The sequence below is a fragment of the Acinetobacter sp. OYA S30 genome, assembly GCF_033599315.1.
GTDB lineage: Bacteria > Pseudomonadota > Gammaproteobacteria > Pseudomonadales > Moraxellaceae > Acinetobacter > Acinetobacter baumannii.
In genome coordinates this window covers 1-57671 of record NZ_JAWVAV010000014.1, presented here as the reverse complement: position 1 = coordinate 57671, position 57671 = coordinate 1, and the positions used below count along the sequence as shown (strand labels likewise).

The following is a 57671-nucleotide window of genomic DNA, read 5'->3' as shown; positions in this document are numbered from 1 at the left end:
GAAAGGGGATGCTGTTTCTCATGTTAAAGAGCTGCTGGCTTTATATAACTTACCGCAGTCAAAAGAAAACTATTTAATTATAGAATCAATTAAAAAATTAGAATTTTCTCTTACCCATAAACTCGTAGATGGCAAACCATTTCCAATGTTTGTAAGAGGAGTAAAAGCTGAATTACAAATTGATTCATCCGTATTTAGAGGGCATAGCTTATATATTTTTAGTCAGTTATTAAGTCGTGTTTTTAATTTAAAGGTTCAAATTAATAGTTTTGTTGATTTGGTGGTTAAGGATTATTCATCTCAGCAGGAGTTATACCAATGCAGTCAGAACGTTGGTGGCAAGACTCTTCTGTAACGGCTGAGTTGTTTCAACGCCCTAAGTCTTTTGAGTTTATTCAAGCAACACGTTTATTGCGTCATATGCCTGCCAATGACGCAGCTTTATCATGGTCTGACCATTTTAAATTTGAGACCTCATTTAACTTAAACTTTCCAGCCACTGAAATTGAAAGTTTAGAGTTAGTAGATGAACGTGTTCATTTAACAAACCTGATCGTTGGTCTGACTGGTATACAAGGTGCATTACCTTATACATATACAAATAAAATTAAGCAGGCTCCAAGGCAACAACGCGCTGAAACGAAAGAGTTTTTAAGCTTATTTAATCATAAGCTGACCAGTCAGTATGTAGAGTCAAGTATTACTTATCACTTGCCTGTGCGCTATGAAATTGAAAATAAAAATGATTATTTGGATATTCTCCATGCATTGAATGGTTATGTTCGCTCACAACATCAGCAACAAGACTTGGATGAATATTTCGCTGAATTTTCAGGCCTAATGCAGGGGCAAAATAATACGGTTCATGCTTTAAAGACGATGTTGAGTTGTATTTTTAAGCATGAAATTACAATTAAAGAGTTTGTACAGGAATCGTTTAAGTTAGCGGGTGATCAGCTAACCACTTTAGGCGGAAGTCAACCGAGCTTACTTGGTATTAACACATTTTGTGGGGAAACGATTCAACAAATTGATGGAAAAATTGAGATTCAAATAGGTCCGCTTAAGCGTCAGCAATATTTAAAATTTTTACCTCATCAAGAGCTTAGCTTAAAGCTCAAAAAAATCGTAGAAACCTGGTGCAGTCCAACTTTATCGATAGATTTAAGATTGATATTGGATGAGACTGAAATACAACCTGTTCGCTTAACTCAAGGCCAAGAAAGTGGTTTAGGGCAAGGCGCTTTTTTAATGTCTCGTAAGCCTAATACACATAACGATGAAACATGTTATAGCCTTATTGGAGAGCAAATATGATTAAAAAAATATTACTCTCATTCATCGCTATTTTTACAGTTGTTAGTGGAATTATCATTTTCTACTGGCGTGATGTTCAATATAACCCAAATAAAATCGACTTTTTCCTTTATTTTTTATTATTGCCAGCAATCATTACATTGGTGATCTTATCACCTTGGTTAATTTATAGTGTTTATAAAAGCTACAAAGAAAAGAAAGAGCAGGCTGCAAATCAAAGTCAAGATGATGATAGTCAAAAATCATCTGCTGCAATTGAACAACCTCTAGAACAGCTGGATTTTAATGTATATTCCGCTTTTGCTATACATGCCCTAGGCGAGAATGAAACTATTATTGAAGAAATACAAAATTTTAAAAGTCCGGAGCTTGATGAGCAATTGTTGAATTCGTATGGATTGCCTCTTTTATCTTATCGAATTAAAGATTTAGCTGAGACAAATGATGAGGATATTCAATACGCTGCTTCACCAAGACAAGTTCGTATCATGTCTTTAATCAGTCAACAACTAGAACAAAATATAGAGAATTTGTATCGCTTGGCTGAACATTTAAAGCGCTCAATTTTATTTTATGAATCTCATCAGATCCGTGAATATCATATGCATCCTGCATGGGTCGATCCAAATAGCGAATATGAAGATGTGGAAACACCCGTAGTTGAAGTACACCGTTTAAATCGACTGAATTTGCATATTTTTCTTCCAGAAGATTTATTACATGTTTGGAATGATGAGCAAAGTAATGATCTGATTTTAGAGTTTTTTACTGAGATTGGTATTATTTCCCAAAAAGTTCATATCGAATATCACTTTTTGGGTGAGCGTGTAGCTTATCAAGAATTTATTCATTTATTAAAACGCATTCAAAAGAAAGAGCATGAGGTATTTCTCATGCTGGCTGTCGATTCAGAGATTGATCAAGATCTTATTGATGAAAAATCATGGATGGTCAAAGATTATATTCCGGCTGAATTTGCTGCAAGCTGCCTCCTTGCGGACCCATCATTAAAAATCGAAGAACTCGAACCGGCTAAAAACTTAAAAATTGTGGTGGGCCAAGAAAAAGCAGCCAAAGTTCTTCATACGCTGAACTTAAATGAATTACCGCAGTATGAGGGAGATGAGCCATACGTACTTATTCTTTCAGACCAGACAGATATAAAAACAGCGAAGCAATTACAGCAGCAGTTTGCACAAACATCTGTTGAACCACATCACTATATTTATGTGAAATCTTCATTGGGGCATACCCAGCATTTAGTTGATATTTATGGCTTTATGCTTAGTATGCATTTTCCTGAACATATCGTTCCTTTTGTCTTTGGAGAAAATACAGTGTCAGCACATACATTTGTGCAGAGTGTCACTGAAAATTCAGAAGATGATGCGATGGTGTTGAATAGCTAATTTAAACTTTGAACTTAGAACGAGAATAGAATGCATACAATTTTAGGCTACTTGTGGCAGTACATCACGAATCCTAAAGCAATTATCGCCTTGTCATTGTTCGTGGCATTGATGTCTTCCTATACTTCAATTCCTCGCCATATATTTTGGGCTTTAGCATCTGCATATGCTTTAGGGCTCATCGCTTATGGAATTTATTGGCTAATTCAGCGTAAAAAGCATGCTGTTCAAGGTGAAGAGCTTGCACAAGCGATTGAAAAGGATACCCAAGCAGAGTACGGCAAAAATAAAGATAAAGAAGAGCTGCAACTTATTAGCCAACAAATGAAAGAATCTATTCAATTGATTCGTAAGTCAAAGTTAGGCGATAAAAAGGGGAACGCAGCACTATATGAGTTGCCATGGTATATGGTCATTGGTAACCCAGCTGCTGGTAAAAGTTCTGCGATCTATAATTCTGGTTTAAAGTTTCCTTTTGAAGAAACCCATCAAAAAATGGTTTCGGCTGGTTTAAGCGGTACGCGTAATTGTGACTGGTTTTTTTCGACTGAGGGTATTTTACTCGACACCGCTGGACGTTATTCGGTCTATAGCGAAGACCACTCTGAATGGTTAGGCTTTTTAAATATCTTAAAGAAGAACCGTTCTAAGGCTCCAGTAAATGGTTTAATTCTTATTGTTAGTATTGCTGAGCTTGTTAGTCAGAGTCCTGAACACTCATTAAAGCTTGCGAAAAATTTACGCGCTCGTATTCAGGATTTAACCGAACGTTTAGAAGTGGTTGTACCCGTATATCTAGTCTTTTCAAAAATGGATTTGATCGCGGGTTTTACCGAATTTTTCGAATTCTATGAAGCACAAGAATATAATCAGGCGTGGGGCGCAACACTACCATATGAGCAAAACTCTTCTCATAATGCTGTAGATCTTTTTGAGAAACACTACAATATTCTTTATGACGGTTTAAAAGGGGTCAGTTCAACTCATCTTAGCCGTCGACATTCTCAAAATATCTCACCTAGTGTGATGACTTTCCCATTAGAATTTAAGACATTAAAACCTGCATTAAAAAGTTTTATTGCGACATTGTTTGAAGATAACCCTTACCAGTTCCAACCAGTTTTCCGTGGGTTTTATTTCACAAGTGCTTTGCAAGAAGGCGTAATAGAAAGTCCAATGACTGAGCAAATTGCACAGGAATTCCAGCTTTCCCAAATTGCTCAAAGTGAAGTAAAAGATCAGCTAAAAACAACGCCTAACCATGGTTATTTCTTAAAAGGCTTGTTTTCAGATGTCATTTTAAAAGATAAAGATCTGGTTAAACAGCATGTCAATACAAGCAAAAAGCGTCAGCGTTATATTGCATTTATTGGTGCTTTAGCAGGCGTATCCATTATTCTCGGTGTGTGGGTTTGGTCATATCGTAATAATCAACAACTTATTGCCGAAGTTCAAGCTGATTTGAATAAAGTTGTTCAATTGGAAAAGAGTTCAGGTCAACAATTGTCGACTCAATTAGAGGCCTTACTTATCTTGCAAAGACGTCTACAACAGTTAGACGAATTTGATGAAAATAGACCACTAAAATTTAGTTTTGGTTTATATCAAGGTAATGAGCTACGTGAAAAATTAAAAGCTGAATATTTAAAAGGTGTTAAGCAAATTGTTTTGATACCTACACAGCAAAATATTGCTCAGTATTTGCAACGTGTAAAAAATAACGAAGCAACTTTAAAAGCAAATCATACCAATGTTGAGATCAAGCAAACTGCTCAAACTCAGCAATATTTAGAGCCTTCGGATACCAACCCTCAAGATGCTTATAATGCTTTAAAAGCATATTTAATGATGAGCAATCCACAGTATATGGATGCAAGTCACTTAAGTGATCAGGTAACGCGTTTCTGGCGTTCTTGGCTTGATGCCAATAAAGGGCAGATGCCACGTGCAGATATGATCCAAGAAACTGAGCAGATCTTATCTTATGCAATGACATTGGCAAATGATAAACAATTCCCGATCTTGGATGCTGACTCTCAACTTGTGGATCAGACACGTCAAGTATTGCTCTCTGTTATTAGAGGTATGCCAGCACGTGACCGTGTTTATAATGAAATTAAAATGCGTGCTGCTGTGCGCTTTCCAGCTTTAACTGTAAGCCAGATTGTAGGTGATGCAAATAAAAATATTGTATTGGGTAGTTATGCATTACCAGGGGTATTTACTCAAAAAGCTTGGAACGAGTATGTAGAAAAAGCAATTGAGGAAGCAGCAGACAAACCTACGGATACTAAAGACTGGGTGCTTAATAGCCGTCAATCTGATGATTTAACTTTTTCTGGTAGTCCAGAGCAAATCAGAAAGCAGCTTACTGCATTGTATAAACAAGAATATATTGCAGAGTGGAGAAAATTCTTAAGTGGTATTCACTATGCAAAAGCAACTCAGTTTGCTCAGCAAGTTAAAAATATTGATGTATTGGGCGAACCACAAAATTCACCAATTCGCACACTTATTGAACGCGTAGCCATTGAAACAAATTGGGATAATCCGGTCGTTCAAGCCGAGTTAGCAGCACCTCAAAAAGGATTTATTGCATGGTTTAAACGTAAGGTTTTAAACCATGATGATAAACAATTAGCAAATCAGGCTGTAACGAATGCTCAAGGGCCTATTTCTCAAGAATATCAAATGTTCTATCAATTGGTTCGTAAACGTGATGATCAGCAAGGTAAATCTTTGCTTGATGAATATATGACGAATCTTGCCTTAGTACGTAGTAAGTTTAATGAACTTAAGAATGCGGGTGAGATCGGACCGAATGCGATGACATTGGTTAAGCAAACTTTAAATGAGCAGACATCGCTATTTAACCAGACTCAAAAAATTGTAGATGAAAAGATGGCGGTTGGTTTCAGTGAAATTGATCAGCAACTTCTACAAAAATTAGTGGTGAGTCCACTTACCCAAGCCTTTGAAAGCTTAATTACACCTACTCAAGATGAAATTAATAAGCTATGGGTAATGCAAGCCTATCAACCATTTACTGCAAATCTTGCTAAGAAATATCCATTTAACTCATCAGCTTCTTTACAAGCAACAAGTAGTGAAATTGGACAAATTCTTGGTGAAAACGGCAGTATTTCCCGTTTTGTTAAAGAGAGTTTAGATCCGTTTGTTATCCGCCGTGGTTATACTTTAACTTCAAAAACATGGAAAGATTTGGGGATTAGTTTAAACCCACAATTTGTTATGAACTTCCAACGCTATGTTGCACCTACAAATGGAATGGCAACAGGTGAGTTAAATAGCCAAGCACCAGCTGCTCCGGCAACCAATCAGTCTAACTTCCAGTTCTACCCAATTCAAAACCCGCAATTACTTTCATATACCGTTGATATTGATGGTCAGCGTATGACTTATGAAAATGGGGTGCAGCAATGGGTTAACTTTATTTGGCCAAATCAAGGCAGTATTCCGGGTGCTCGTATTACAGCTGTAGATTTACAAGGTCAAACACATACCATTTTTGATGAACCAGGCGAATACGGGATTAACCGTTTAATCGATAGTGCACAGCGTAAAGAGCAAAACGGTGGTTTTGAAATGCTTTGGCGCAGTAAGACAGATCCATCACTCTTTGTGAAAATGAACTTCCGTCTTATTAGTAGTAATTCAGGAAGTATCGGTTCAAGCCGTGGCTACTCTGGTATGCAACTGGTTGACAAAGTAACTGCGGATAAGGCTGCTCGCGTTGTATCCGCACAGCAAGCACCAGCTCAGGCAGCTGCTCCTGCCAAAACTGAAAATCCAGTTTCTGCACTAGCACAACCTGCTGCGGGAGTTAAGCCATGACATGGAAACTAACCTCTACATTCAAGGAGGAGCATTGATGCATACATTAAAAACAACTCCTCTGTATTACGGGAAAAGCCCTGCACGTGGTGACTTCTTAAAGACAAAAGGTCAATATGCCTTAATACAGGTACTTGATCAGTGGATAACAGAAGCATTGGAATATGCAATGCAGTCAAATATGTTCAAAGAAGCATATAGCAAGTTGCCTTCATTGGATTTCTTTATTGCAAATCCACATGAGAACATGTTCTTGGCTGCTAATTTGTTGGCGAGCGAAGACAGTTCAGGTCGAGCTTTTCCGATGGTACTCAGTCATTTACTTGAGGTTGATTTACCATATGAAAATTTACTATATGCACCTTATAGCTATAAGCATGTCTTAGTTGATTTATTTCAAAATAATCGTGCATTAAGAGGGATTAAAGATTCTGATTTATTATTTGGTAAGCTAAATCATTTACCAAATCAAATTCAGGTTTTATCTGAACGTGAATGTGTAGGTTTTTATGAAAATCATACCATGCATTCATTTGCTCAGTTAATGAAGCTAAGTATTTATGAGTTAGCTCAAAGCATGATTGGTTTAGGATTACTACTACAACCAATTTTACAAAATGGGACTAGCCGTTTAAATAAAGTCTTGATTCTACCGATTAATAATCCTGCTTATTGTTATGAAATAGCGGCATTCTGGGTCAGTATTATTTGTCGGTTTTTAAAACAGCATAATACCGAAGTATTAATTGGGTTGTTACATCGGGAGCAGCCAGTATTATTCTTTGGTTTTCAGGGTGCTGATATTTTAGCTCTTAGCGATATTTTTACTCAGAATATGGATAGCAAACATTGGGTTTCTTTAATACAAGCTCAATGGATTGATACTTATTTGGAACAGAATGCTGGTTTAGCAACGCTAGAACAATCTTTATGTCAACGCCAATTAAGTTTAAATCAAGGTTTAAAACTATTTAGACAGACTTTTTTGGGTGAATAACAATGAATCAAAAATATCAAATTAAACTTTCACAACTTATAAAAGGCTGTTTTATATATGCAATTGCGAATTATGCTTTAGCACAGCCTATAGTTGTAGAAGGTGTAGTGCCAAATGAAGCAAGTAAACAGGCTATTTTAATGAAAATGCAGTCTGTTTATGGTGCAGATCAAGTTGTTGATAAAATACAAGTTCGACCAGTTGCCGCTCCAAATGGATGGAGTGACTCTGTCACACGAGTGATTACACCTGATCTTAAAAAAGTTTCTCAGGGTAAGTTAAGTGTTAATGGAACCCGATTTGAACTGACCGGGAAAATGCTAAATCCGACAGAAATACAGCCAACCATTCAGTCTTTTCAGAGTTTGGTACAGCCTCCATATCAATTATTTTCCCAGCTTTCTGTAAATCAGGCTGAGCAGAAGATTATTGATGATGCTTTAAAAAATCGAATTATTGAATTTGAATCTGGTAGTGCAGTATTAACTGAAGCTGGACAAAAAATTCTTGATGAAATGGCTGTTGCTTTAAATAAAGTGGGCGGGAAAAAAGTCAAAATTGTGGGGCATACCGATAGTTCTGGTGATGCGACCAAAAACTTAAAACTCAGCCAAGATCGAGCTTTAGCAGTTAAAAATTATTTAATTAGTAAGAATATTCCTGCTGATCATTTATCTACCGAAGGTTTAGGTTCATCTAAGCCTATAGCGGACAATACTTCTGCGGAAGGTAGAAAGAAAAACCGCCGAATTGAGTTCACCGTTTTATAGGGATAAGGAGAAGAATATGGCTAGCCCTTACATTACGATTGGATGCCCAACGACAGGTGGAGGGCAAGTCATTTCTGGTAATAGTGCATTTTTAATTGAGGGAATCGCAATTGCATGTGTAGGTGATAAAGCAACTTGTCCGGCGCATAAAACGGTTTCTACGATTGTTTCCGGTGACCCAAATATGCAAGTGATGGGAAAAGCAGCAGCAAGAGTAAATGATTCATTATCGTGTGGCTGTAAATTATTACCGAAACAAAGTTTGGTTAATCAAGGGTAGCAGAGGGTATATCTTTTTTCTTAAATGGTTAAGTTAAAAAGATATGTGTACTAATTAAATGATCTTAAATGGTATTAGATTTTTTATTCAGATATAAGAAATCTAATAAATCATATTAATGATTGTAATGCTGGGTTATTTGTCGGATAAAGCTAAATTTTGGTAATATACGGGCATTATGATTTTAAGTATTAAATTATTTAAAAATATTGAGAGTAATGATGAGTAGTTTAAAAATTTTAATTACAAAACTTTCTACAGCTGCACGCAGTGCTTTAGAAAAATCTGCTAATGCTTGTGTTCTTCAGCAAAACTACGAAATTGAAATTGAACATTTATTTTTAGAGTTACTTAATCAGCCTTTAGAAAACGATTTAAAAATTTTATTAAAAAAATATAAAATCTCAGCCGATGCTTTAGCAGATGATTTAAAAGAAACAATTTCTCAATTACCAAAAGGTAATACACGTACTCCAATTTTTGCTAAATCAATTGTTCGTTTATTTGAACAAGCTTGGTTATTGGCTTCAGCAGAACAAAATCCTGTCATTCGTAGTGGTCATTTACTGGTTGCATTATTAACTGCACCAGACCTCTATCAAATTGCAACGAGAGCTTCGAGTTTATTTGATCTTTTCCCGATAGACTCAATGAAACATAAGTTTCTTGAAATTTGTGAAAAAAGTGTAGAACAACAAGAAGAATCAAAAACATCTTCACAAGCAGATGAATTAGAACAAGCCGCGACTCCAACTGCAAAAACTCAAAAAACACCTGCTTTAGATCAATATACAATTAATTTAACTGAAAAAGCGAAGAATGGTGGGATTGACCCTGTTATTGGGCGTGAATATGAAATTCGTTTGATGCTCGATATTTTAATGCGTAGACGTCAGAACAACCCAATTTTAACTGGTGAGCCAGGTGTAGGTAAAACAGCTGTAGTTGAAGGGTTGGCTTTAAAAATTGCTCAAGGTTTAGTTCCTGAAGCATTAAAAAATGTTCATTTGCACGTTTTAGATATGGGGCTTTTGCAAGCTGGGGCAAGTGTTAAAGGTGAATTTGAAAACCGTTTAAAGCAAGTTATTCAAGAAGTCCAATCATCGGCTCATCCTATTATTTTATTTATTGATGAAGCGCATACGCTTATTGGAGCAGGTGGCCAAGCGGGGCAAAACGATGCTGCCAATCTTTTAAAACCTGCACTTGCTCGTGGCGAGTTACGTACTATTGCTGCAACAACATGGGCAGAATATAAACAGTATTTTGAGAAAGATGCTGCATTAAGCCGCCGTTTTCAGGTGGTAAAGGTTGAAGAACCGACCGAAGAAGTTGCTGTAGATATGTTACGTGCAATGATTCCCGTAATGCAAAATCACTTTAATTTACAAATTGATGATGAAGCAATTGTAACGGCTGTACATGCCTCTCACCGCTATATTAGTGGTCGTCAACTCCCAGACAAAGCAGTAAGTGTTCTTGATACTGCAGCAGCGCGTGTAGCTTTGACCCAAAATGCACAACCAGTCAAACTTGATCAATTGAAAGCACAAGAACATAACTTAAAGCTTGAGCAACAAATTTTGGAAAATGAACACCGTCAAATTCCAATACATCATGAAAGATTAGAAAATCTGAAAAACCAACTAGAGTCATTACAAAGTGAGATCCAAGAGACTCAGGAACAATGGCAAAAAGAATTAGAGCTAGTTCGTAAAATTCAGGAATTAGAAGCGCAGAGCCATTCTAATGAGTCTGAAGCCTACGATCAGATTAATTTAATACGCAAAGACCTTGCTGATATTCAGGGACAACAGCCGTTAGTTTTTGAGCGAGTAAACTCTCAGATCATCAATGAAATTATTTCTGATTGGACAGGTATTCCTGTTGGGAAAATGGTCAATGATGAAATTAAGCAGATTTTAACGCTTGAAGATAAATTAGGTGAGCGTGTAATGGGGCAAGATTATGCACTTACACAATTAGTTCAAGGGATTAAAACTTCAAAAGCTAAATTAGAAGATCCAAATAAACCTCAAGGGGTGTTCCTTTTAGTCGGGCCTAGTGGGGTTGGTAAAACTGAAACTGCTTTAGCCTTAGCTAATGAGTTATATGGCGGTGAACAGCATTTAATCACGATTAATATGTCTGAGTATCAAGAAGCACATACTGTCTCTTCGCTTAAAGGTGCACCTCCAGGCTATGTTGGCTATGGTCAGGGTGGGGTTTTAACTGAAGCTGTACGCCGTAATCCTTATAGTGTTGTGTTACTCGACGAAATTGAAAAAGCACATAGCGATGTTCAGGAGTTGTTCTATCAAGTATTTGATAAAGGTACTTTAGAGGATGGTGAAGGGCGCGTTATTGATTTTAAAAACACGACAATCTTATTAACTTCAAATACGGGCTCGAGTGCAATTATGCAGGCATGTTTAAATCAGCCTGTAGAAGAATGGCCTACCGCAGAAGATTTAATCGAACATTTAAAGCCGAGTTTATATAAACAGTTTAAGCCAGCCTTTTTAGGGCGTATGAGAGTTGTGCCATATTTCCCATTGCATGATGATTTATTGGTTCGAATTATTAAACATAAATTGGGCAAAATTACTGCTCGAATTGAAAAACAATATGGAACGGAAGTTCAATATTCAGATGACTTGGTCGAGTTGCTACTCAGCCGTTGTACTGAAGTGGATAGTGGTGCCCGTAATGTTGATAACATCTTAAATTCTACAGTTTTACCTGCTTTGGCAACTGAAATTTTAGTGGCGTTAGCAGATCAAAAATTGCCGAAATTGATCATGATTGATGCGAAAGATGACGAGATCCAATATTTACTAGATCCTGTGGCGAAGCCTGCTAAAAAACGGACTAGTAAAAAGTTGAAATCAGAAGTTTAAAAATTTAATAGAGCCAAAATTAGATGAGTATTGATATTTCTGAACTACTTAAACCCATTAATGACAGCTTGCTTTGTGGTGAGGATTATTCATTTTCTAATGAATTTCACGAGATAAAGAAAGCCAGAACACAGGATGATCTATTATTAGATCAGGGGGATTGGGTTGCTGAACGGAAGCAGGCAGATTGGGACTTTGTTGCGAAGAGTGTAAGCACTTTGCTCATTGAAAAAACCAAAGATATCCGTCTATTAACTTGGGTAATAGAAGCCTGGACTCATCTAAATGGTTTTGAAGGCATGGTAAAGGGAATCACTTTAACTCATACCATGCTGAACCAATATTGGCAGGATATTCATCCGATTATTGAAGATGATGATTTGGATCAGCGTATTGGTTTATTACAAGGTCTTATTAATCAGTTGCCAATGCTGTTGAAGAAAGTACCTTTAACTAACACAGCTCCTTATTATAACTTGCTTGATTATGATAATTTTCTATATCACGAAAATATACGCCGTAAGCAAACAGAAGAGTACGAGAGTCAGTCAGGTCCATCTGAATTAGAACAATTTGATCAAGCGATCTTTAATACATCTAAAACCTTTCAATACTCAAATTATCAAGAGTTTACTTCGGTTTTAACGGAGTGGAATGTTTTAAAACAGACACTCGACCATTTAATGGGATTAGATTCACCGAGTTTTGCTGCAATTGATTCTGCATTTGAAACAATACACAGCACTTTACGTAAAATTTACAAAGCAGAGGCTTTTGGTACTGGGCTTGCGCCGAGCCAAGAACAGGCCGCTGTCATCACGACACCGTCTATGGAAAATCAAGTGCCTGTACAAATCGTATCAGACCAGCCTATGTTTCAGCCACAAGCACAAACTCACTTGGCCAATCGCGAGCAAGCAATGAAAGTGCTGCAAGAAATAGCTGATTATTTTCAAGCAAATGAGCCCCATAGTCCTGTGAGCTATATGCTCCAAAAGACCATTAAATGGAGCCAAATGCCGTTGCATGAATGGTTAGCACAAGTGATTAAAGATGAGCATCCATTACAAATGGTTCAGGAAATGTTAGGTGTTCAACCTAAAAATGAATATGAATAAAGATTGGTAAAGAGATATGTTTAAAGCTGAAAAAGTCCTGTGGGGCGAAGGTTTATTTTTAAGACCTCAACATTTCCAGATTCAAGATACCTATCATGAACAACGTTTAAATCATACGGTTCGTGCTGTTGTTCCATTTTCCTATGGTGTTCAAAAACTTAGTTTTGATGAAGCACAGTTAAGTACGCATATTCTTGCACTTGAATCGGTAGAAATGATTTGGCAAGACGGTGAAATATATCAAGCGCCTGCTTATGACTTATTACCTGAACCTATTTTGCTTGATGAGCTTAATTTACGTGGTGAAATGGTCATCTATTTGGCATTACCATTATTACAAGCCAATAAACAAAACTTAATCGATCAAAATCAATCACAAAAAGGGCGCTATCAATCGCATTTGGTTGAAACCCACGATCTGTTCACAAACGCGACAGAAGCTGATATCAGCTTATTACGTCGTCGAGCTGTGTTTAAATTGTTAGATGCACATAATAATCCTGATCATAATTTAGATGGTTTCCTGTATTTGCCAATAGGCAAAATTAAACGTCAGAGTTCAGGTGCTTTTGAAATTGACCGCAAATTTATTCCGCCCATTTTGCATGTCGATGCATCTGAGACCTTGGTTTCAAATTTAAAAAGAACCTTGAATGTTATTAAGGCAAAAATTAAAACGATTCAAACCAATAATCGAGAAAATGAGCAGAAATTAATTGAATTCCGTTCAGGTGATATCGTTTCGTTTTGGTTGGTAAATGCTTTAAATACTGCTCATGCTGGTCTGAGCCATTTCTTGCAATATCCGCAAATTCATCCGGAACGATTATTCTTTGAATTGCTACGTTTAGCAGGTTCGTTATTAACCTTCTCGACAGCTTATGAAGTTGATCAGTTACCTGCATATAAACATCATAATTTGCAAGAGAGCTTCACCCAACTCGACACAATTTTACGTGATTTACTCGATACGATTATTTCGAGTCGTTACATCAGTATTGCCCTTAAAGAAATTCGCCCTTCATATTGGGTAGGAAGTCTCGAAACCGATAAGATTACTCGAGATACCAGACTTTATATTGCTGTATCAAGTAGCGCGATGCAGACCCATGAGTTGATTCAAATCGTTCCTCTACGTTTTAAAATCGGTAGTACTTTAGATGTTGAACAACGTGTTGTTGCAGCATTACCAGCAATTCCATTACATCACTTAATCCAAGTTCCAACTGCTATTCCAGTACGTTCGGGTGTGAGCTATTTTGAAATCGAACCGCATCATGAACTCTATCAACGTATGTTGGATTCAGAAACGATTTGTATTTATGTTCCGGCTGGATTCCAAGATATCAGTATTGAGCTGATTGCGGTCATGAACGCTTAAAGATAAAGGAGAGAAAAATGTCACAATCTACAGGTGCTCCTTCTTTATTTGACGATGGGCAAATTGGGACAGGGGGGAATAATAATAGCCAGTCCCAAGTAAAATTACAGGCAATTAATCTGATTGATTTATTGCATGATGGTTTTTACTTAATCTTTTTAATTCGAAATCAGTATGTGCCAGCTGATCCACAGCGCTTTCGTGAAAAAATTCTAGATTTGCTTAATCGATTTGAGCAACAAGCGAAAAAGTTACAATTTTCAGCTGATGATATTCATGATGCTAAATATGCGTTTTGTGCACTGATTGATGAAACGATCGTAACCCAGCAAGACCCAAGCTATTTTAATTTACAAAATTCTTGGTTAATTAGCCCATTACAGTTAAGTCTGTTTGGTTCTCAGTTAGCGGGTTATCAATTCTTCGAAATTTTAGAGCAATTACGTAGTCGTGGAAAAGAGCGATTAGCTGCTCTTGAAGTCTTCCATTACTGCTTATTATTAGGTTTTCAGGGTAAATACCGAATTGAGTCAATTGAAAGCCTTAACCATTTGGTGGCACGAGTAGGCGATGAAATTGATTATCTGAAAGGGAAAAAAGTGGCTTTTTCGCCATTCTCGGCAATTCCTGATCAGATACGAAATATTATCCATCGTGAGTTACCTTTTTTCTGGATTTTGATTTTCTTATTGATTTTTGCATTACTTACCTTTGCAGGTTTAAGATTTATGCTTAACAATCAAAATGATAAAGCATTATCTAATTATCAAAATGTGATTTCTGCCCCACAAGAGCAGGCACATATTACAATTTACTTACCTTGATGATGGAAAGAAATGGCTCAGGAAAAACCAACTTCTATTCGAGTTTTGCAATCGAATAAAAAAAAGTCGAGATCACCCGTAATCTATATCATCATTGGTATTATTGCAGGTGTTTTTGTAAGTATCTCGCTGTTCCTGTTCTTGTCTCAACCGTATTCATCCGACCCTACAAGTGTTGAGAGCAAATCGAATCAAGATCAGGAGCTTGACCAAGTCTTGATGACTAATTCTTCTGCACATGACCAAGCAGTAAGTGATCAGCAAGAGCAAACTGATCCGATGAGCCATGATGGTTTTGAGCAACCTAAAGAGAATGAGTTAAGTAACATTTTTAAGCCTGCTCCTCATAAAGAGGCCGCACCTAACCCACAACGTGTTTCACCTTTTGATGCACAGTTAACAGGTGAACAGGTTGTACCTAAGCAACAGGCTGTTGTAGCTAAACCTGTACAGCCAAAACTACAGATAGTTCAGCAAAAACCGGCTACCCAGACGAAAGTGGTTCAAGCCAAACCCGCTGAGGTAAATAAAGCTCCGGTTGAACAAGAGGCTGATGTGGAACCACCTAAAGCTTCGGTTGATATTAAAATTACACGAAGTCCATTTGCTGTGAATTAGTTAAGTCATGATGATTTTTCTAATTTTCTTTTGTTTTGCTTGCCTTGCTATAGGGTTAGCATTTTTGATGTCTTATGAGTTAAGAAATAAGGGTAGAACATTTGTTCTATCTTTATTACCTCAGGGGCGTCGGCAGCTAAATCAAGTTAGACAATTTGCTCAAACAATGAATCAGGCTGCGGCTCCTGAAAAACTACAATCACATTGGCATTTACAGCAATGGTGGATTGTAATTGCAGGATTTTTTTTATTTGCCAGTATTTTAATTTTTGCTTTTACTCGCCCAATCAGTTCAACACGAATTGAAGCCGAGTATCTTAAAAAAACTGATCCGCAAATTTATGCATTATTAAATGGAGAAATATTATCGCCTCCACCTGAAGTAGATGAAAGCCTGATTGAAGCTGCAATTGTCGAAGCAACTCAGTTAGAGCAGCAATATGCTTCTCAAGAAAGTGGTGTTATAAATTCTTCACCAATTGATAATACAAGTTTTGATGGCCGTGCGATTTTAGATACGAGTTTAGTCAACCGTAAGTGGGATAAAATGAACCCACGCTATAAGCAGCGTTTGCTTATGGTCTTTAAAATTATGAAAGAACAATATGGTTATGAACTTGTTTTGCTTGAAGGTTATCGTAGTCCAGCACGTCAAAATATGTTGGCAGGCAATCCGAATACAACCAGAGCAAAAGGGTATCAAAGTTATCATCAATTTGGTTTAGCGGCAGATGTGGCCTTTAAGCGAAACGGTAAAGTTGTTATTTCTGAACGCGACCCATGGGCTATGCAAGGTTACCGCCTATATGGGCAAGTTGCCGAGTCCGTCGGGCTTACCTGGGGTGGTCGCTGGAAATCTATACAAGATTATGGCCATACAGAATATAGAATGCCAGGCTTGAAGAAAACTCAAGAAATGGCGGAAAAGCTGATTGCCGAAAGCTTAAATGACATCAGTTAAACCTAGGAGCCTGATTGGAAGCGATCATGTAAAACGGTAGTCATGTGATCGACAAGCTGGGAAATCAACCCAGCTTTTTCCCATGTATAAATTGAAACAACCATAGGTGAAGCTTCACCTAAAGATTTATATCTACGTACACGACGGCCTTTTGTGGTACTAACTGGTAGTAAAGATATTCCCAAACCTGTTTCGACACTTACTAGAACACTTTCTAAACTACTTCCTGTAAAAGCAATATACCAACGTCGTCGTTCACGCTCTAATGTCTCAAACATTTCATCTCGGTAAAGTCCACCTTGAGGAAAGGTCACTAAACGAATTGGTTCAGACAAAGGCGTAATCGCATTTTCACTTTCAAACCATGCCATTTCTTCAGGAAAAGAGGCATAACAATCGGCGCTGGCTGCTGATTGTTTCACAATAACAATATCTAGTTCACCATTACGATAGCGCTCTGTCAGGTTGCGGCTTAAGCCTGAAGTGACATCTAACCGAATAGTACGATGTTCTTGAGCGAATAGACCGAAAACTTCTGCCATAGCAGTACTCATCATATCTTCTGGCAATCCAATTCGAATAGGGATGCTGCCAGCTGGATCTTTTAAGACCGCCTCAGCCTCTTGTTGAAGCATCAAAATTCTTTGAGCATAACCAATTAAATATTCACCTGAAGCTGTTAATTGTAATGGTCTTGCTGTGCGATCAATAAGGGAGTGACCAACCGATTCTTCGAGGCGTGCTAACTGCTGACTAATAGTTGATTGTGTCAGATGCAACTTATCAGCGGCGGCTGTAAAACTACCACTTTCAAAAATGGTTACAAATGCACGAAGAAGACGAGGGTCAAACATAAATGAATACCATCAATAACGCAGAGAACAAGATGCTTAAGTATTTATAATCTTAATACAATCGATTAAATAATTTAATTTCCAAATACTTTTAAGCGCGCTTATTCTAGTGCCAAATTGTTATGCAATTCATTTTTATTTGGAGTGTTTCATGCGTAAGTCCCTCATATGGATCAATCTGATCATTGCGATGGGCGCTTTGGGTTTTACAAATGCGGTAAATGCAAAAGATGAATACCCTTTACACATGGCAGCTGCAAATGACGATATTCAGTTAATAAAACATATTTTGTCTCAAAAGACCTTAATTGATGCACGTGATGAAACAGGTTCAACAGCATTAATGGTGGCAACAAGAGCAAACAATATACATGCTGCTCATATGTTGATTGAGGCCGGCGCAGATGTAAATGCGAAAGATAATATACAAGATAGTCCTTATTTGTATGCAGGCGCACAAGGTTATTTAAAAATTTTACGAATGACACTCATGCATGGTGCCGATTTAAAGAGTACTAACCGTTATGGGGGAACCGCGCTTATTCCAGCAGCAGAACGGGGCCATGTAGAAACTGTCCGTACTTTAATTGCCGCAGGTGTAAACGTAAATCATGTCAATAATTTAGGTTGGACAGCTTTACTAGAAGCAATCATTTTAGGTAATGGCAAATCCAACTATCAGCAAATTGTGGCGCTTTTGCTAAAAGCTGGTGCCAATCCGAATTTGGCAGATAAAGATGGGATCACACCATTACAACATGCACGTACAAGAGGATATCGCGAAATTGAAAAACTCCTTCTTGTAGCAGGTGCAAAATAGATTGAGGAGGAATAAATGAAAGCAAATCAGGAATTTTTACGTCAAGCCATTGAGCTTGCTTATAACAATATAGAAAAAGGTGGCCGACCATTTGGCGCAGTAATTGTAAAAGATGGCAAAGTAATTGCTTCAGGTGTTAATCAAATTTTGACAACTAATGATCCGACTGCACATGCTGAACTATTGGCAATTCGTGCAGCCAGCCAAGTTCTAGGAAACGCGAATTTAGAAGGCTGTTCGGTATTTGCAAGCGGGCATCCATGTCCTATGTGTATGGCTGCAATGCGTTTAGCGGGTATAAAAACAGTTAACTATGCTTATTCTAATGAAGATGGCGCACCATTTGGTTTATCTACAGCTGAAATATATGCCGATCTTGTAAAACCATTTGCTGAACAGTCTATGAAAATTGAATATGTGCCCATTCGATTTGAAGACCGTACCGACCTTTATGTGTTTTGGAAAAATTATCAAGCTAAGCAATCGGGCCTAAAGTAATGAAGCAGTCTGGAGCTTTCTTGGCTCGTCCCATGCTTATTTTGACAGTCGCTCTGGTTGGACTCAATTTAAGACCTTTTATGACCAGTATTGGTCCTTTAGTCTCAAAGATTCGAGCAGGTACTGGATTAAGTCTACAAGGAATAGCTTTACTCACTTTATTGCCCATGATGTTGATGGGACTTATTGCCTTTATTGGTCCAATCGTACAGAGCATGGTTGGAGAACGCAGAGTTGTTTTGGGTGCTTTGCTGACTATATGTATTGGATGCGCACTTAGATTTTTATTTCCTACAGCTGAGGGCGTAATTGCTAGTGCAATAATTATTGGTTTAGGCGTCGCGCTGATACAGGCTGCTTTTCCAGGAATTATTAAACGAGAGTTTAGTCAACATATCGGGCCTATGATGGGGCTTTATTCAGCTATGCTTATGGGGGGTGGCGCACTAGGCGCATGGTTGGCACCTGTGATTTCCAATATAACGGGTCTATGGTCACTGGGGCTGGCTTTCTTTACTATACCCGCTGTATTAGCATTAGTATCAACATTTATTTTTTTACCCTCCATTGTAAGTTCGACTGCCCATCTGTCACCTGTAAAAACATTATTAAAGAAACCTAGAACATGGTTGTTAATGCTGTGTTTTGGTTTGGTCAATGGTGGCTATTCTTCGGTGGTTGCGTGGTTGGCACCTTCGTTTCAAGATCATGGCTGGAGTGTTTCTCAAAGTGGGAAATTGCTTGCCTTACTTGCCTTGAGTCAAGCAGCCTCGGCTCTGTCTTTGCCTATTTTAGCTAGGAAATATAAAGATCGACGTCCGTGGTTGTGGTTTACTCTATTCATGCAATTTGCTGGCTTTGCAGGACTTGCTTTTATACCTGAATTTGCATCTGTGTTATGGGCAATTTGTTTAGGAATAGGCTTGGGAGGTTGTTTTGCCTTAACACTTATTGTGGCATTAGACCATTTTGAAGAGCCGAACAATGCGGGTGCTTTATCTGCACTTATGCAAGGAGGCGGTTTTTTACTTGCTGCAATACCGCCTTGGTTTGTAGCAGCTTTGCATGACTTTACAGGGACTTATAAGGCAGGTTGGATTTTTCATTTATGTAGTGTGATATTGGTTATTGTGTTAGTGGTAAGGTTAGCTCCAAGAAGTTATAACAAAATTCACTAATAAAAGTTTAGGTGATTAAAGAATATTACGGTCCTAAAGAAATACTATTTTGAAGGGAAGATGGTTAAAGAAAAGTGATAGGATAATATTGAAACTTTCAGTTTTTAAATGAACACAACAATATTTGATTTTTATGACATCTTCTTTGAAAAAAATAGCTTTATTAAAACAGGGCTTAGGAAAAAATAGTCCATTCGCAGCCGGTATGCACGGAACTTTACAGGCGATTGAGCATTTAGGTTATGTACAGATTGATACCATATCTGTCGTTGAACGTGCTCATCACCATATATTGTGGAGTCGAGTGCCAGATTATGATTTAAGCCATTTAAACAGTTTGGTTCGTGAACGGCAGATTTTCGAATATTGGTATCATGCGGCATCTTATCTTCCTATGAAAGATTATCGATATGCATTACCGGCAATGATGTCTGTCAGAAAAGGGGAAAGTCGCTATTTTAATAGAGGCGATCAACACCTTATGAATGAAATTCTGGCACGTGTTCGTGCCGAAGGTAAAATTCGGTTAAGGGATATTGATAAGAAAAATAAAGAGAGTTTAGGGAATTGGTGGAATACCGGTCCAGGCCGCCGTGCTTTTGAGCAGTTATATATGCAAGGTGACCTGATGATCTGTGAACGTAATGGTATGGAAAAAGTTTACGATTTGACTGAACGCTGCCTACCTGAAAATATTGATTTAAGTTTGCCTACGCTTTACGAATATGCTCAGTATTTATTTAATAATACGCTTCGAGCTCATGGTGCATTTACGTGGAAACAATTGGTTCATTTAAAGAAAAATGATTTAAAAGAAACCATGCGTGTCGTGCTGAAAGAGCAGATTGATGCAGGTGTCGTATCAGCGATTAAACTTGCAGATGGGCAAACTCTATATGTGGATGTAACTGCAATAGAGCAACAATTGGATACTGATTTTGGTCTAAAAATACTTTCGCCTTTTGATAACTCTCTTATTCATCGTGACCGTTTAACTTCTTTATTTGAATTTGATTATCGGATCGAATGCTATGTACCAGCGGCCAAACGGGTATTTGGATATTTTTGTTTGCCTATTCTTTATCAAAATGAGTTAGTAGGACGAATCGACTGTAAAGCACACCGGACAGTAAAAGAACTAGAAGTGATTAGTCTACATTTAGAAAAAACGGTAAAAGATAAAGAGCATTTCTTTTTTGAATTAGATCAGGAACTCAAGCGTTTTGCAGCATTTAATCAATGCTCAACTGTGAATGATAAGGTAGTCAAACTCATTCGCAGCAAGCTTTAAGTACCAATCTATTTGGGTAGTCAAAAATGATTAAAGCTAAAACACCAAAAGAGTGAAAATTTTTGGTGTTTAACTTCGCTTAGTTCAAAGACATACGGTATTGAATAACGCCGGGCTTTTGTGCAATCCAATCATAGAGCTTTTGGGCTGTTTGATTGCTTTCTTGAGTATGCCAATATAAACGTTCACAGCTATGTTCGGTGGCTTGCTTCTGTACATACTCAATAAGTTGTTTACCAATGTGTCGCCCACGAACTTCAGGTGATACATACAGATCTTCTAAATAACAGTAGTTATTTTCTGCCCAAGTAGACCGATGAAACATATAAGTGACAAAACCTAAGATACGTTCTTTATATTTGGCAACTGCACAATAAATAGATTCTTTTTCATCGAAAAAACGATCCCAAGTCTTTTTTGTGATATGGAGGGGTAAATTGACCTGATAGAAATTTTGATAGGCAACCCAATATTCTAACCATTGAGTATAGTCTTGTTGTTGAACTGGCGAGACTTCGATCGTTTCATTTTGAATCATAATTACACTTCATTCTGACTAATTGATGAAATTATATATTGGATATGAATGTTTTATAGAAACATTAAAGTATTAAAAACTAACACAATAAATTTGATGAGAAAAGAAATTGCTTATTTTTATAACTTTCTAAAATAAAAATTTTTTTATTAATCTTATTTTAAGCTAGCTTTATTATTCTAATAAAACAAAGCTCGTCTAAGTACACCTTTTAGCCACATTCTCCAGATGTGGCTCTTTTTATTTGTGGTTAGAAAAATCTAGAAGTAAATAAATATAATTAAATATTTATTTTTGAATCGCTATAAGTTTTTTTTAATCATTTTCCATTGCATTACTATAAAACTTAATACCTATTTTAATGCGATCTCGACCATTACTTATACGCCAGCGATTCGTATCACGTAGGGAATACACACAGCCACAGTATTCTTGCTGGTAGAATTCTTCACGTTTACTAATCTCAATCATGCGGCTAGAGCCACCATTTTTTCGCCAGTTGTAGTCCCAGTACTGAATATCGGGATAGTGTGAAGCAGCGCGAATCCCGCAGTCATTGATTTGCGTCATATTTTTCCATCTTGAAATCCCTAAAGAGCTGCTGATTAGACTAAACCCATGTTCATATGCATACAAAGCGGTACGCTCGAAGCGCATATCAAAACACATGGTACAGCGGATACCGCGTTCAGGTTCATTTTCCATACCTTTAGCACGGGCAAACCAATTATCGGTGTCATAATCTGCATCAATAAAGGGAATATTATGTTTTTCTGCGAAGCGGATATTTTCTTCTTTACGAATCAGATATTCTTTTACCGGATGAATATTAGGATTATAAAAGAATATAGAAAAGTTTATATTAGACTCAATTAATGACTCCATTACTTCTCCAGAGCAGGGAGCACAGCAAGAATGGAGTAATAATTTATTATGTCCAGATGGGAGTTCGAGTTTTTGACGTTGAATAGCCATAATTAAAAAATAAGTTATATTTTTATATATTTTAGATTTTTTAACTGCTTATAAAAATGAATTTTTTTCAATTAATGATGAAAATATCTAATCTTTATTATTTGTGCTGAATAATAAAGTATTTTTTAATTTTATTACATATAATAAATAATATATTATATTTGTGTAATATTATTAAAAATAATTTTAACTTTCTATTGTCAAAAAAGTACACTCTATAGAAAATAGGAATAATTTTATATTTGTGTAACTATTTGTCTTTTATATATTTATCTACTTAGTTTTAGCTAGAAAAATTGTGTGATGAACGTCTCAAATAAGTATTATTTTTTAAATTTAAATATTTTTTTAGATTTATATTTTTAATAAATTTATACTAAAACAGTTATTCTATTTTTCTCATTTGAGTATGTGATATTTTAAGATATGGACGATTGGCAATGTAAGTATTGTAATGGTTACATTATGGTTAATCATTCAAGGATAGAGGTAGGGGAAAAAGTTTACTTTTTGGTATATAAATTCGATGCAAAAAATGAAAGAAAAAAACTATATAAAAAAGGAACTGTAATTGCACGTTGCGATAGTATTTTACATATCGAATCAAGAAAAAAGACATATAAAATAGAGGAGGCTAAAGTCTATCCTTTAGGTGCACCTATGCCATTTGTTTATAATATGTTCTGGATATGTGGTTGTGAAAACAGGCCATAATATTTTTATTGAATCTAAAATGAATAGTGAATTTAAATAATTTTGATGATTTTTTATTCAATTTTGCAAATTATAGTTTTTAATTTTTATAAATAGCTTAAATTGCTGAAAGGTTAAAGTTAGATTGCAATTTGACAAAATTTTAGCAACCTTTTATAAGACCTCAACTAAGCTTGAGATTAATAAAAATGAGTGAAAGGAATCAAAGTCGTTTGTTAACGGTTGGTGAGGTTGCAAAACGTAGCGGTGTTGCAGTTTCAACCCTTCATTTTTACGAATCTAAAGGTTTAATTAAAAGTATAAGAACCAATGGTAACCAACGCCGTTTTACTCTAGTGGTGTTACGTTACATTGCGATCATTAAAATTGCTCAAAAAGTTGGTATTCCATTAGATGAAATAAAACAAGCCCTAAGTAAATATCCGATGGGTTCTAAATTAACTGCACAACAATGGAAAGAGCTATCTCTCGATTGGCGGAAGAATTTGGATGAGCGTATTCAAAAACTCACAAGACTCAGAGACGAAATGGATTGGTGTATTGGATGTGGTTGTTTGTCATTAGAACAATGTCCATTAAGAAATCCAAATGATGTGTTGGGGCAAGAAGGTGCCGGGCCACGTATTTTAGAAAGACCATAGAAGATAAATTTTATTGTTAGATATAACGCATCATAATTTAACATTTGCAATAGAGAATTATTTTGTAAGTTGCTCTCTATGAAGGTTTTTTATTGTAAACAAGTCATATAAAGCATAATATTTTTTGATATCTTTATTTCTTTTAGTAAGAAGCAAAATTTATGAAAAAAATTATCTTTCTTGGTTTAGCGCTTGTTTCGTTAACGGCTTGCTCATCAGTACAACATAAAGATTCAACTCCTCCAAAAATTGGTTCACCAAATCCTGCTAGTCAATATTGCGTTGAACAAGGCGGGAAATTAGAAATTAGAAATGAAGCAAATGGTCAGGTAGGTTATTGCCATTTGCCAAATGGACAAGTCGTCGAAGAGTGGAAATTATTCCGTGATAATCAGGCGAACTGTGTTTCAGAAGAAGCTCAAAAATTAGTTGGGCAATCTGGTTTAACCGATGATCAAATTAAGCAAAAAACGAAGTCAGAAATTGTTCGTAAAGTTGCTCCAGGTCAACCGATGACAATGGATTATCGTTCAAATCGAGTAACTGTCACAATTGATCCAACTTCTAAAAAAATTACTCAAGCAACATGTGGTTAATTCTTTAATTAAAGAATTAACTTAAGTTCGAACAAGAAGGCCTGTCAAAAGACAGGCTTTCTTTTTAGACAGCCAAATAAATTGTTAAGCTTAATCACATAATTTTTCATAATGCACAAAAACCTGTTAAACCTCATTCAAAGAAAAACAAACATAGGTGCTAAGTTTTAAGTTCCTTTTAAATCATGTGTAGGAACGAGCTATGATGCAAGCAATGTTTTTCTTTAGTGCTGGAGCAGTTTTTGGTTATTGCTATCGTCATTACGATGCTAAAGTTAAAAAAGCCAATGATTCAAAATAAATGATTAAAAAGCCTGCTTCTTGAGTAGGCTTTTTTCTTTTTATTATTCCCACCCATTGAATAGAACATATTTTAAGTAATCATAAAAAAAGCCCCTAGCGGACTAGAGGCAGAAAAACTTCAGATGCAGGTAACAGGTGAATTATGCATCTGAGTTAAGTAGGTTGTATCAAACCATGTAGAGCACTTTACCAGTAAAAATGAGTAAAAATAGGGATGTGCGACTAATGGCTAATGTTTCCTGTATCTTTTTTAACCATTTTTGAAAGTAAATAATTTTCTTCAGACCCGTTTAATTTTTGAATCTTTATTATTAATAAATCAGAAAAAAGCTTTCAAAACATATCCTATTTATCAGTTCTACAGTTTTTATCTTTGTTTTTTATACGTTTTTTTAGATGAAAAGAATTTTAGAACAAAGACTATTCTTTTTTATGTATATCGTATACGATATATGAAGAATGATTGGACAGCTATTGATACCCATTCCATAACTTTTGAGATGGATTAACTCAAAAGTACAACTACCAATAGTTTTAACTATATTACTGAGGAATAATTATGAGTAATATCTTCACAGGATGTATCCCGGCGCTAATGACTCCATGTACTCCTAACCGTGAGCCAGATTTTGATGCGCTTGTGAAAAAAGGGCATGAGCTTATTGAAGCGGGAATGAGTGCGGTAGTGTATTGTGGTTCAATGGGCGATTGGCCTTTATTGACCGAAGCTCAACGTCAAGAAGGTGTAGCACGACTTGTAGCTGCTGGTATTCCGACAATTGTGGGTACTGGGGCAGTTAATTCAAAAGAAGCCGTTTCTCATGCAGCTCATGCAGAAAAAGTAGGTGCACAAGGGCTTATGGTAATTCCACGTGTATTATCACGTGGTGCATCGCCAACTGCACAAAAGGCACACTTTTCTGCGATTCTAAAAGCTGCTCCTAGCTTACCTGCGGTAATTTACAATAGCCCGTATTATGGATTTGCGACTCGTGCAGATTTGTTTTTTGAATTACGCCGTGAATTTCCAAACTTAATTGGTTTTAAAGAGTTTGGTGGTGCTGCTGATATGCGTTATGCAGCTGAGTTCATCACTTCCCAAGATGACTCTGTGACATTAATGGCTGGTGTAGATACTCAAGTTTTCCATGGTTTCGTTAACTGCAATGCAACGGGAGCAATTACGGGTATTGGTAATGCTTTGCCTAAAGAAGTTTTACAGTTGGTTGACCTTAGTAAGAAAGCTGCAGCAGGGGATGCGAAAGCTCGTCGTTTGGCACAAGAATTATCAAGCGCTTTAGAAGTTTTATCGTCTTTTGATGAAGGTACTGATTTAGTCCTTTATTACAAGTACTTAATGGTACTTAATGGCGATAAAGAATATACCTTACATTTTAACGAGACGGATGCATTGAGTGAATCACAACGTAAATACGTTGAAACTCAGTATGAATTATTCCGTACTTGGTACCGTAACTGGTCAGCTGAAATCTAAGCAAATATCTATAAAAAAGAGGCTAACAATTTAGCCTCTTTTTTACTTCTATTATTTATTTTTTAATGAGAACAATAACGCAGAGGAATATTAAAACTAAACCTAAATAACTATTCATTGTTAAACTTTCGCCTACTACAACAACTGCCAATAAAGCTGCCACAGGAATTTCGACCAAAGCTAACGTCATGGCTTGACTGGCTGGAATACGTTTTAAACCAAAGCTAAAAAATAAATAGCCTAAGAACATAGGTACGATTGGGATATAAAGGGCTACCCAAATATTATTTGGATAATTAAATAGGTGAGTTGCTGTAACTAATAAAGTAGGTAATAACAGAACTGCTGAAATCCCAAAGATCACGCCCATGGCAGCTCTTGAGTCGATGCCTTTATGGATTAAATTTTTCATAATCCATGAATATGTTGCATAACTCAGACTTGAGAGTAAGCCAAAAAATACACCTAATAGCCGTTCGGATTGGACGCCTTGATGTTGATGACTATGTTCGCCTGCATATGAGAGTAAAACGACTCCTAAAAAACCAAGAATAAAACTGATAAGCCATTTTAAAGAAAGCTTACGTTTATCTAATAACCACTCAAGCATGACTGAAAACAAAGGGGCGCAGCCAATTGAAATAACAGTACCAATAGAAACACCAGCTAATGAGACCGAGGAATAAAAAGCAAACGGGCAAAGAATAGAAACAATGACGGCAATCAAAACTTTGGTTTTATAGTCAAAAAGCTTTCGGTAATCTTTTTTAATGGCTTTTAAACTTAAAAATGTATGAATTAAACCACCGAAGCCCACAGAAATGGTAGCAATCACAAGTGGACTGATGCCCTTTGCAAAAGATGCTGCTGTGCCTGCCGTACCCCATAGAAAAGCAGCAAATAGTACAGATAAGAAACCCGTATAATAAGTCAGGGAAAATTTTGCTTCTGTTGGCGTACTCATATGAAGTGACTCAAACTCTGAAAGTTTTATGCAGCAAGATTTCTACAAGATAATAATTTTTACCTTGTAAGGAATAATCAGCTCAATGGATAAGAATTTTTGACAGTTTCCCGTCAAGAGAACAGGGTAGTATGCTGGTATTTATGACGATTTGCTTGGTTAAATACAATAAAATAATGACGATTTCGGCATAGTCTAATAATAGTTTTGTGAATTAAATGGTATAAAGTATACTTTGTATATGAATGATTTTAAAAATTATTGGTTTATAGTGATATAAAAATAGTTTTTAAAAGCTTTATATGAAGGATAAGCCGTACCGAAAATGATGCTTTCAAAGCAATAATTTCATTATGGTGGATGACTAAAATTATCATCCTTTTGTTTGTGTCATATTTTGAGGTTAAGAGAATATTCGTGACGCTACCATCTTTTAATGTATCAAATCTTGGTGCAATGCCTTCGGTATCTGAAGTTATTGTCAAATATATTAGAGAAGCAATTATTGCAGGGCATATTGCTGAAGGTGAGCCGATCCGTCAGGATGAAATTGCCAAGCTATTTAATGTCAGCAAAATTCCGGTACGTGAAGCCTTAAAGCAACTTGAAGCCGAAGGCTTAGTAGAGTTTATAAAAAATCGCGGTGCAATTGTGACCCGTATTTCTGAAGAAGAATTAGCTCAGATTTTTGAAGTACGGGTTATGTTAGAAACGAAGCTGATTCAGCTCGCCGTGCCGAATATGACAGAAGAAACTTATAAAAAGGCAGATGAAATTTGTAATGCCTTTATCGACAACATGGATATTGGAAGCTGGACCACACTAAATTGGCAGTTACATGCCTGCCTGTATGAACCAGCACAACGGCCTTATATGCTCGGATTAATTCGTTCTATTTACGATAAAATTGAGCGCTATTTAAGATTGCAGATGAATGTTTCCGAAGGCAAATCACGTGCAAATGATGAGCACAAAGAAATTGTGAAAGCCTGTAAAGCCAAGGATGTTGATTTGGCGGTTAAGTTAATTGAAGAGCATATTAATGGTGTTTGCCAATCACTTTATGAGCACTTACCTCACCATAAAAATGTGAAAAAATAAGCGCTGCATTCTTTATCATTTCAATTAGGCCAATGGCCTAATTTTTTTGTCTTTATTTTAGCTGGAGTAAGTTTTCACTATGCTGATTTCGTCATAGATTTATAAGAAAACGATCAAGCTTGCTGTTTTCAGATCAGTCATCCTAAAGGAAAATGTAAGGATACTTCTATGAAAACAGTAAAAATTTTAGACTCTCATACTGGTGGCGAACCAACACGATTAGTACTTGAAGGTTTTCCTGATTTAGGCACAGGAGATATGGAAAGCCGCCGAAAAATATTATCAGAACAATATGACCATTTCCGTAGAGCAACCATGCTAGAGCCGCGCGGTAATGATGTGTTGGTTGGCGCATTATTGTGTAAGCCAGTGAATCCCAAAGCGAGCGCGGGCGTTATTTTCTTTAATAACACGGGCTACCTAGGCATGTGTGGTCATGGCACGATTGGTTTAGTAGCTTCGTTAGCACACTTGGGAAAAATACAAGTGGGCACGCATTTAATTGAAACTCCAGTAGGTGATGTTGAAGCGACATTGCATGAAGACCATTCAGTGAGTGTGCGAAATGTACCGGCATATCGTTATAAAAAAGCAGTCGAAGTTGATGTTGAAAAATATGGAAAAGTTACTGGTGATATTGCATGGGGCGGTAATTGGTTCTTCTTGATTAATGATCATGGTCAACGTGTTGCAAGTGATAATTTAGATCAACTTACCGAATATGCGTGGACGGTTAGACAAGCGCTTACGGCACAAGGAATAACCGGTAAAGATGGGCAAGAAATTGACCATATCGAATTATTTGCGAGTGACGCCGAAGCAGACAGTAAAAATTTCGTGCTTTGTCCAGGCAAGGCCTATGACCGTTCACCGTGTGGAACCGGAACGAGTGCGAAAATTGCTTGCTTGGCCGCAGATGGCAAACTTGAGCCAGGAAAGTTATGGAAACAAGCCAGCATTATCGGTAGCCAGTTTATTGCCTCGTATGAACAAGCAGGGGAATATGTGATTCCAACCATTCGTGGTGAAGCTTACATGAGTGCCGAAGCAACTTTATTTATGGATGAAAATGACCCATTTGCTTGGGGTATTCAGCTATGAGAACCGATGCCATCGTCATTGGGGCAGGCATTGTAGGTGCTGCATGTGCTTATGAATTGGCTCGGCAAGGGTTAAATGTGCAAGTTTTGGATGCTCGGATCGGTGGTGCAACAGCCGCGGGCATGGGGCATTTGGTCATTATGGATGACTTGGAAGCCGAATTAAAACTTAGTCATTGGTCAGTTCAGCTATGGCATGAATTAGGACACGAACTTTCGGAAGACTGTGCCTATCGCCAAACGCCAACTTTATGGCTGGCAAGTAGCCCAGAAGAAATGCAGATTGCTGAGGAAAAATATCAACGTCTCACTGCGCAAGGCGTCTGTTGCCAACTTCGAAACGCAGATGAAGTTCATCAGCTTGAACCTCACTTAAAGCAGGGTCTTTATGGTGGTTTAGAAGTTTTTGATGATGGAATTTTATATGCGCCTTGTGCTGCTGAATGGTTATTAAAAAAATTTCCCTACAAGGTTCAGGTTCAACAAGCTAAAGTTATTCATATTGAAGAAAATCGGGTTCAGTTAAGTGATGGCACATGGCTAGAAGCTGCGCATATCGTTTTGGCTAACGGTATTCATGCGACAGATTTTTTTCCAGAGTTACCGATTGAACCTAAAAAAGGTCATTTGGCGATTACTGACCGTTACCCTGAATTAAATGTAAAGCATACATTGGTGGCTTTGGCGTATGCGGCCAGCACTCAAGCGACAAGTGGAATTTCGGTGGCTTGTAATATTCAGCCTAGACCGACAGGCCAGCTTTTTATTGGGTCATCTCGTCAGTTCAATACGGTTGATCCGACTGTAGAGCCAGAAGTCTTTACTCGGGTGCTTAAAGAGGCTGTCGATTATTTTCCAGCTTTGGCTGATCTTAATGTTATTCGGGCATGGACTGGCTTTCGCGCAGCCACACCCGATGGTATTCCGGTAATTGGACGACATCCTGCATTTCAATCGGTTTATTTAGCGGTAGGGCATGAAGGTTTAGGTGTAACCACAGCAACCGGTACAGCAAAACTGATTGCCTCACACATATGTGGATTAACTTTTGATATAGATCCAGAACCTTTTTTACCTCATCGTTTTATAGGAGCTGCATAGATGATTCAGCTTTTTATTAACGGCCAACCGGTTTCTGTGATTGAAGGTACGAGTGTTGCTGCTGCTTTAGCACAAGCGAAGTCTTACAGCCGTTTGTCAGTTTGTGGTGAAAAACGTACTCCATTTTGTGGAATGGGAGTTTGTCAGGAATGCCGTGTCAATATTAATGGACTCAGAGTGCTTGCTTGTCAGACGCTGTGCCAGCAAGACATGAAAGTGGAAACACAATAATGGAAAAACAATACGATGTGGTGGTTGTCGGTGCTGGGCCTGCAGGGTTGTCAGCTGCTATTGCAGCCGCCGAAAGTGGCGGGCGAATTTTAATATTGGATAATAATCCACAGGCGGGTGGTCAAATCTGGCGGGCTGGACCGATTTTTCCTGTACCTGAAATGGCGCAGCAGAAATATCAACAAATCAAAGCTCATCCTAATATTGAATTTATGTTTGGTGCGAAAATTGTCGCCGCACCTTTTGCAGGCCAGTTACTCGTTGAGCGACCTCACGACAGCCTAAACTTATCTTATCGCCAGCTTATATTGTGTACGGGAGCAAGAGAACTGTTTTTGCCTTTTCCCGGTTGGACTTTACCTGGCGTAACAGGGGCAGGTGGTTTGCAAGCCTTAATTAAAGCAGGCACACCTGTAAAAAATGAACGCATTGTGATTGCGGGCTCTGGACCATTACTCTTAGCAAGTGCGGATACAGCAAAAAAAGCAGAGGCTCAAGTTCTCTATGTTGCCGAACAGGCGGCTTCATCTTCCGTTCGTAAATTTGCACTGCAACTTTGGCGTTGGCCTTCGAAAGTAATACAAGCGTTATCTTTACCTCATCGTTTATATCAACCTGACAGTTATGTGGTTGAGGCGATTGGTCAGGAGCGTCTTGAACGAGTAAGGCTACAAACGCCGAAGGGAATCATTGAAATTGAGTGTGGTCGACTCGCGTGCGGATTTGGTTTAGTCCCGAATACTCAATTAGGGCAGTTAATGGGTTGTCAAATTAAGGACAATGCGATTACGGTCGATGACTATCAACGTACATCACAGCCACAGGTGTGGGCAGCAGGTGAGTGTACAGGTTTTGGCGGAAGTGAGCTGGCGATGGTTGAAGGTAGCATTGCAGGTTATGCAGCTATAGGTCAAAATGAAAAAGCGAGACAATTATTTGCTCAAAGACAACGGTATCGTTTATTTGCACATCTCCTTGAGAAAAGCTTTAAGTTACGTGCTGAGTTAAAAACGCTTGCACGCCCAGAAACTATTTTTTGTCGATGTGAAGATCTAACTTTTGATAAAGTTGCCAAGCGTAGTAGTTGGATTGATGCAAAATTACATACACGCTGTGGAATGGGGGCGTGCCAAGGAAGCACATGTGCAACAGCAGCAGCTTGTTTATTTGATTGGCAGTTGCCTAACTCTCGACCACCATTACTTCCTACTCGTGTAAAAAGCCTCATGGCGATGTCTACTTCTCCTTTAAATCAAAAATGAAATGTTCTAGAGTAGACAAGTTATAACTTTGTCCGCTCTAGCTCATGACTTTGGTTCAAATTCCGAAACTAACTACCACTTTGGAAGATTTCTTAAAAAATCTGGAAAGTATAGAACCATTGTTTGATGCTTTATCTTCGGTGGTTTTTTTCATCAAAAATACCGAAGCACGCTATGTCTTTGTCAATCAAACATTAGTAAATCGCTGCGGTCTAAAGGATAAAACTGCAATATTGGGAAAAACCTCTTCTGAAGTTTTTCCTCATTCACTTGGAAAAATATATACATCGCAAGACTTGCAAGTTATTCGCCGTGGTAAAAAGTTAACAGAGCAATTAGAGCTGCATTTATATGCAAAAAATCAGTCGGGTTGGTGTTTAACTTATAAAGAACCTTTATTTGACGCGGATGGAAAGTTAGTAGGAATAGCGGGTATTTCTAATGATTTAAATGTACCTGAAAATACACATCCTGCTTTTTACAAAATGGTTCAGGTTGAGGAATATATTAAAAAGAATTACGCCGAAACCATTACTTTGGCGCATTTGACCGCAATTGCTGGCGTGTCGGTGGCTCAGTTAGAACGTTATTGCAAAAAAATATACCATTTAACGCCTCGGCAAATGATTAGCAAAATTCGTCTCCAAGTCGCCACTGAACTGCTTGCGACTGACTTACCGATTACTCAAATTGGTTTGCGCTGTGGTTATACCGACCATAGTGCTTTTTGTCGTCAGTTTAAGTTGCATACAGGCATGTCACCTACTTTGTATCGGGCCTCTATCAAAAATATTTAGATAAAAAAATGGGTTGTATAGAACAACCCAAAAATGATTATTAAGTGCTTAATTTGTATATTAAAGATTAATCTTTAAAAGCTAGAGATCGGCCTTTGGTTTCTTTCACAAGCAAAATCGAGACAATAGAAATCAGACTTGCGGCAACCAAATATAAAGAAATCGGAATTGAGCTATTAAATTCTTTGAGTAAGGTTAAGGCAATTAATGGAGCAAGAGAACCTGCCATAATTGGTGCGACTTGATAACAAAATGAAAGCGCCGTATAGCGGATGTGAGTAGGAAATAACTCAGTCATTAGGGCAGAGTAAGGCGAATAGGTCATGGACTCAATAAATAAACCAAGCACAATTGCTAACATAATGAGCCAGTCATTGCCTGTATCCATTAAAGGAAAGCCGACAAAACCCCAAAAAGCAGTAAGTACAGCCCCAATAAGATAAATAGGTTTGCGGCCAAATATATCGCTTAAATGTCCCATAAAAGGAATAATAAAGAAATGGATCAGATGAGCACCAAACATGAGCAGTAAGATCTGCGAAGTATCTTTATGGACGACTAACTTTAAATAACTGATCGAAAAAGTAACCACCATATAGTACAAAATGTTTTCTGCAAATCTGGCACCGATACCCGCAATAACAGATTTCTTATGATATTTTAAAACCTCAATAATCCCGAGTTGTTGTTTTTCAAGAAGCTGTTGTTTGGCCTGTGCTTCTTTAAACACTTCGGCATCGTCTACATTTTTTCGAATCCATAAACCAATCAGTACCACGACTGCTGAGAACCAGAATGCACAGCGCCACCCCCAGTCTAGGAATTGTTCGGGTGAGAGGTTTTTTGAAAGTAATAATAAAACCAGTGTGGCTACTAAATTTCCGAGCGGTACACCAGTTTGTGGCCAGCTTGCCCAATAACCTCTGCGATCATCTGGACTGTGCTCTGAAACTAAAATAACTGCGCCGCCCCATTCACCACCAAAAGCAAAACCTTGAATTAAACGCAGTATCACTAGGAGTGTAGGAGCCCAATAGCCAATTTGATGAAAGGTCGGAATACAGCCCATTAAAAAAGTAGTGATACCGACAATAATCAGGCTAATTTGCAATAATTTCTTACGTCCAATTTTATCGCCGTAATGCCCAAACACGAGGCCACCGAGAGGTCTTGCTAAAAATCCAACGGCATACAGGGCAAAGGCCGCCAAAATGCCATCTATAGCATTGCCAGTTTGTTGAAAGAAAAGTTCGCCAAAGACGAGGGCAGAAGCGGTTCCATAAAGGAAAAATTCATACCATTCTGCTACGGAGCCGACCATAGAGGCCGCTACTACCTTTTTTAGTGTTGTCGTCATATACCAATATCCTTATTTGAAAATATATTACGCATTGATTTGATGGAGCATCGTGCTATTCATTTTTTGCACTTTTTTATTTAAATAATGTGCAGTTACGCTGGAGGCTTTGAACTAAAAAAAGGAGTTCATCACTTGGATAAACTCCTTTAAAAATATTAAAGAGCAGCTTTACTCATTTCACCATTGACTAAGCGCGCGATACCAAGTGGATTGGCATTTTGAAGGGCGAGTGGCAATAAGTGATCCGGATAGTTTTGGTAGCATACTGGACGTAAATAACGTTCGATTGCCAAGGTTCCTACCGATGTACCGCGTGCATCTGAAGTTGCAGGATATGGCCCGCCGTGTACCATGGCATCGCAGACTTCCACACCTGTTGGGTAACCATTTAGAAGTAAACGTCCTGCTTTTTCTTCGAGTAATGGAATAAGGGTCGCGAAGTTCTCAAAATCTTGTGGCTCGGCAATTAATGATGCTGTAAGTTGACCACGTAGACCATTTAAAGCGAGAGCAAGCTGCTCTGCCGATTCAACTTCAATCACAATCGTCGTTGGGCCGAACACTTCTTCTTGAAGTAATTCATCATGCTCTAGTAAAAGAGATACATCGGCTTTAAAGAGCTGAGGATAGGCTTGCGGACCTTGTTGAGGTTGACCCGCTAAATGCTCAATCTTGTCATGTGCGAGTAATTCTTTAAGACCATGCTCGTAGCTTCTTAAAGTACCTTTGTTAAGCATAGTTTGTGGCGGTTGTTGAGCCATTGCAGCCTTGAAATGCTCAAGGAATTGGCTAAATTCAGGTGATTTAATTCCAATAATTAAACCGGGATTGGTACAAAACTGACCGCAGCCTAAAACCACTGAACCACTAAGTTCGGTCGCAATTTTATCACCACGCACTTTTAGAGCTTCGGGTAATAAAATCATTGGGTTAATGCTCGACATTTCGGCAAAAACAGGAATGGGTTCAGGACGTGCAGCAGCTAAATCGCATAGAGCACGACCACCTTTGAGTGAACCGGTAAATCCAACGGCTTTAATTGCAGGATGTTTTACCAGTGGCTCACCGACACCTTGACCATAAATCATGCTAAAGATACCTTTTGGCATGGCGCATTTCTCAATCGCACTACAAATGGCATTTGCAATTGATTCGGCTGTTGCCATGTGACCGCTATGAGCCTTCACAATAACTGGACATCCAGCCGCAAGTGCTGAAGCGGTATCGCCACCCGCAGTAGAAAAGGCGAGAGGGAAGTTACTTGCACCAAATACGGCCACTGGTCCAACACCGATTTTATATTGACGTAAATCTGGACGTGGAAGTGGCTGGCGCTCAGGCAAAGCCAAATCAATACGGGCACCTAAATAGTCACCACGGCGTAATACTTGAGCAAATAGGCGTAATTGACCAGTAGTCCGCCCACGTTCACCGCGAATACGCGCTTCCGGTAAGGCAGTTTCTTGACAGACTGTTGCAATAAACTGGTCATCAAGCGCATCAATTTCACTGGCAATCGTTTCTAGAAAAACAGCGCGTTGTTCAGGCGTAGTTTGTCTAAAAGTCGGATAAGCCAATGCAGCTGCTTGAGCTGCCTGATCAATTTCTTCAGGAGTTGCTTGAGCAAACTGATAAGGTAATGCTTCATCTGTTGCAGCATCGTAGCTTAATACAAACTTACTGCCTGCACTTGAACGTTGGCCTGCAATAAAATTTTGACCAGTAATATTTAACATTATCAACCTCACTTGAGAGTGAACGCCAAAAGTGGTTCTTCTGACGTTAGAGAGTTATCAAAGCGAAGGTTTTACATTTGAAGATATTGTATTTTGTATACGATATTAATCAAAAGAAAACCTTAACTTATATGTGTTTAAGCAAACGATTGCTAAGCTTCATCGTCATTTTTAATCAGTGCTTTTGGTAAACCTGAGCGTATTCCCCAGTAGTAGCAACCAAGAGAAATCACCATGACGAATAAAGTGTCGAAAGGCGCGGCTAATAGGTGTGATGCGCCATCACCGAAGCTGCCAAGGTAAGAGGCAAGAATCATTAAAATGTAGTAAACAAGAAGCCACGCTGATGACTTTAACTGTTGGGCAAGGCTGACTTCTTGGGTTGGCACGTAGCGCTTAAAAATGACATAGAGTGCAAACAACACGATTTGTGCGCCTAATAACCATGAAATGACATTCCAGCCAGACCAATACACAATAAAAGACGCAATGACAAAAGCGAGAGGCCCGAGAACAGTAAATCCTTTTACATAGAATGGACGTTCAAGCTCAGGAGCATTACGGCGTAAAGCACCCACTGTGACAGGAGCAAGGGCATAACTTAAAACTAAAGCTGCCGAAACTACGGAAATTAATTTATCCCAAGATGGAAACGGCATGGTCCAAAATACTGAAAGTGCAAACGTTAACCATAACGCATAACGTGGAATACCAGATTTTGGATCTACACGCGTAAAAATACGGAAGAATGTATTACTGTTCGACCATGCATAAATGACACGTGGAGTTGCAGCCATATAGATATTGCCGCAGCCAGACGGAGAAATAATGGCATCTGAAACAACTAACAGTGCTAACCATCCCAAACCTAATAACATGGCAATGTCGCGGTAAGGTAATGGGAACTTGTCACTAAGTCCTGACCAACCATTTGCTAACATATCGGTAGGTACTGCACCTAAGAAAGCAACTTGAAGCACTACATAAATAATCGTTGCCAAAACGACAGATAAGATGAGTGCAAAAGGAATCGTAAATTGAGGACGTTTTACTTCACTTGCTACCGAAATAATCGGCGTTAAACCCAAATACGCAAAAATAATACCGCCAGCAGATACGGCACCTTGTACGCCGTGAGCGCCCATTGGAGCAAACTCGGTCATTGAAAAGTTTGCAGGTTTAAAATGGTATAGAAGTGCAACCATCACTAAAACCGGAACAGCAAATTTCAATGCACTGATGAGGTTGTTGGCAATTGCAAAGGTTTTTACGCTGTAATAGTTCAATGCAAAAAATACGCATAAAAGTGCAAACTGAAACAACCATCCAATGGTCGTTGGAGTTCGAACACCATCATGTACGGCGGTAAGAGAAGGGAACCATGCGGCTGCATATTCGCGGGCAGCGACGACTTCAATTGCAATTAAACTTGAAAAGGCAATTACGGTCACAGAACCCAATAAATATCCTTGTAATGGGCCATGTGAAAATACGGGATAACGGATAATACCTCCTGCTCGGGGTAAGGCTGCGCCTAACTCACAATAAATAATTCCCAGAATTAAAACGGCAAAGCCCCCAATAATCCATGACAATATACCCGCAGGGCCGGCTTGAGAGGCCACATGACTTGCTGAAAATAACCATCCTGAACCGAAAATGGCGCCTAAGCCAATGAATGTAAGATCCATTAGAGATAACTGTTTTTTAAACTGACTTGTCATTACGTTTTCCTTAACGACAGAACTATTGTTCTTTCATATATCGTATACGATATATGGTTATTGGTAAATAGGGGAATTTTTATTCTATTTATGGGCAATGAATGATTTAAATTCTATGTAAATGTTTGTTTTTAATTGATTTTAAACATTTTAAATTTCAAGTGAATAACTTGAAAACCAAATATTTTTTATAAAAAATTGGCAAAGGTTTGTGATTTTATTTGCTCAAAAGAACAATTCTTCAATATTGGTTGAGTCATTTACCATTTAAATTAATGGAAAATTCAATTTTTTAAAAAGGCTGTATTAGCAATTGATTGTGTTGTTTTTAGGCAATGAACCATTTATTTTCAGTGCTTTATAGATAGCTTAATGATAATTTTAAAGCTATCCGAAAGGACACAATAATGACGAACATACGAATAATAATGAATCGAAGGTAGGACCACGTGTTTATTAGTGTATTTGATCTTTTTAAAATTGGCATCGGCCCATCTAGCTCCCATACAGTTGGACCTATGCGTGCGGCATACAGTTTTGTGGAAGATTTATTGAAGCAAAACGATTTACAAGCAACGGTTAGAGTTCAGGTGAAGTTATACGGTTCGCTGTCGGCAACCGGTGTTGGTCATGCGACAGATAAGGCTGTTCTGTTAGGTTTAATGGGTTTTGATCCTGAACATATTGATACCCAAGTAAGTACAAGCTTGATTGAAGATGTTCTTGAAAATAAAGCCATCCAGCTTAATCAGCAAAAGACTATTTCTTTTGACTATAAGCATGATGTGCTTTTTTTAGATGAATCTTTGCCTTATCACCCCAATGCAATGGAACTGATTGCGTATAACGAGGCTCAAGAAATTTTATATGCAGAAACTTACTATTCGGTTGGTGGCGGTTTTATTGTTAGCCAAAGGCAATTAGCAACAACTCAAACTGAAACTAACGACGTTAAGGTTCCATATCCGTTTCACAGTGCGGCTGAACTTTTAAGCTTATGTAGAACTCATCATTTATCAGTGAGTGAGTTAATGCTTGAAAATGAAAAAAGCTGGCGTAGTGAAGCTGAGATTCGTAGCAAGATTATGGAAATCTGGAAAGTGATGCAGCAATGTATTCACAACGGATTAATTAATGAAGGCATATTACCGGGCGGATTAAACGTAAAACGTCGGGCTAAAAAAATTCACGATAAGTTATTAAATAAGAAAAACTCAAACCTGATTGTGACGACTTTTCATGCGATGGAATGGGTCAATTTATTTGCCTTAGCGGTAAATGAAGAAAATGCTGCTGGCGGTCGAGTAGTGACGGCACCTACAAATGGGGCCGCAGGAATTATTCCGGCAGTTTTATATTACTACGTGACTTTCTCTAAAGACTTTTCCGAAGATAAAGTGGTTCGTTTCTTTTTAAGTGCGGCAGCCGTTGGCATTTTATGTAAACTCAATGCTTCTATTTCTGGTGCAGAAGTAGGGTGTCAGGGAGAAGTCGGCTCGGCATGTGCAATGGCTTCGGCAGGCTTAGCCGAGATTTTAGGAGCATCGCCTGAACAGGTGGAACATGCGGCTGAAATTGGGCTTGAACATAATTTAGGTTTAACGTGTGACCCGATTGGTGGTTTGGTTCAGGTGCCTTGTATTGAACGAAATGCAATTGCAGCCGTAAAAGCCATTAATGCAGCCCAAATGGCACTTCATGATGACGATGAACACTTTGTCACACTAGATAAAGTCATTCAGACTATGAAGGAGACGGGCAGAGATATGTCTGAGAAATATAAAGAGACTTCAAAAGGCGGCCTCGCTGTTAACGCCATTGAGTGCTAAAAAAATGAGATGGGGACGAGGTGACCCCATCTCATTTTAAACATTAAGCCTCGCGAGCAACTAAGGTTAAAATGTCGTAGGTTGCGACAAGTTCACCACGTTGGTTTTTGACTTTAATATCCCATACTACAACGCCATGCGCAGGTTGAGACGGGTCTTTTTGTGGTTTAGGGGTTTTTTGTTTACAGGTAAGTTCAACTTGGATTGAATCACCGATTTTAACTGGTTCAACAAAACGTAAGTTGTCCATACCGTAGTTGGCAATCACAGGGCCTTGTGCTGCATCTACAAATAGACCTGCTGCAGCAGACACAATGAAGTAACCGTGTGCCACACGCTCTCCAAAGAAAGACTCGGCCGCTGCGATTTTGTCAGTATGTGCATAGAAGTAGTCACCGCTTAAACAAGCAAAATTGACAATATCGGCTTCAGTCACTGTACGGCGCGCAGTTAATAAACGCTCACCAATCACTAACTCATCAAAAGACTTCTTAAATGGATGTACGCGGTCTTCATTAACTTTTGAGCCAGCAGTCCATGAATGGGTAATTTGCGTCAGGCTGTTTGGTGAACCTTGAATTGCAGTGCGCTGCATGTAGTGTTTAACGGCGCGAATACCACCTAACTCTTCACCGCCACCTGCACGGCCAGGGCCGCCGTGTACTAAATGTGGAAGTGGTGAACCATGACCTGTACTTTCTTTTGCTGACTCTGCATCGAGTACATGCACACGTCCATGCCAAGGCGCAATTTTTTGAATAATCTGCTCAATATTCTCATCGTTATTTTTAACGACAGAAGCCACTAGGCTACCTTCACCACGTGAAACAAGGTCAGCTAGTTCTTCAATGTTTTGATATGGCATGAGTGTACATACCGGACCGAAAGCTTCCGTGGTATGAACATTCATTGCTTGTAAAGGCTGTTCGCACACCAATAAAGTTGGAGCGAAAAAAGCACCTTTTTCAGGATGATCTGCATTAAATGTAAAACTATCGTTGCCACCAAAAACAATTTTTGCATCTTTGCTGAGTTCGGCAACTTTTTCTGCAACATCATGTTTTTGTTTGATGCTCGCTAAAGCACCCATGGTGGTTTCTTCTTTTTGAGGGTCGCCCACCACAACTTTAGCAAGTTTGGCAGTTAGTTTTTCTTGCACAGTCGCTAATAAATTTTCAGGAACGAAAGCACGACGAATGGCAGTACATTTTTGGCCTGCTTTGGTGGTCATTTCACGGAAGACTTCACGCACAAATAAATCGACAGTTTCTTCATTTGCCTCAGGGCTTAAAATTGCACTGTTTACCGAGTCGGCTTCCATACTAAATGGAATCGAATATTTATTGAGGTGAGGGTGGTTACGTAGTTTTTGGCCTGTGTAGGCAGAACCTGTAAAAGTCACGCAGTCTTGTGGGCCTAACTGTTCTAACAGGTCATAAGTCTGACCGCAAATGAGTTGTAGTGAGCCTTTTGGTAAGACATGTGTTTCTTCAATGGCTTTTACAACTGCTTGAGTTAATTGGGCACCATCGGTTGCTGGTTTCACAATACATGGCACGCCTGCAAGTAGCGTCGGTGCAATCTTTTCAAGCATTCCCCAAATTGGGAAGTTAAAAGCATTAATGTGAACGGCAACACCTGCTTTAGGACTTAAAATGTGTTTAGCACCAAAAGTCCCATTTTTAGATAATTGAATCCAGCTATCTTCAGTAATAATTTTTTCATCATTGAGTTCACGGCGAACCAGACTTGAATAAGCAAATAATGTCTGGATCCCACCTTCAATATCAATCCACGCATCTTTACGAGTTGCGCCTGTGGCATAAGCAAGTTTGTAGAAGTCTTCCTTACGTTCAAGTAAATGTTGGGCAATTTGTTTTAACGCATTAGCACGTTGGTGAAACGTCCAGTTAGCCAGTTCTGAACCATTCTGTTTGGCATACTGAACAACACGTTTCATATCTATGCCATGACTACTTACGGCATAAATCGATTCACCTGTAATGGCATGATAAACGGTACGTAATTCTTCGTCAGACGAATGCCATGTTCCATAGACATAAGAAGCAAGATGAGGCAGTTGATGCTCAGACTGCTGAAAATCTGTGTCAGTTGAGGTTCCTTCTAGGTGTGCTTGTTCAAGCATGACCAAACTCCTTTTTTATGTGATACATCAATTATAAAAATTGTGAAAATATGATTCATAATTTCAGATTAATTTGTCTAAAAGTCAACTTTATTTTGATTTATAAAAGTAAAAAGGTTTTTTACAATTAGTTTAAAATTAGTAATTTCAATAACTTGATGTGTTTTATTGTTGTGGATTTAATTTGATACTAAAAAATTAGTTGACTTTGTTTTTTGTGTATCGAAAAATAGATTTAAGGGTGATACCTACAGGGAATGAAAGAATGGAAAACAATTACCAGAAATTTGAACAAAATATTGCCAATGAAATTACGATCGAGGCTAAGGATCATATGCCTGATGCCTACCGCAAAACATTGATTCGTCAAATCGGGCAACATGGCCATTCTGAAATTGTAGGTATGTTGCCTGAAGGAAACTGGATTACTCGTGCGCCAACTTTAAAACGCAAAGCGGTTTTGCTCGCGAAAGTACAAGATGAAGCGGGTCATGGTTTATATCTGTATAGCGCAGCAGAAACCTTAGGTGCTGACCGTGATGACATGATGGAAAAGTTGATTAATGGGAAAATGAAATACTCATCAATCTTTAACTATCCAACTTTGACTTGGGCAGATGTCGCTGCAATTGGTTGGCTTGTCGATGGGGCAGCCATTGTGAACCAAGTTGCGCTTTGCCGTACTTCATATGGGCCATATGCACGTGCGATGGTACGTATTTGTAAAGAAGAAAGTTTCCACCAACGTCAAGGTTTTGAAGCCATGATGGCTTTGGCAAACGGTACACCGGAACAAAAACAGATGGCCCAAGATGCAGTGAACCGTTTCTGGTGGCCAGCACTCATGATGTTTGGTCCAAGTGATGAGCACTCTCCAAACAGCGCACAAAGTATGGCGTGGAAAATCAAACGCTTTAGTAACGATGAATTACGTCAAAAGTTTGTCGATAACACCGTACCTCAAGTGTTGCAACTTGGCTTGGAAGTACCGGACTCAGATTTAAAGTTCAATGAAGAAACAGGCCACTATGAGTTTGGCGAGATTGACTGGCACGAATTTAATGAAGTAATTGCCGGACGTGGACCATGTAATCACGAGCGTATCGAAGCACGCCGTAAAGCATGGGAAAACGGCAAATGGGTTCGTGATGCAGCAGTGGTCTACGCGAAAAAACAGCAGCTTGAAGCGAACAAAGTGGCTTAACAAGATTTATGGAAAAATTTGAGGAAATCAAAATGGAAGATAAAAACAACTGGTCGCTCTACGAAGTATTTGTACGTAGTAAACAAGGCTTAAGCCACCGTCATGTAGGCAGCTTAAGAGCACCTGATGATGAAATTGCACTGCAACATGCTCGTGATGTTTACACGCGCCGTAATGAAGGAATTAGCATTTGGGTAGTTCGTTCAGAATTGATTAAGTCATCACAGCCAGATGAAAAAGCTGAATTTTTCGATCCTTCTTTAGACAAGGTTTATCGTCATCCGACTTTTTACCATATCCCAGATGGCATTGAGCACATGTAAGGGGAATGGCAAATGAATCATTCAGTTTTATCTAAATTCTTATTACATATTGGCGACAGCCAACTGGTTTTATCTCAGCGTTTGGCTGAATGGTGCGGGCATGCACCTGAGCTTGAAATTGATATTGCCTTAGCCAATATCGGCTTGGACTTGTTAGGTCAAGCAAGAAACTTTCTAACTTTGGCTGGTCAATATGATGAAGCTAAGCGTGATGAAGACCAACTTGCGTATTTCCGTACAGAACGTGAGTTTTTAAACCTATTGTTGTGTGAACAACCCAATGGTGACTTTGCACAAACGATTGTACGCCAGTGGTTGATGGACCATTACCATCTTCATTTATTTACGGCTTTAGCACAAAGCTCACTTCCTGAATTAAGTGCGCTTGCTGTGAAATCTTTAAAAGAAGTGAAGTATCACATCCGCTTTTCGACAAGCTGGATGGAACGTTTAAGTTTAAGCACAGATGAAGCGCATCAACGTGTGCAAGACGGTTTAAATAATTTATGGCGCTTTACCGCTGAATTATTTGAACTGAGTGCAGACGAGCAAGCACTAGTTGCAGAAGGCGTGATTCCAGATTTTTCAAATGAAAAAGAACAATGGAACCAAACCATTGCAGATGAGCTTAAGCGTTTTGAATTAAATGTTGCTGTGAACGGTGCTTATCGCCGTGGTGCGAAACAAGGATTGCATACCGAGCATTTGGGTTATTTGTTGGCTGAAATGCAATGTATTCAAAGAACTTATCCGGGAATGACCTGGTAAGACAAGGAGGTGAGCCATGCAAATGATTCGTCATTGCATCGACCAATGTTGGGATGTTCTACAAACGGTAAGCGACCCTGAAATTCCGGTTTTATCGGTTGTCGATTTGGGCATGATTCGCGGTGTAGAGATTAACGATCAACAAGAAATTATTGTTCGTCTAACTCCAACATATAGCGGTTGCCCAGCAACAGATATGCTCAAAACACAAATTGTTGAGGCATTTACCGCAGAAGCTTTGACACCGGTCAAAGTCATGGTCGATTTATCAGAAGCATGGACCACGGACTGGATGTCTGAAGCAGGGAAAAAGAAACTGCAAGTTTATGGCATTGCACCACCTGAAGGGTTGGCGCATCAGTGTGGAACTCACGTTCATTTAAATGATGGTGTCGAGTGCCCACGTTGCAAAAGCCGACATACTCGACTGTTAACAGAGTTTAGTTCTACCGCCTGTAAAGCACTTTATAAATGTCAGGACTGTCTTGAGCCTTTTGATTACTTCAAATGTATTTAAGTCTTTAGATAAGGAAATCAGCCATGAGCCAATTTGTACCATTAAAAGTAAAAAGTATTACACCGCAAACCGATCAGGCAATTTGTATTGCATTTGACGTTGTACCTGAACAACAAGAACAATTTCAATTTCAACCGGGGCAACACTTAACCATTCGCCATTTAACTGAAGCGGGTGAAATCCGCCGTTGCTATTCAATTTGTAGCTATGCAGGCAAAGAAGACATCAGTATTGCGGTTAAAAAAATTGATCAGGGTCAATTTTCAAACTGGGCCAATGACCATTTAAAAGTGGGCGATGTGCTTGAAGTCATGCCACCACAAGGTGTGTTTTTTCAAAAAGCAGCCAAGATGGGCGGACAAAACTATTTAGGCGTTGCGGCAGGCAGTGGTATCACGCCAATTCTATCAATTATTAAACAAGTTTTATTTGAACAACCTGAAGCTAACTTTACCTTGCTCTATGGCAATCGCTCATGGAAACAAACCATGTTTGCCGAGCAAATTATGGATTTGAAAGATCAGTTCAAAGAACGCTTTCAACTCATCAATATTTTTTCTCGTGAGTTCAACGATAGTGAACTAATGAACGGTCGTATTGATGCAGAAAAGCTTAAGCAACTTTTTGATTTTGAAGTGCTTGAAACAAATTTTGACCATGTTTTTGCCTGCGGCCCGGACGAAATGATGAATGCCGTAGAAAATACTTTACCGAACTTTGGTATTGCCAAAGAGCGCATTCACACTGAACGTTTCCATACAGGGCAAGCGCGTAAACGTAGTGTTGAAGCGGATGCAAACCGTAAAGAAGAAAAAGTAAACATCATTTTAGATGGTCGTGAGCTGATTGTTTCTGTGGCTCAAGATGATGAAAGTATTCTTGATGCGGCTTTACGTGCAGGTGCCGACTTACCGTATGCATGTAAAGGTGGGGTGTGTGCGACCTGTCGTTGTAAGGTGCTTTCTGGCGAAGTCGACATGTTCCTTAACTATAGTCTTGAAGAAGATGAAGTTGAAAAGGGCTATGTGCTGAGCTGTCAGACCTTACCAAAAGGCTCAAATGTTCGCTTGAGTTTTGATGAATAGAGGCTGTCATGCAAGAGTTGATCAAAGCCAGTACAGCTGCTGACGGTGTTTTGTTATTAACCCTAAACCGTCCAGAAAAAAGAAATGCTTTAAACAATGCAACATTGCAGTGTTTATGCGAGTTGCTCGAAGAAGCTGAACATAATGTTCAAGTCAAAGCAGTGGTTTTAACGGGTAACGCTCAGTGTTTTGCGGCTGGAGCAGATCTTAGTGAGTTGGCTGCAATGGACGCCGTGTCTTTGCAACTCGATATTCGCCCGAAGCTTTGGCAGAAAATTGATGCGTTTAGTAAGCCACTCATTAGCGCAGTCAATGGCTATGCCTTAGGCGCTGGGTTCGAGTTGGTTTTGCATTCAGATATGGTGATTTGCGGTGAAAATGCCCGATTCGCTTTACCTGAAATTACCTTAGGTATGTTGCCGGGTGCAGGCGGAACACAGCGTTTAGCACGCTTGGTTGGACAACAACTCACCATGCGCTGGAGTATGACAGGTGAGATGATTTCGGCAAAACAAGCCGAGCAACATGGCATTTGCAGTCAAGTGGTGCCGACCGAATTAACCGTTGAATATGCGGTTCAACTGGCAGCCAAAATTGCCAAACAAGCGCCTTTAGCGATTCGCGTGATTAAACAATCAATTAAAAGTATTCATGAAACAACGTTAAGTCAGGGACTCAAGTTTGAACGTCAAAACTTTGTCTGGCTGGCGGCTACAAAAGATCGAAACGAAGGGATTAATGCTTTCTTTGAGAAAAGAAAGCCAGTGTTTAGAGGTGAGTGATGGACTATCAAAATATTATTGCTGAAGAAAAAAATGGTGTTGGTTACCTGACATTTAACCGCCCAAAAGCACTGAATAGCTTTAACGTTGATATGCACCGTGAAGTGGCTGAGGTTTTAAACCTGTGGACCAAAAATCCGGATGTTCGCTGTGTGGTGATTAGTGGCGAAGGTCGCGGCTTTTGTGCAGGCCAAGATTTAGGTGATCGTGTAGTAGACCCAAACGCTGAAGCTCCAGATTTAGGATATTCCATTGAAACTTACTATAACCCGCTCATTAAAACGATTGTAAATATGCCAAAGCCTGTGATTTGCGCCGTAAATGGTGTAGCAGCAGGTGCAGGGGCAAATATTGCACTGGCGTGTGACTTAGTGATAGCAGCTAAATCGGCAAACTTTGTACAAGCCTTTTGCCGTTTAGGTTTGGTTCCAGACTCGGCTGGTACATGGTTTTTACCACGTGCTGTAGGTCATGCACGTGCTATGGGATTGGCTTTGTTAGGTGACAAGCTCCCAGCAGAAACCGCAAAAGAATGGGGCATGATTTGGGATGTTGTTGAAGACGCCGAGCTTAAAACAAAAGTCACTGAACTCGCTGAACGTTTAGCGAAACAGCCTACATTTGGTCTATCTCTCATTAAAAAAGCCATTCATCAATCAAGCAATAACACCTTTGATGAGCAAATGCTTTTAGAGCGTGACTTACAACGTATTGCGGGCCGTTCCGAAGACTACCGTGAAGGTGTGCAAGCCTTTATGAATAAACGTGAACCAAATTTTAAAGGGCGCTAAGCATGACAGATTTAGACTTATCTCGTGCCCGAATTGCCGTTATTGGTTCTGGCACTATGGGCATCGGCATTGCCCAGTTAGCCATCGTTAATGGGCACTCGACCGTTTTATATGATCTAGATGCTCAAAAAGCGCAACAAGCCGTTCAAGGTTTAGGGCAGACGTTTAAAAAGCTGGTTGAAAAGAGCAAGCTTACCCAACAGCAAGCGGATGAAGCCTTAGCGCGTTTAACTGTGGTCAACCAAGTTGAAGCGCTGCGTGATGCTGACTTAGTGATTGAAGCGGTCGTTGAGAAAAAAGAAGTTAAACAGTCTTTATTTCAGCAACTCGCTGAGATTTGTAGTGCGCAAACCATTTTTGCAAGTAACACATCTTCAATTTCAGTGACTGCAATTTCGGCTGGTATTGCTCATCCTGAGCGCGTGGTGGGTTTACACTTTTTTAATCCTGCACCAGTTATGAAACTGGTTGAAATTGTACAAGGCTTAAAAACACCAAACAGCTTATGTTTGGCTCTAAAAAATTTGATGTTGAATTGGAAAAAAATTCCGGTACTCACCAAGTCGACTCCCGGTTTTATTGTTAACCGAATTGCACGGCCGTTTTATGCAGAAGGCTTTAGAGCACTGCAAGAACAAGTCACCAGCTATGACCAGCTAGATTATGCCTTAAAGCAATGTGGCGGTTTTGCGATGGGGCCTTGTGAACTAACCGACCTCATTGGGCAAGATGTTAACTTTTCAGTGACGCAAAGCGTTTACCAAGAGTTTTTTTACGAACCACGCTACCGTCCAAGCCTCATTCAAAAAGAATTGGTCGATGCAGGTGCTTGGGGCCGTAAGTCAAAACAAGGCTTTTATACCTATAACGAAAAAAATCAGTACGAGACATTTCAGCCTCAAGCTGTGGTTGCCAAACCAGTCGATGCCCATATTCAGCTAAAAGGGACTTGGTCTCAGCTACCTGCTTTTTTAACGCGTTTGGGTTTAAAAAGCGGATCTGCGAGTGACGACAATACCCTTCAAATTGATGATATCGACTTACGTTTAAGCCAAGGTGAGTCTGCCAATATTCATTACCTGAGCCGTAAAGTGGTTTTAATGGATTGGCACCATGATTTTGAGCACGCAGAGGCTTTAGTACTCAGTCATAACGAACTTTGTGAAGCAAGTGATCTGGCTAAAGTTGAAGCTTATTTTGCACAGTTTGGTATCAGCGTGATGTGGATTAAAGACCATCCGGCACTGTTAACCTTGCGCACCATCGCTTTACTCATTAATGAAGCCTGCGAAGCAAGTTTACATGGTGTTGCGAGTCTGGAAGATATTGATAATGCCATGAAATATGGAGTGAATTATCCTAAAGGTCCTTACCAGTGGTTGACACAAATGGGTGGTGCGTATGTGCTCCAAACCTTAAATAACTTATATGCACTGTATGGAGAGGAAAAATATCGCGCGAGTATCTATCTCAAGCAATATGTAGCGAAAACCCAAAACATTGCTACCCAATATTCACGTGATATGACCGAATTTGCATAATCAGGAGTCAACATGGAAGACGTTTTAATTTGCGATTTTATTCGTACCCCAATTGGACGATATGCAGGTGCCCTAAGTGCAGTACGTGCAGATGATTTAGCTGCATTGCCCATCAAATATTTAAAAGATAAACACCCGAACTTGCCGTGGAATACGGTAGACGAAGTGTTTTTAGGATGTGCTAACCAAGCAGGTGAAGACAACCGTAACGTTGCACGTATGGCAACACTCTTGGCAGGCTTACCTGATAGTGTACCAGCGATGACGGTCAATCGTCTGTGTGCATCGGGTTTAGATGCGGTAGGACTTGCGGCACGCTCAATTAAAGCAGGTGAAGCGCAGTTCGTGTTGGCAGGTGGTGTAGAGTCGATGAGCCGTGCGCCATTTGTACAAGCTAAACCGACCGAAGCCTTTAGCCGTACACCTGAAATTTATGACACCACCATTGGCTGGCGTTTTGTAAATAAGCAACTTAAAGCGCAATACGGCACCGACAGCATGCCTGAAACAGCCGAGAATGTAGCTGAAAAATATCAGATTAGTCGTGAAGACCAAGATGCGTTTGCATTGCGTAGCCAACAAAAAACCGCTGCGGCACAACAAAACGGTTTCTTTAACGATGAGATTTTGCCTGTCGAGATTGTAGACCGTAAGAAAAACGTGAACGTTGTTAATCGAGACGAACATCCGCGTGAAACGACACTTGAAGCACTCGCTAAACTAAAAGCACCGTTTAAAAAAGAAGGTGGTTCGGTGACTGCCGGAAATGCCTCTGGTGTAAATGATGGTGCTGCGTGTGTGTTAATTACCAACCGTGAATTTGCAGATACACATGGTTTAAAACCTTTAGCACGCGTGATAGGCATTGCAAGTGCAGGGGTTGAACCCAAATATATGGGTATAGGTCCTGTTCCGGCTGTACAGAAAATTTTAAAGCAAACAGGTTTAACGCTAGATCAGATGGATGTGATTGAGCTGAATGAAGCATTCGCAGCCCAATCTTTGGCTTGTATGCGTGAACTTGGTTTAAAAGATGACGATGAACGCGTTAACCCAAATGGTGGTGCGATTGCACTCGGACATCCGCTCGGTATGAGTGGTACACGTTTAGTCATTACCGCAACACGTGAGCTAAAAAAACGCGGTGGACGCTATGCACTTTGCACGATGTGTGTAGGTGTTGGACAAGGTGTCGCACTGATTTTGGAAAACTTAAATTAATTTAGACGGTTTTTAAAATTACATAATGAGGAGAGAGGCGATGGACAGCCTTACAATGGATAATGTTGAGCAATTAACACTTGCAGAGCTTAGAGAGCTGCAAACGAAACGGTTAAAGCAAACCCTGACTTTTGTATATGAAAATAGTCCGGTCTATAAGAAAAAGTTCGATGAAGCAGGTGTACATCCTGATGACTTCGTCACTTTAGACGATCTGGCAAAGTTTCCATTTACCACCAAACAGGATTTAAGAGACAACTATCCGTTTGGGATGTTTGCCGTACCGCAAGAGCAAATTGTGCGTTTACATGCATCATCGGGTACAACGGGTAAACCGACGGTGGTGGGTTATACCCAAAAAGATATTAACACTTGGTCGGACATTGTTGCGCGTTGCTTACGCATGGCAGGTTTAACCGCGAAAGATATGGTTCAGGTGGCTTATGGCTATGGACTATTTACAGGTGGACTAGGCGCACATTATGGTGCCGAGCGTTTAGGTGCGACGGTTATTCCAATGTCTGGCGGGCAAACTGAAAAGCAAGTTCAGCTTATTCAAGACTTTAAACCGACTGCAATTATGGTTACGCCATCGTATTGCGTGAGCATTATTGAAAAGCTTGAGCAACAATTTGGTACTGCACGTAATACGTCTTTAAAAGTCGGTATTTTTGGTGCCGAGCCGTGGACCAACGAACTGCGCCGTGAAATTGAAGAACGTCTCAATATTAAAGCACTCGATATTTATGGTTTGTCTGAGGTGATGGGACCGGGTGTTGCGATGCAGTGCTTAGGTGAGGGCGAGGGATTAACCATTTGGGAAGATCATTTCTACCCTGAAATTATTAACCCTGAAACAGGTGAAGTCTGTAAAGATGGCGAACTTGGCGAGCTAGTCTTTACCACCATTACCAAAGAAGGCTTACCGATTATTCGTTACCGTACTCGTGATTTGACCCGCTTACTGCCGGGTGAAAATCTGGCAATGCGTAAAATGGATAAAATAGTGGGCCGCAGTGACGACATGCTGATTATTCGCGGTGTGAACGTTTTCCCGACCCAAATTGAAGAGCAAATTTTGCAAGTTCCACATTTAGTTCCAAATTATGAAATTTTGGTGACTAAAAAAGGCCATATGGATACTTTGCATATTCGTACAGAGATGTGTCATAACTGTACTATACAGGCCAATCAACTTGCTCAGGAGTTGATGAAACGTATTAAAACCATGATTGGGATTAGCGTTACTGTAGAAGTTGTGACAGAAGCGACCTTACCTCGTTCGGAAGGCAAGGCAAAACGGGTAATCGATATGCGTCAGATTGCTTAACATCAAGATCATTCAGGGTATAGAATCTATACCCTGAAACTAAACGCCAAGACATGAGTATGAGTGCAAAAATACAGCAAATAATTGATTCTGTTGTAAAGAATGAAACCTTAAGTGGAACTTCGCTTATTTCGACAATTTTTGGAGATTCAGTACTTCATCGGGGTGGAAACATTAGTCTTGCAAGCCTGATTCAGTTATTAGAGCTGTTTGGTTTTAATGACCGTGCTGTAAGAACCTCTGTTTTTCGTTTAGTTAAAAATGATTGGTTATGTTCAGACAAAATCGGCAGAACCAGTTTTTATCGCATTACCGATTCGAGCCGTTCGACTTATTTGCAGGCCGAGCAACGCATTTATAACGACCAGATGAAAGAGTGGGACCATTATTGGGATCTTATTCTGATGTCTAGTCTCGATACTGAAAATAAAGCGTTGTTAAAGAAAGAACTCGAATGGTTAGGATTTGCCAATATTTCGACAAACCTAATGGCTTATCCGGGTTGTAACCGTATTGAACTGCAACGCTTGTTGGTTGACTTAAATATGAGTGAGCAAGTGGTGGTGTTTAAAGCTGAAACCTTGCAGCTCTTTAATAACTCGGTTGATACCATTGGGCGTATGCTCAGAACCAACTGGCCTATCGATGAATTACGCCAAAGATATTTACAGTTTCTCGATATTTTTAGAGAAATTGGCGTATTGCTGATGCAGGAAAACGAACAACTCGAACCGGTTCAGGCCTTTCAAATTCGAACTTTGCTGATTCATTATTATCGACGGATTTTATTGAAAGACCCAGCATTACCGCTTGAGCTGTTGCCAACTGACTGGCCCGCGATAAGTGCACGAACTTTATCAATGAATATTTATAAAAAAGTATTTGAACCTGCGGATGAATACTTCTTGTCTGTTGCCGCAACAGCAGAAGGACCAATGCCAAATGCCACAGCACATTATTGGCGCCGTTTCGGAGGTTTGGTGGCGACAAATGAGAGGTTAAATCATGCCTTGTTATAGTATTGACGGTGTTATTCCAGTCGTTAGCCCAGAGGCTTTTGTACACCCAACTGCTGTTTTAATTGGTGATGTGATTATTGAAGCGGGCGTATATGTAGGACCATTTGCATCATTGCGTGCCGATTTTGGTCGTATTCATATTAAGCAAAATGCCAATATACAAGATAGCTGCACCGTACATGGTTTTCCGCAAAGCGTGACTTTAGTTGAAGAAATGGGACACATTGGGCATGGGGCAATTTTGCATGGTTGCCGCATTGGAAAAAATGTTTTGGTTGGCATGAACAGCGTAATTTTGGACTACGCAGAAATTGGTGAAAATACCATTATTGGTGCAAATAGCTTGGTCAAAACCAAAGATATAATTCCGGCAAATGTATTGGCAATGGGCAGTCCTGCCAAGGTTGCACGTGAGTTATCAGAACAAGAAAAAAAATGGAAAACCAGAGGCACGCAAGAATACATTGAACTTGCACAGCGATGCTTAAACTCCATGCAAGAAGTTCAGCCTTTAAGCTCAGAGTTGGGTGACCGCCTGACCTATAAGGACTTTAGCGCTTCAAACTATCAGATTAAACAAGATAGCGTTTAACGGCTCTTAACAAGTCGATTTCAATACACATAGATTCATAAAACTTAAGGAATACTCGCACGAGTAGGGAGACGTTTGTGCAAAAAATGGAAACGACTGCGGTTGATCAATTCGCAGAGCTATTGGGTGTTCAAGTGCTGCATCGCAGTTTTGATGAAGCGCGTTGCAAGCTTAATGTGAAAGACGAACACATGAATGCCTTGGGCGGCGTGCATGGTGGCGTCATATTTTCTTTAGCCGATATTGCTTTTGCGATGGCTTGTAACGCAGGGGATGCACCATATACAGGCCTACAGGCTGATATTCGCTATATGAGCGGTGCTAAAGATAAGGTGTTATTTGCAACGGCAACCAAGGTTGGTAGTAGTAAAAAATTTGCGCATTATGAAGTTCTGATAACAGATGGTTTGAATAATAGAGTCGCTTTATTTACGTCTACGTGTTATAGGCTTGCGCCTTAATGTGTGGTTAGTTTTAAAGATAGCCCCTAATTTTTTTGGGGCTTTTTATTAATACTAAGAAATTAAAATAATTTCATTTTATTAGGATGGACTTATTTTTTAATTGAACTACCAAGGAAATATTTCAGATTCTAATCTTTTTGATTGCTCATCTTTTTGAGACTGAATCTCTATAAGCCTTATCCATTCTTGCTCTTTCTTATCAATTAAAGATAAAATTTCAGTATTTTTATTTTTTAATTTCAATTTTAAAGAGGCTAGATACGGTAATTTATATCGCATATTATCTGAAATATTTCCTGAACGAACTTCTATTGTTTTTGTATAGAATACATTATTTTTAATAATTTTTTCTAAAATTAAAGTTGGATTTTCACTAATATCCAAAATTTGAATAATCAAATCTATCCAATTTTCTTCAACTATAAAACTGGAGTTTTCAACCCAAAATATTAATTTTTCTTGATCGTGTTTTATCCACTGTAAAACTTCTTCTTCTTTTGCATAAGGAAGAATATTAAATAAACCATTAAAATAGAATTTTCTAAATATTTCTTCATTGCAAAATTCTTTAATAAACTTTAATGTTTGGTGTGTAATTAATTCTTTTAATGTATTGAAGTTTTTGTCATTATTGCTGATATTAATGTATTCTTGTTGTTGGTAGTGGTTAATAATAATTTTAAAGGTCTTATTTATAGTGGTTTGGTCGCTTGTTAATAGATAATTTAATATATCTTTAGTTGTATATGTGTTTTCCATACTTATAAAATAGCTCAAATGTTTAATTAAAATTTTTTTATATTTTGTAGAGACCTTTTTTTGAAAGCTACACTCTTGAAATAACTCAAATTGGACTATTTTATGAAGATTTAGGTCTATTAAGACATCTAAGATAATTTCAAATTGTTTTTCGCTAATTTGATTATTTGCTTTTAGCCAAGCTAAACCAATAACATTTTCACAATATATTTCTTTATTCTTTAGTAGACTGGCCAAATATTGATAGTCTTCATCATTACTGCAATTTATAAAGATAATCCGACATGCCAATTTTCTATATTTTATATTAGATGATATAAAATTTATAAGATGCTGATATTCATTTTCAGATTTTTTCTTAAAATATTTAACTATACCTAGTAGTAAGTCAGATTCTAGCAATGGTTCAGTAATTTTGGCAGAATTTAAAATTTCAATACATTCATCTAAGGATTCTAATCTAGATGCAATACGCTCTCCTAAAATTTCTGTATAATTTACTTTTCCTCGTATTGATTTGATATTTAGTAATAGTGAAATATTATTTTTTAAGTTTTCAATATTTTTAAATTGAATGCTTAAATAATTAATTAAATTTTCATAATTATCGAAATCTGGAATCTCTATAATAAATTCATCATCACAATCTTTATTTATCTTATATAAAAAAGTATCTGTAATAAGTAGATATGATTTTATTAAATTTTCAATATTAGAATTTTGTGGTCTTAATATTTTTTCTAATTCTTCTAGTTGATTAAGTATATCAGGAGCGTGCTCATTTAATTCCTCTTTATTCAATTTAATAATATTGATTAGTTGTGCATGTGCTTCAAAGAAATAATCTCTTTTATGGAACTTTTCTAATATAGAATGTACAATAGAAACTTCACCACAAGTCCAAATAATTTCTTTTAGATGATCTATAAAAATTTTTCTTACTTTTTTTACCCCATGATTATCTAATTCGTTTAAAATTTCTAACAAAAATTTAACCCAGGACCAAATTTCATCATATGTCTTAGGTTGATAACCATAGTTAGAATGCTTTCCTGATTCATCCGATTCTTTTATGAAATATCCATATTCATGAAAATTTAAAGCTGTGGAAATACAATCTAGTAAAATAGATTGATATTCCTCTTGTGATTTTAGTTCATTTAATATTTCTTTTTTCTGTTCTAAGTCAGCTAGGGTTTCAGATGTATATAATCTAAATAAAGAAGTAACTAAATCACGAATTGAATTGTAATTTTCTTCTTCTTTCTCATCTTTAGCAAAATAAACTAGTAATTGAAAAGCTTTTTTAAAATTATGTTCTTGATACGCTAAAGATCGAATCAATCGAGATAATTCAACAAAGTGAGTGTTTTCTCTTGTTAAGAATTCTTTATCTAATGCATGTTTCTGCTCAATTAAAGCCAGTAATTGATCTTCTGCAATAAAAGATAATAGCCGAATTTTTACTAAATCTTGACTATCATAAGTGTCATTTAAAATTTTTTCACCTAACCAACCTTCATTATTAAGCCATAAATTAACTACGTCTTTTACTCTTGGTACATCATGCAAATAGCTTAAACGTTTAATAAAAGAGGTCTGAAGCCGAGTAGGCATTATTTTTGTAAATTCATCAATTTTATTGACTAATTTTGTCGAAATGAGTTCTTTAGCTAAGTGGTTTGCTAAAGCATGAGGCAAAATAGCTCTCCATTTTCCACGCTGTTGTACAATATCCTTATTCTTAAGAGTTTCTATAGCTTCGATAGCAATCTCTGCATCTACTCTTGCTAATCGTGCTAAGAAATCGAGTTCAGAGTCTTCTTCTCCACTATCTTCAATATTAAACGAATAAACTAAAGCAAAATTCTGTGCAACTTTTAATAATTCTGTATCTACGTGACCTTGCTGCCAAAACAATCTTTCAAAAAGTTCCTTGTCTGTTAGTAGGGCTAAGTTATCTGTTCTTTCAATGTTCGATGCTATAGCTAAAGCCAAACGATAGTTTCCACCAGCAAACTCTGCAATCTTACGACTATTTAAGCTATTAATATGAGAGTAATGACGTTCAATAACTTTTTGAACGATTTCTACACTAATTGGTTTTAATTTATAAACATCTGTTCTTTCAGGTAAATCATCTTTTACATCATATTCAATCGTCATTAAAGCAATTTGTGTATTTTGAACTTTTCTTGTTAGGTTGGCATGCGTATCTTGTCCACAATTATCTACAATTAAAATATAAGGTTTATTTTTCTGTATTAGTTCTTCAATAAAGTGCTCAGGCATAGGAACGGGTGAGTCACCCAAATCACAGTACCAAACATTTCGGTGATCTAAACTATTTTCTCCAATACGTTCATCAAATAACGCCTGTGCAAAACGAGTTTTGCCCACGCCAGATAAACCAATTAATCGAACAGAGGTACCAGTACTACTAAGTTTTTGACGTATTTCATTAATACCGTCTACAACATTTAATTCATTATTTTGTTGATGGTTTGGTGAAATTACTTTCACATTATCATCAAAATAATATTCTGCTTCGATTTCAGCTTTTGTATTTGACCAATCATCAAAACGTTGCCACCCATGTTGTGCTTGTTCAGTAAAAAAGTACTTTGATAAATCATCGTGTTCTAAGCAGACAAATTCTGATTCGAAAAATGAAGCCTCTCTCCATTCCAGTAAAATGCCTAATTCTTTAGCTTTATTTTCTATATTCACCAATGCTTGAGGAGGGGTCATTCTTTTTTCAGTATTGTTATGTGCCTGACTCCAAATTTGGTTTGTGTAAAATAAAAGCTTGGTAAGTTCAGGATAATCGCGTTTTACTTTATTTAATGTTTCAATTAAATCATCCTTATGTTCTGAGAGTTTTGTTGAATAGAATTTGGATTGGAACCCGATAATCTCTCCATCATATTCAATAGGATTTTTTTCAATACCTGATTGGTTTTTAAAACCAAACCACCCTTTAGGTAGGTTAAATTCTCGACAAAATAGTAAATATGAAAACCATTCAAAAGTTAACTCTTTATTGCTAGAGAATTTTGCAGAAAATATTTCCCAATCTGGCTTTATCATTTTTTCTAACCTAGTAAATATTTAAAAAAATTACATCTTTATTAAAAGTTATATTAGCTTACACAAGCCATAAGTCTTTTACTACTAGACCAATTTAAAATTGATTGTACTTATAAATTTAAATTAGGACGGATTTATATTGTCCTTAATAGTGAAATAGGGCCATTAGTCATTTAATCCTCAGTTCACTCAAAGAAATTGCTTTATAAACTATTCCCCCTCTATAACCCCCACTTAACAATAACCCACCTATTATTTAGCCTTACTTTTCTAATGATTTAATTTAAAACAAATGGCATTTTGTGTGCTTGACTGCAATAGGACAGAGCACTATTCTTTGCCTGCTGGCCTACATTGCCAGTCGATCGTCGCGGATCGTCCCTTAAGAGCATTAAAGGTTTTATACTTTTAGTGTGTACACCCTCGTGCCCCCTCTATGGTGGAACGGAGGGGGACACCTTTGGGTGTGCTGGAATCTTAAGGCCAGTCCGCGAACCCCCT

50 protein-coding genes (1 of these 50 running past the window's edge) are annotated in these 57671 nt (G+C 38.4%); 41 read left to right on the top strand and 9 right to left on the bottom strand.

The genetic code is table 11. The features are described from left to right. The 13 genes from tssF to R5R67_RS09160 form a co-directional block, all read left to right on the top strand. A protein-coding gene (gene tssF / locus R5R67_RS09220) for a type VI secretion system baseplate subunit TssF (protein WP_000568825.1) crosses the window boundary here: on the top strand, nt 1–355 show its end. It extends 1457 nt beyond the left edge of the window; only the last 355 of its 1812 coding nucleotides appear in the window; its start codon lies off the left edge, out of view; it ends in the stop codon at nt 353–355. Continuing rightward, nucleotides 319–1317, top strand: a complete 999-nt coding sequence (gene tssG, locus R5R67_RS09215) for a type VI secretion system baseplate subunit TssG (RefSeq protein ID WP_001190395.1) — start codon at nt 319–321, stop codon at nt 1315–1317. Before tssF ends, tssG begins: the two co-directional genes overlap by 37 nt. Next, nucleotides 1314–2726, top strand: coding sequence for a hypothetical protein (locus R5R67_RS09210; RefSeq protein WP_000591885.1), 1413 nt, complete (start codon nt 1314–1316; stop codon nt 2724–2726). The genes tssG and R5R67_RS09210 overlap by 4 nt, the downstream gene beginning before the upstream one ends. Before the next feature lie 30 nt (nt 2727–2756). Further along, nucleotides 2757–6581, top strand: a complete 3825-nt coding sequence (tssM, locus tag R5R67_RS09205) for a type VI secretion system membrane subunit TssM (protein WP_318754811.1) — start codon at nt 2757–2759, stop codon at nt 6579–6581. Nucleotides 6582–6618: 37 nt separating this feature from the next. Beyond that, nucleotides 6619–7578 (top strand): type VI secretion system-associated protein TagF, encoded by a 960-nt coding sequence (gene tagF, locus R5R67_RS09200; protein ID WP_009520473.1) that lies wholly within the window; start codon nt 6619–6621, stop codon nt 7576–7578. Nucleotides 7579–7580: 2 nt separating this feature from the next. Then, complete coding sequence (locus tag R5R67_RS09195) at nt 7581–8348, top strand: OmpA family protein (protein WP_318754810.1); 768 nt, start codon at nt 7581–7583, stop codon at nt 8346–8348. Between the two features lie 16 nt (nt 8349–8364). Further along, a complete protein-coding gene (locus tag R5R67_RS09190; RefSeq protein WP_000168112.1) occupies nt 8365–8628 on the top strand; it encodes a PAAR domain-containing protein in 264 nt (87 codons plus the stop codon). 218 nt (nt 8629–8846) lie between these two features. Continuing rightward, nucleotides 8847–11528 (top strand): type VI secretion system ATPase TssH, encoded by a 2682-nt coding sequence (tssH, locus tag R5R67_RS09185; protein ID WP_002040926.1) that lies wholly within the window; start codon nt 8847–8849, stop codon nt 11526–11528. A 23-nt stretch (nt 11529–11551) separates the two neighbouring features. After that, nucleotides 11552–12646, top strand: a complete 1095-nt coding sequence (gene tssA, locus R5R67_RS09180; RefSeq protein ID WP_000020715.1) for a type VI secretion system protein TssA — start codon at nt 11552–11554, stop codon at nt 12644–12646. 16 nt (nt 12647–12662) lie between these two features. Then, nucleotides 12663–14027, top strand: coding sequence for a type VI secretion system baseplate subunit TssK (gene tssK / locus R5R67_RS09175; RefSeq protein ID WP_000471439.1), 1365 nt, complete (start codon nt 12663–12665; stop codon nt 14025–14027). Between the two features lie 17 nt (nt 14028–14044). Continuing rightward, a complete protein-coding gene (icmH, locus tag R5R67_RS09170; RefSeq protein ID WP_000083629.1) occupies nt 14045–14851 on the top strand; it encodes a type IVB secretion system protein IcmH/DotU in 807 nt (268 codons plus the stop codon). A 12-nt stretch (nt 14852–14863) separates the two neighbouring features. Continuing rightward, nucleotides 14864–15469 carry a hypothetical protein gene (locus R5R67_RS09165; RefSeq protein WP_000046448.1) on the top strand — a complete coding sequence of 202 codons (606 nt, stop codon included), beginning with the start codon at nt 14864–14866 and terminating at the stop codon, nt 15467–15469. A gap of 7 nt (nt 15470–15476) precedes the next feature. Beyond that, complete coding sequence (locus R5R67_RS09160; protein ID WP_000972583.1) at nt 15477–16430, top strand: M15 family metallopeptidase; 954 nt, start codon at nt 15477–15479, stop codon at nt 16428–16430. A gap of 2 nt (nt 16431–16432) precedes the next feature. Here R5R67_RS09160 and R5R67_RS09155 read toward each other — a convergent pair whose 3' ends face one another. Continuing rightward, nucleotides 16433–17284, bottom strand: coding sequence for a LysR family transcriptional regulator (locus R5R67_RS09155; protein ID WP_318754809.1), 852 nt, complete (start codon nt 17282–17284; stop codon nt 16433–16435). A gap of 151 nt (nt 17285–17435) precedes the next feature. Between R5R67_RS09155 and R5R67_RS09150 the strand changes: the two genes are divergently transcribed. From R5R67_RS09150 to R5R67_RS09135, 4 genes are all read left to right on the top strand, one after another. Further along, a complete protein-coding gene (locus R5R67_RS09150) occupies nt 17436–18104 on the top strand; it encodes an ankyrin repeat domain-containing protein (RefSeq protein ID WP_001232203.1) in 669 nt (222 codons plus the stop codon). 15 nt (nt 18105–18119) lie between these two features. Beyond that, nucleotides 18120–18602 carry a nucleoside deaminase gene (locus R5R67_RS09145; RefSeq protein ID WP_000646724.1) on the top strand — a complete coding sequence of 161 codons (483 nt, stop codon included), beginning with the start codon at nt 18120–18122 and terminating at the stop codon, nt 18600–18602. Further along, on the top strand, nt 18602–19780 hold the full coding sequence (locus tag R5R67_RS09140; protein ID WP_000813817.1) for a cyanate transporter: 1179 nt from the start codon (nt 18602–18604) through the stop codon (nt 19778–19780). Before R5R67_RS09145 ends, R5R67_RS09140 begins: the two co-directional genes overlap by 1 nt. 133 nt (nt 19781–19913) lie before the next feature. After that, nucleotides 19914–21071, top strand: coding sequence for a winged helix-turn-helix domain-containing protein (locus tag R5R67_RS09135; protein WP_000204292.1), 1158 nt, complete (start codon nt 19914–19916; stop codon nt 21069–21071). A 79-nt stretch (nt 21072–21150) separates the two neighbouring features. On the opposite strand, the gene R5R67_RS09130 is transcribed toward R5R67_RS09135, so the two are convergent. Further along, entirely contained in the window at nt 21151–21609 is a 459-nt protein-coding gene (locus tag R5R67_RS09130) for a GNAT family N-acetyltransferase (RefSeq protein WP_000615568.1), read from the bottom strand. Between the two features lie 315 nt (nt 21610–21924). Further along, nucleotides 21925–22584 carry an epoxyqueuosine reductase QueH gene (locus tag R5R67_RS09125; protein ID WP_318754808.1) on the bottom strand — a complete coding sequence of 220 codons (660 nt, stop codon included), beginning with the start codon at nt 22582–22584 and terminating at the stop codon, nt 21925–21927. Nucleotides 22585–23010: 426 nt separating this feature from the next. Here R5R67_RS09125 and R5R67_RS09120 point away from each other — a divergent pair, with 426 nt between their 5' ends. From R5R67_RS09120 to R5R67_RS09105, 4 genes are all read left to right on the top strand, one after another. Beyond that, nucleotides 23011–23298, top strand: a complete 288-nt coding sequence (locus R5R67_RS09120) for a hypothetical protein (protein ID WP_000342965.1) — start codon at nt 23011–23013, stop codon at nt 23296–23298. 188 nt (nt 23299–23486) lie between these two features. Next, nucleotides 23487–23939, top strand: a complete 453-nt coding sequence (gene soxR, locus R5R67_RS09115; RefSeq protein WP_000004112.1) for a redox-sensitive transcriptional activator SoxR — start codon at nt 23487–23489, stop codon at nt 23937–23939. Between the two features lie 161 nt (nt 23940–24100). After that, nucleotides 24101–24535: an I78 family peptidase inhibitor gene (locus R5R67_RS09110; protein ID WP_000720063.1), complete on the top strand. Its 435-nt coding sequence runs from the start codon at nt 24101–24103 to the stop codon at nt 24533–24535. A gap of 862 nt (nt 24536–25397) precedes the next feature. After that, entirely contained in the window at nt 25398–26333 is a 936-nt protein-coding gene (locus R5R67_RS09105) for a dihydrodipicolinate synthase family protein (RefSeq protein ID WP_000065199.1), read from the top strand. Between the two features lie 55 nt (nt 26334–26388). Here R5R67_RS09105 and R5R67_RS09100 read toward each other — a convergent pair whose 3' ends face one another. Next, a complete protein-coding gene (locus R5R67_RS09100; RefSeq protein ID WP_002061535.1) occupies nt 26389–27297 on the bottom strand; it encodes a DMT family transporter in 909 nt (302 codons plus the stop codon). 417 nt (nt 27298–27714) lie between these two features. Between R5R67_RS09100 and R5R67_RS09095 the strand changes: the two genes are divergently transcribed. The 6 genes from R5R67_RS09095 to R5R67_RS09070 all read left to right on the top strand — a co-directional run bounded on the left by R5R67_RS09095 (nt 27715) and on the right by R5R67_RS09070 (nt 32889). After that, complete coding sequence (locus R5R67_RS09095) at nt 27715–28398, top strand: GntR family transcriptional regulator (RefSeq protein ID WP_000174668.1); 684 nt, start codon at nt 27715–27717, stop codon at nt 28396–28398. Between the two features lie 168 nt (nt 28399–28566). After that, the gene (locus R5R67_RS09090; RefSeq protein WP_000859580.1) at nt 28567–29499 is read left to right on the top strand and encodes a 4-hydroxyproline epimerase; all 933 of its coding nucleotides are present in this window, start codon (nt 28567–28569) and stop codon (nt 29497–29499) included. Continuing rightward, the gene (locus R5R67_RS09085) at nt 29496–30599 is read left to right on the top strand and encodes an NAD(P)/FAD-dependent oxidoreductase (RefSeq protein ID WP_001258336.1); all 1104 of its coding nucleotides are present in this window, start codon (nt 29496–29498) and stop codon (nt 30597–30599) included. The genes R5R67_RS09090 and R5R67_RS09085 overlap by 4 nt, the downstream gene beginning before the upstream one ends. After that, on the top strand, nt 30600–30830 hold the full coding sequence (locus R5R67_RS09080; RefSeq protein WP_000615327.1) for a (2Fe-2S)-binding protein: 231 nt from the start codon (nt 30600–30602) through the stop codon (nt 30828–30830). Continuing rightward, complete coding sequence (locus R5R67_RS09075) at nt 30830–32092, top strand: FAD-dependent oxidoreductase (protein ID WP_000415220.1); 1263 nt, start codon at nt 30830–30832, stop codon at nt 32090–32092. Before R5R67_RS09080 ends, R5R67_RS09075 begins: the two co-directional genes overlap by 1 nt. Nucleotides 32093–32136: 44 nt before the next feature. Then, nucleotides 32137–32889: an AraC family transcriptional regulator gene (locus tag R5R67_RS09070; RefSeq protein WP_000177074.1), complete on the top strand. Its 753-nt coding sequence runs from the start codon at nt 32137–32139 to the stop codon at nt 32887–32889. 67 nt (nt 32890–32956) lie between these two features. On the opposite strand, the gene abaF is transcribed toward R5R67_RS09070, so the two are convergent. The 3 genes from abaF to R5R67_RS09055 form a co-directional block, all read right to left on the bottom strand. Then, on the bottom strand, nt 32957–34246 hold the full coding sequence (gene abaF, locus R5R67_RS09065; RefSeq protein ID WP_000214022.1) for a fosfomycin efflux MFS transporter AbaF: 1290 nt from the start codon (nt 34244–34246) through the stop codon (nt 32957–32959). A 158-nt stretch (nt 34247–34404) separates the two neighbouring features. Further along, nucleotides 34405–35985 (bottom strand): aldehyde dehydrogenase (NADP(+)), encoded by a 1581-nt coding sequence (locus tag R5R67_RS09060; RefSeq protein ID WP_000932307.1) that lies wholly within the window; start codon nt 35983–35985, stop codon nt 34405–34407. Nucleotides 35986–36137: 152 nt separating this feature from the next. Further along, nucleotides 36138–37709: an APC family permease gene (locus R5R67_RS09055; RefSeq protein ID WP_000203773.1), complete on the bottom strand. Its 1572-nt coding sequence runs from the start codon at nt 37707–37709 to the stop codon at nt 36138–36140. A gap of 449 nt (nt 37710–38158) precedes the next feature. On the opposite strand from R5R67_RS09055, the gene R5R67_RS09050 reads away from it, so the two are divergent. Further along, nucleotides 38159–39538: an L-serine ammonia-lyase gene (locus R5R67_RS09050; RefSeq protein WP_000470953.1), complete on the top strand. Its 1380-nt coding sequence runs from the start codon at nt 38159–38161 to the stop codon at nt 39536–39538. Between the two features lie 43 nt (nt 39539–39581). On the opposite strand, the gene paaZ is transcribed toward R5R67_RS09050, so the two are convergent. After that, nucleotides 39582–41684, bottom strand: a complete 2103-nt coding sequence (gene paaZ, locus R5R67_RS09045) for a phenylacetic acid degradation bifunctional protein PaaZ (RefSeq protein WP_000892946.1) — start codon at nt 41682–41684, stop codon at nt 39582–39584. Between the two features lie 265 nt (nt 41685–41949). Between paaZ and paaA the strand changes: the two genes are divergently transcribed. From paaA to R5R67_RS08980, 13 genes are all read left to right on the top strand, one after another. Further along, nucleotides 41950–42888, top strand: a complete 939-nt coding sequence (gene paaA / locus R5R67_RS09040; RefSeq protein WP_000431122.1) for a 1,2-phenylacetyl-CoA epoxidase subunit PaaA — start codon at nt 41950–41952, stop codon at nt 42886–42888. Nucleotides 42889–42920: 32 nt separating this feature from the next. Continuing rightward, nucleotides 42921–43211 carry a 1,2-phenylacetyl-CoA epoxidase subunit PaaB gene (paaB, locus tag R5R67_RS09035; protein WP_000389648.1) on the top strand — a complete coding sequence of 97 codons (291 nt, stop codon included), beginning with the start codon at nt 42921–42923 and terminating at the stop codon, nt 43209–43211. Between the two features lie 12 nt (nt 43212–43223). After that, on the top strand, nt 43224–43979 hold the full coding sequence (paaC, locus tag R5R67_RS09030) for a 1,2-phenylacetyl-CoA epoxidase subunit PaaC (RefSeq protein WP_001016793.1): 756 nt from the start codon (nt 43224–43226) through the stop codon (nt 43977–43979). A 16-nt stretch (nt 43980–43995) separates the two neighbouring features. Beyond that, on the top strand, nt 43996–44496 hold the full coding sequence (gene paaD, locus R5R67_RS09025) for a 1,2-phenylacetyl-CoA epoxidase subunit PaaD (protein WP_001177941.1): 501 nt from the start codon (nt 43996–43998) through the stop codon (nt 44494–44496). A gap of 23 nt (nt 44497–44519) precedes the next feature. Next, nucleotides 44520–45581, top strand: a complete 1062-nt coding sequence (gene paaE, locus R5R67_RS09020; RefSeq protein ID WP_000077460.1) for a 1,2-phenylacetyl-CoA epoxidase subunit PaaE — start codon at nt 44520–44522, stop codon at nt 45579–45581. An 8-nt stretch (nt 45582–45589) separates the two neighbouring features. Further along, entirely contained in the window at nt 45590–46363 is a 774-nt protein-coding gene (locus tag R5R67_RS09015) for an enoyl-CoA hydratase-related protein (RefSeq protein WP_001156954.1), read from the top strand. Beyond that, nucleotides 46363–47154: a 2-(1,2-epoxy-1,2-dihydrophenyl)acetyl-CoA isomerase PaaG gene (gene paaG / locus R5R67_RS09010; protein WP_000386291.1), complete on the top strand. Its 792-nt coding sequence runs from the start codon at nt 46363–46365 to the stop codon at nt 47152–47154. The genes R5R67_RS09015 and paaG overlap by 1 nt, the downstream gene beginning before the upstream one ends. A 2-nt stretch (nt 47155–47156) precedes the next feature. Beyond that, nucleotides 47157–48695: a 3-hydroxyacyl-CoA dehydrogenase gene (locus R5R67_RS09005; RefSeq protein WP_000130576.1), complete on the top strand. Its 1539-nt coding sequence runs from the start codon at nt 47157–47159 to the stop codon at nt 48693–48695. Between the two features lie 12 nt (nt 48696–48707). Continuing rightward, nucleotides 48708–49916: a 3-oxoadipyl-CoA thiolase gene (gene pcaF / locus R5R67_RS09000; RefSeq protein ID WP_000390387.1), complete on the top strand. Its 1209-nt coding sequence runs from the start codon at nt 48708–48710 to the stop codon at nt 49914–49916. A 40-nt stretch (nt 49917–49956) separates the two neighbouring features. Beyond that, nucleotides 49957–51246 (top strand): phenylacetate--CoA ligase PaaK, encoded by a 1290-nt coding sequence (gene paaK / locus R5R67_RS08995; protein ID WP_000377856.1) that lies wholly within the window; start codon nt 49957–49959, stop codon nt 51244–51246. A gap of 53 nt (nt 51247–51299) precedes the next feature. Beyond that, on the top strand, nt 51300–52265 hold the full coding sequence (paaX, locus tag R5R67_RS08990) for a phenylacetic acid degradation operon negative regulatory protein PaaX (protein ID WP_000062822.1): 966 nt from the start codon (nt 51300–51302) through the stop codon (nt 52263–52265). Further along, nucleotides 52252–52857 (top strand): DapH/DapD/GlmU-related protein, encoded by a 606-nt coding sequence (locus R5R67_RS08985; protein WP_001112271.1) that lies wholly within the window; start codon nt 52252–52254, stop codon nt 52855–52857. The genes paaX and R5R67_RS08985 overlap by 14 nt, the downstream gene beginning before the upstream one ends. A gap of 77 nt (nt 52858–52934) precedes the next feature. Continuing rightward, nucleotides 52935–53318 (top strand): PaaI family thioesterase, encoded by a 384-nt coding sequence (locus R5R67_RS08980; protein WP_001171039.1) that lies wholly within the window; start codon nt 52935–52937, stop codon nt 53316–53318. Between the two features lie 108 nt (nt 53319–53426). Here the strand turns inward: R5R67_RS08980 and R5R67_RS08975 are convergent, their stop codons facing one another. Next, the gene (locus R5R67_RS08975; protein WP_002061543.1) at nt 53427–57170 is read right to left on the bottom strand and encodes a hypothetical protein; all 3744 of its coding nucleotides are present in this window, start codon (nt 57168–57170) and stop codon (nt 53427–53429) included. Between the last annotated feature and the right edge of the window lie 501 nt (nt 57171–57671).

What these genes read in the sequence shown, in the direction of transcription:
- tssG (WP_001190395.1), top strand. Translation starts at nt 319, where the DNA reads ATGCAGTCAGAACGTTGGTGGCAAGACTCTTCTGTAACGGCTGAGTTG.
- R5R67_RS09210 (WP_000591885.1), top strand. Translation starts at nt 1,314, where the DNA reads ATGATTAAAAAAATATTACTCTCATTCATCGCTATTTTTACAGTTGTT.
- tssM (WP_318754811.1), top strand. Translation starts at nt 2,757, where the DNA reads ATGCATACAATTTTAGGCTACTTGTGGCAGTACATCACGAATCCTAAA.
- tagF (WP_009520473.1), top strand. Translation starts at nt 6,619, where the DNA reads ATGCATACATTAAAAACAACTCCTCTGTATTACGGGAAAAGCCCTGCA.
- R5R67_RS09195 (WP_318754810.1), top strand. Translation starts at nt 7,581, where the DNA reads ATGAATCAAAAATATCAAATTAAACTTTCACAACTTATAAAAGGCTGT.
- R5R67_RS09190 (WP_000168112.1), top strand. Translation starts at nt 8,365, where the DNA reads ATGGCTAGCCCTTACATTACGATTGGATGCCCAACGACAGGTGGAGGG.
- tssH (WP_002040926.1), top strand. Translation starts at nt 8,847, where the DNA reads ATGATGAGTAGTTTAAAAATTTTAATTACAAAACTTTCTACAGCTGCA.
- tssA (WP_000020715.1), top strand. Translation starts at nt 11,552, where the DNA reads ATGAGTATTGATATTTCTGAACTACTTAAACCCATTAATGACAGCTTG.
- tssK (WP_000471439.1), top strand. Translation starts at nt 12,663, where the DNA reads ATGTTTAAAGCTGAAAAAGTCCTGTGGGGCGAAGGTTTATTTTTAAGA.
- icmH (WP_000083629.1), top strand. Translation starts at nt 14,045, where the DNA reads ATGTCACAATCTACAGGTGCTCCTTCTTTATTTGACGATGGGCAAATT.
- R5R67_RS09165 (WP_000046448.1), top strand. Translation starts at nt 14,864, where the DNA reads ATGGCTCAGGAAAAACCAACTTCTATTCGAGTTTTGCAATCGAATAAA.
- R5R67_RS09160 (WP_000972583.1), top strand. Translation starts at nt 15,477, where the DNA reads ATGATGATTTTTCTAATTTTCTTTTGTTTTGCTTGCCTTGCTATAGGG.
- R5R67_RS09155 (WP_318754809.1), bottom strand. Translation starts at nt 17,284, where the DNA reads ATGTTTGACCCTCGTCTTCTTCGTGCATTTGTAACCATTTTTGAAAGT.
- R5R67_RS09150 (WP_001232203.1), top strand. Translation starts at nt 17,436, where the DNA reads ATGCGTAAGTCCCTCATATGGATCAATCTGATCATTGCGATGGGCGCT.
- R5R67_RS09145 (WP_000646724.1), top strand. Translation starts at nt 18,120, where the DNA reads ATGAAAGCAAATCAGGAATTTTTACGTCAAGCCATTGAGCTTGCTTAT.
- R5R67_RS09140 (WP_000813817.1), top strand. Translation starts at nt 18,602, where the DNA reads ATGAAGCAGTCTGGAGCTTTCTTGGCTCGTCCCATGCTTATTTTGACA.
- R5R67_RS09135 (WP_000204292.1), top strand. Translation starts at nt 19,914, where the DNA reads ATGACATCTTCTTTGAAAAAAATAGCTTTATTAAAACAGGGCTTAGGA.
- R5R67_RS09130 (WP_000615568.1), bottom strand. Translation starts at nt 21,609, where the DNA reads ATGATTCAAAATGAAACGATCGAAGTCTCGCCAGTTCAACAACAAGAC.
- R5R67_RS09125 (WP_318754808.1), bottom strand. Translation starts at nt 22,584, where the DNA reads ATGGCTATTCAACGTCAAAAACTCGAACTCCCATCTGGACATAATAAA.
- R5R67_RS09120 (WP_000342965.1), top strand. Translation starts at nt 23,011, where the DNA reads ATGGACGATTGGCAATGTAAGTATTGTAATGGTTACATTATGGTTAAT.
- soxR (WP_000004112.1), top strand. Translation starts at nt 23,487, where the DNA reads ATGAGTGAAAGGAATCAAAGTCGTTTGTTAACGGTTGGTGAGGTTGCA.
- R5R67_RS09110 (WP_000720063.1), top strand. Translation starts at nt 24,101, where the DNA reads ATGAAAAAAATTATCTTTCTTGGTTTAGCGCTTGTTTCGTTAACGGCT.
- R5R67_RS09105 (WP_000065199.1), top strand. Translation starts at nt 25,398, where the DNA reads ATGAGTAATATCTTCACAGGATGTATCCCGGCGCTAATGACTCCATGT.
- R5R67_RS09100 (WP_002061535.1), bottom strand. Translation starts at nt 27,297, where the DNA reads ATGAGTACGCCAACAGAAGCAAAATTTTCCCTGACTTATTATACGGGT.
- R5R67_RS09090 (WP_000859580.1), top strand. Translation starts at nt 28,567, where the DNA reads ATGAAAACAGTAAAAATTTTAGACTCTCATACTGGTGGCGAACCAACA.
- R5R67_RS09085 (WP_001258336.1), top strand. Translation starts at nt 29,496, where the DNA reads ATGAGAACCGATGCCATCGTCATTGGGGCAGGCATTGTAGGTGCTGCA.
- R5R67_RS09080 (WP_000615327.1), top strand. Translation starts at nt 30,600, where the DNA reads ATGATTCAGCTTTTTATTAACGGCCAACCGGTTTCTGTGATTGAAGGT.
- R5R67_RS09075 (WP_000415220.1), top strand. Translation starts at nt 30,830, where the DNA reads ATGGAAAAACAATACGATGTGGTGGTTGTCGGTGCTGGGCCTGCAGGG.
- R5R67_RS09070 (WP_000177074.1), top strand. Translation starts at nt 32,137, where the DNA reads ATGACTTTGGTTCAAATTCCGAAACTAACTACCACTTTGGAAGATTTC.
- abaF (WP_000214022.1), bottom strand. Translation starts at nt 34,246, where the DNA reads ATGACGACAACACTAAAAAAGGTAGTAGCGGCCTCTATGGTCGGCTCC.
- R5R67_RS09060 (WP_000932307.1), bottom strand. Translation starts at nt 35,985, where the DNA reads ATGTTAAATATTACTGGTCAAAATTTTATTGCAGGCCAACGTTCAAGT.
- R5R67_RS09055 (WP_000203773.1), bottom strand. Translation starts at nt 37,709, where the DNA reads ATGACAAGTCAGTTTAAAAAACAGTTATCTCTAATGGATCTTACATTC.
- paaZ (WP_000892946.1), bottom strand. Translation starts at nt 41,684, where the DNA reads ATGCTTGAACAAGCACACCTAGAAGGAACCTCAACTGACACAGATTTT.
- paaA (WP_000431122.1), top strand. Translation starts at nt 41,950, where the DNA reads ATGGAAAACAATTACCAGAAATTTGAACAAAATATTGCCAATGAAATT.
- paaB (WP_000389648.1), top strand. Translation starts at nt 42,921, where the DNA reads ATGGAAGATAAAAACAACTGGTCGCTCTACGAAGTATTTGTACGTAGT.
- paaC (WP_001016793.1), top strand. Translation starts at nt 43,224, where the DNA reads ATGAATCATTCAGTTTTATCTAAATTCTTATTACATATTGGCGACAGC.
- paaD (WP_001177941.1), top strand. Translation starts at nt 43,996, where the DNA reads ATGCAAATGATTCGTCATTGCATCGACCAATGTTGGGATGTTCTACAA.
- paaE (WP_000077460.1), top strand. Translation starts at nt 44,520, where the DNA reads ATGAGCCAATTTGTACCATTAAAAGTAAAAAGTATTACACCGCAAACC.
- R5R67_RS09015 (WP_001156954.1), top strand. Translation starts at nt 45,590, where the DNA reads ATGCAAGAGTTGATCAAAGCCAGTACAGCTGCTGACGGTGTTTTGTTA.
- paaG (WP_000386291.1), top strand. Translation starts at nt 46,363, where the DNA reads ATGGACTATCAAAATATTATTGCTGAAGAAAAAAATGGTGTTGGTTAC.
- R5R67_RS09005 (WP_000130576.1), top strand. Translation starts at nt 47,157, where the DNA reads ATGACAGATTTAGACTTATCTCGTGCCCGAATTGCCGTTATTGGTTCT.
- pcaF (WP_000390387.1), top strand. Translation starts at nt 48,708, where the DNA reads ATGGAAGACGTTTTAATTTGCGATTTTATTCGTACCCCAATTGGACGA.
- paaK (WP_000377856.1), top strand. Translation starts at nt 49,957, where the DNA reads ATGGACAGCCTTACAATGGATAATGTTGAGCAATTAACACTTGCAGAG.
- paaX (WP_000062822.1), top strand. Translation starts at nt 51,300, where the DNA reads ATGAGTATGAGTGCAAAAATACAGCAAATAATTGATTCTGTTGTAAAG.
- R5R67_RS08985 (WP_001112271.1), top strand. Translation starts at nt 52,252, where the DNA reads ATGCCTTGTTATAGTATTGACGGTGTTATTCCAGTCGTTAGCCCAGAG.
- R5R67_RS08975 (WP_002061543.1), bottom strand. Translation starts at nt 57,170, where the DNA reads ATGATAAAGCCAGATTGGGAAATATTTTCTGCAAAATTCTCTAGCAAT.